Below are 55,830 nucleotides of genomic sequence, written 5' to 3'. Positions count from 1 at the left end.
CGGTCAGCTTCCGCAGCCAGCTCATCTCGGTGTGCCCCGGCGGCACCGGGTACGCCGGTAGCTGCGGCGCGACGAGTTGGAGGTCGAAGGCCAACTCGGCACCGAACTCGGCGGCCCGCGCCACCGCACCCGGGTACGCGGCGAATCGGGCCGCCATCTCCGCACCGCTGCGCAGGTGGGCGGTGGCCGCCGCGGGCAACCAGCCGTCGATCTCATCCAGGCTGCGTCGGGCCCGGACCGCGGCGACGGTGGTGGCCAGCCGACGCCGGCCGGGGCTGGCGTAGTGCACGTTGTTGCTGGCCACCGTCGGCAACCCGGCCGCGACGGCCAGGTCGGCGAGCGCGTCGTTGCGGTCGGCGTCGACGGGATGGCCGTGGTCGGTCAGCTCCACGGCCACCGTCTCCGCGCCGAAGAGCGCGGTCAGCCGGTCCAGTTCGCGGGCCGCCGCGCCCACCCCCTCGGTGAGCAGCGCCCCCGGCACGTGCCCCTTGCGGCAGCCGGTCAGCACCAGCACATGGTCACGCAGCTCGGCGGCGACCTCCTCCAGGTCCCCGTACTCCGGGCGGCCCTTCTCACCGCCGCGTAGCTGGGCGCGGGCGATGGTGGTGGCCAGCCGGGCGTACCCCTCATGGCCGTGCGCGAGCACCAGCAGGTGCGCGCCGTGCGGGTCGGGCTCGCCGTTCTGCGGGCCGGGCAGGCCGAGGGACAGCTCCGCGCCGAAGATGGTCGGCAGGCCCAACGTACGAGCCGCCTCCGCGAAGCGGACCACCCCGTAGAAGCCGTCGTGGTCGGTGACGGCGAGCGCGGTGAGCCCCAGCCGGGCTGCCTCCTCGGCCAACTCCTCCGGATGACTGGCGCCGTCGAGGAAGCTGAAGTTGGTGTGCGCGTGCAGCTCGGCGTAGGGCACCACGCCGTCGGGGCGGGTCAGCTCCGGTGGTTGGTACTGCTCGCGGCGGCGGCTCCAGGCCGGGGAGTCGCCGCCATCGGCGTCCACGGCGAGCGGGTCCACCACGTGCAGGTGCCGCTCCTCGCGCGACCGCCCGCCCGACCGGCCGGAGCCGCCGCCGGGCCGGCCGGAAAGCACCCGCTCCAGCTCCGACCAGGGCATCTTCGGGTTGTGGAAGCTCATTCCCGCACCACCTGACCGGCCCCCGACCTGATCGGGCCCGGGGCCGTACGCTCAGTCATAGATCGCCTCCACCAGCCACTGCCCGGCCTCGACGGCGAGCAGCAGAGCGGTGCCGTCGGCGAGGCCGACCTGGAACCTGGCCCGACGACGGGCCTCGGCCGGGGCCCACCACCGCTCGTCCACCGGCCACGGGCCGACCCAGCCGACGATCTCCGCTGGTCGGCCGGTGCCGACCACCAGCCGGGCCGGTGGAGCGCTCACCGCGAGCCGCGCGCTGATCACCACCGGCTCGCCGGCGGCGTCGTGCACGGTCGCGGCGAGTGGGCTGGGCAGCACCACCGCCGGCGCCGGCGCCGGGAGTCGTCCGGGCCACGGCGGAACCCCGCCCGCGCTGCGGTCGACGGGCCGGCCGGCACCGACGGCACGGTCGCCGCCGCCGGCGATCGACTCGCCGGGCAGTGGTGCCGGGCCGGGACGCGCGATCGGCTCGCTGGGCAGCGGCGCCGGGCCGGGACGGGCGGGCAGACGTTCGTCACCCCACGGCACCAGGCGCACCTGGTCGGCCGGGGAGCGCCCCCCGCCGAGCACCGCGGTGACCACCGCCTCCGGGCCGAGGATGCCCTGCACCCGGCTCAACGCCCGGTGCGCGCGTTCCCGTTCCTCGCCGGTCTCCCCCCAGAGGCCAGCCTGCAGACCGGCCTGGGCGATCACCCCGTCCGGGATCAGTCGCAGCCGGATGATGCCGGCCGTCGGTCGGGCCGGTCGGGCGCCGGCGCGGCCGTTGCTGCCGGAGAGCCACCCGTCGAGCTGCCAGCGCACCCGGTCGGCGATGGCCGCGGCGGTGAGCAGGCCATCGTGCCGCCACACCCGGTGCAGCTCCTGCCCGTGCTCGGTGACCGCCTCGATGCCGAGCCGGGTGCAGGCCAGCCCGTGCCCGGCCAGCCGCTCGTGCAGCTGCTCCGCCAGCGCCCGGGCCACGAACGCCGCCGCGTCGACCCGGTCGATCGGCTCGTCGTACTCCGCGGTCACCGTCAGGTCGGCCGGCGGCTGCCGGACGGCGAGTGGGCGGTGGTCCCGCCCGGCGGCCAGTCGATGGGCCAGCGCACCGTCGAACCCGAACCGGGCCAACACGTCGCCGGCCGGCAACGCGGCGAAGTCGCCGAGGGTTCGCACCCCCAGCCGGCGCAGCAGATCGGCCAGCGCCGACCGGCCGAGCGCCTCGACCGGCAACCCGGCCAGGAACTCCGGTGTCCCGCCCGGCGCCACCACCCGGCCGGCGCGAGCGGCCAACCCGGCCGCGAACACCCCGTCGGCGATGCCGACCTGGCTCTCCACCAGGCACGACTGGGCCACGTGCTCGATGATCCGCTCGGCGGCCGCCTCCTCGCCGCCGAGGTAACGGCCCGGCCCCCGGGCGGCCACCGCGCAGGCACCCGGACGGACCACCTCGACCCCGGCGACCAGCTCCTCCACCGCGGCGACCACCGGCTCGAACGCACGGGCGTCCCGGCCGAGGTCGTGCTCCACGACGGTGAGCTGTGGGCAGCGACCCTGTGCCTCCCGCTTGCGCAGCCCTCGACGCACCCCCTCGGCGCGAGCCCGCTCGGAGCAGGCGACCACCCGGTTGGCGTGCAGCACGGCGACCGGACCGGTCGCGGGCACCCCGTCGACGATCTCGGCGGCGAGCACCGGCCAGTCCGGGCACCACAGCAGCAGAGTCCGTGCCGGCGCGCCGGTCACCCCCGACCAACCAGGGCGAGTGGCGCTGCCGATCGGCCCACGGGCGACGGCAGCGTACGGGGGATCACCCGGGTCAGCTCGTCACCCGGGAGCCAGACCTTGATCTCCTTGGGTCGGGCGGCCGCCCCGCGCCCGCGCGCCGAGACGGTGATCTCCCGGCGGCGCAACCGCCCCCGGCCCAGCCCGAGCCCCTCCCAGACTCCACGGACCACCTGCAGCGTCACGTCCGCGCCGTCCCACCGGCCATACGGGACGAGCACGCTGCCGCGCTGCCGGGCCCGGGCCGCCAACCGGGTGGCGACCGAGGCGGAGACCGAGGCCGGCACGGTGGTGACCACGACGTCCACCCCGTCGATCAGCGCGGCGACCACGGTGGCCCACTCGGGGCCGGGGTGCGGCACCAGGGCCAACCGGTCCAGGGCGATGCCCAGCTCGGCGGCGGCGCCCGCGCCGAACGTCGGCACCCCGACCACGGCGCACCACGAGCCGGCCCGGGACGCCTCGGCGAGCAGGGCCAGCATCAGTGAGGTGCCGCCGCTGCGGCGGGGCTGGCCGGCGGCGACCGCGATGGTGCTGCCCCGGCGCAGGCCCCGGTTGGGCAGCAGACCGGTCAGCTCGGGCACCACCGGCAGCACCCGGTGGCCACCGACCGGGTCGGGTGCGCTCGCCGGACGCACCAGATCGGCCAGCGCGGCGGAACCGACCACCATGCGGCCCGCCATTGGACCAACTCCCCCGTCGTTGCTGTGGATCAGATCAGGACCGGCACGCCGTGCCACCGGCCGCCCGGCTCCCCCCGCGGGACGGCCGGTGGCACGGCGAGATCAGGCGGCGAGGCCGTCCAGGGCCGGTTGGTGGGCCACGCCGAGCGCGGTTTCCACCACCGTGACGAACTGCTCGGCAGCGCGGAGCAGATCGTCGGCCTCCCGGGCGCTGACCACCCGGGGGATGCCGGCCTCGGCGGCGGCGCGCTTGCTGGCCCCCGCGGCGAAGAACCGGGACCACTCGTCGAGCTCCGGAGCGACAGCGCAGAGGAGGACCCAGACGCTGGTGATCCGGTTGCGCCGACTCGGCGCGGGTCGGGCCCGGGCGGCGAGCAGGGCGGCCGCCGCGCGCAGGGCCGCCAGGTGGGCAGCCGCGTAGCGCAGGCCGTCAGGTCGGGTCTGGCCGGCCTCCACCAGCCCACGGCGGGCCAACGTGAGGAGCTGGGCGGGGGTGCGGTGCGGCAGCACGTGCGCCGGCACCGTCGGTGCCTGAGCCGGGTTGGTCGGCATGGATGTCTCTCCTCCACGTGGCCGAGACGTCACTGCGGCGGCTGATGCCGCCGACGAGACGCCGAGGTCGGGTGGTGCGGAGGAAGACGCACCGGGTGTGGCCGGCCGGGTGTGGATGCTTCCCCACACCACACCCGGCCGGCGGACCGGCGGGTGCGTCGCCCGCTGCCCGGGGGTCGTGGGCGGCGGGCGACGCACCTGCCTGTTGGGACCAGGCTCGCGACTGCCCGGAAACCCAGGTGCGGCCCGCGGAGCCGCACCGCCCGGAGGTGGCGCCGCGAAACGCCGCGCTCCGGCTGGTTGGAACGGGCGTTCGAGGCAATCGAACACTCGTTCTAACTGCTGCTGACAGTACACCTCCCCTCCGACGAAAATGCAACGTGTGACGCGCTGAGCGTGCCGGCCGGGTGAACCCACACCGGCGAACCGGGAAGAATGACGACATGCAGCCACACCCGAACGTACGAGCGGTGCAGGACGCGCTCACCACCGCCGGCACGCTCGACGGCGCCGGTGAGCCCAGCATGGTCCGTCTGCTGCCCGACGCGGCGCACACCGCCGCGGCCGCCGCCGACGCGCTCGACGTCGAGGTCGGTCAGATCGCCAACTCACTGATCTTCGACGCGGACGACACGCCGCTGCTCGTCCTCACCTCCGGCGCGCACCGGGTCGACACCGCCGGCCTGGCGGCATCGCTCGGCGTCACCCGGCTGCGCCGAGCCAACCCCGAGTTCGTCCGGGCCCACACCGGCCAGCCGATCGGCGGGGTCGCCCCGCTCGGGCACCCGCAGCCGCTGCGCACCCTGGTGGACACGGCGCTGGCGGCGTACCCGGAGATCTGGGCCGCTGGTGGCGTACCCCAGGCGGTCTTCCCGACCACCTACGCCGAACTGCTGCGGGTCACCGCCGGCACCCCGACCGAGGTGGCGTGAGCGAGCGCAGCGAGCGAACCAGCAGGCCCAGCAGCGACGCGCTCGCGCCGCCGCGAAGCGGTGGCGTGAGCAGCACGGCTCCGGAGCTGGTCACGCTGCACGTGTGGCGGACCTCCCGCGGCGCGCTGCCCCGGGCGCTGACCCGGATGGCGCTCGATCCACGCCGGTTGCGGGCCCTCCCGGGCGTTCGGTTCGGCAAGCTGCTGGGCACCGGGACCGGCACCGACTTCGGGCCGAGGGACGCCGACCTGACCCGGTGGGCGGCGCTGACCGTCTGGGACTCACCCGCCGCGGCGGCCGGCTTCGACGACTCGTCGGTCGGGCGGGCCTGGGCGCGCATCGCCCACGCCCAGGCCCGGATCGACCTGCGCCCGCTGACCAGCCGGGGCGAGTGGTCCGGCCAGCGGCCGTTCGGCGACCCGTCGGGCGGCCGGGTCACCGGCCCGGTGCTGGCACTGACCCGGGCTCGGCTGCGGGCCCGCCGGGCCGCCACCTTCTGGCGGGCGATCCCGCCGGTGGCCGCCGCCCTGCGTGACGCACCCGGACTGCTGGCCCGGTTCGGGGTCGGCGAGGCGCCGTTGGGCTGGCAGGGCACGGTGAGCGTGTGGCGTGATCCGACGGACCTGGTGGCGTTCGCGTACCGTCACCCGGAGCATCGGGCGGCGATCATGCGAACCCCCACCGCGGGCTGGTACGCCGAGGAGCTGTTCGCCCGGTTCGAGGTGCGCGACGTGGTCGGCGACCGGTCGGCGCTCGGGTGGGTCGCCGAGGGCGGCCCGGAAACGGTGAAGGGTGGACGGGCATGAGGTTGGTGCGCTGGACGCCGGACGATCTCGTCCGACGGCTGGACGACGTGGTGGCCGTCTACGGCGAGGCGATGGGATACCGCACCGACCTGCTGGAGGCCCGGCGCGGTTACATCGCCACCCACGTCCGCCGGCCGGGTTTCCGGGCGGTCGCCAGCCTGACCAGCGAGGGTCACCTCGCCGGCTTCGGCTACGGCTACCTGGGCGCGTCCGGTCAGTGGTGGCACGACCAGGTGCACCGCGCGTTGGACGCCCCGACCCGCACGCACTGGCTCACCCACTGCTTCGAGGTGGTCGAGCTGCACGTCCGGCCACCGGCGCAGGGGCACGGCCTGGGCGCCGGTCAGCTGCGCGCGTTGCTCGGCATGGCGGAGGGCGACACCGTGCTGCTGTCCACCCCGGAGGCCGACGAGCAGACCTCGCGGGCCTGGCGGTTGTACCGACGGTTCGGCTTCGTCGACGTGCTGCGCGACTTCCACTTCCCCGGCGACGAGCGACCGTTCGGCGTACTCGGTCGGGATCTGCCGCTCGAGCCACCGGCGTCATGACCCGGCGGATCTCCTGGACGCTGCTCGCCGTCCTGGTGCTCGCCCAGATCTGCTACCCGCTCACCACAGGCGCCACCCGGGCCGGGCTCACCGTGGCCACCGTCGTGCTCGGTTGGCTGCTCTCGGTCGGCCACGCGCTGCTCAGCCGGGGCCCACGGGTGGCGGCGGCGCTGGTCGCGGTGGCCACCGGCGGCGGGTTCGCGATCGAGGCGATCGGGGTGGCCACCGGTGTGCCGTTCGGCAGCTACGACTACTCCGGCGAGCTAGGCCCCAAGCTGGCCGGCGTGCCACTGATCATTCCGTTGGCCTGGACCTGGATGGCCTGGCCGGCCTGGCTGGCGGCGGTCCGACTGACCGGCGGCAACGCCACGACGGCCGCTGACAGCGCGACAACGGCCGGCGGCAGCGGGCCGACGGTGGGTCGATGGGTGGTGCGGATCGCGCTGGCCACGGTGGGGCTGGCCGCCTGGGACCTCTTCCTCGACCCGCAGATGGTGGCCGAGGGCTACTGGGTCTGGCGCGACGCCACCCCGGCCCTGCCCGGCCTGGCCGGCATTCCGGTCAGCAACTACCTGGGCTGGCTGCTCTTCGCGGTGCTGCTGATGAGCGCGCTGCGCCCGCTGGCCGGGCCGGCCGCCGAGCACACCGATCGACGCGACCACCCGATGGTCGCGCTCTACCTGTGGACGTACTTCTCCAGCATCCTGGCCCACGCCGTCTTCCTCGACCTGTCCGCCTCGGCGCTCTGGGGCGCCGCCGGCATGTCGGTGACCGCCGTACCCCTGGCGGTGACCCTCCTGCGTGCCCGCCGGGGCGGTGACCCCGGTCGAGAGGCCCACCAGTCACACCGCCCCGGCGTCGACGCGACCCGATGACCGTCCTGCTCGCCCTGCTGATCGCCGTCGCCGCGTTGACCGGACACACCTGGCTCAACGCCACCCGGTGGCTGCGCCGACCCACCGACCGGCCCGAGGCCCTCGACGAGCCGGTGGCCGTGCTGCTGCCGCTGCGCGACGAGGCCACTCGGGTCACGCCCTGCCTGCGCGCCCTACTCGCCCAGCGCGGCGTGCCCGGGCTGCGCGTCGTGATCCTCGACGACGGGTCCACCGACGGCACCGCCGACGTGGTCCGCGCGGTGGTCGGCGACGACCCCCGGGTCACGCTGCTCACCGGGGTCGCCCCACCGCCGGGCTGGCTGGGCAAGCCGCACGCGTGCTGGCAGCTGGCCACCCGGGCCGACCCGGACGCCACCGCGCTGGTCTTCGTCGACGCCGACGTGGTGCTCGCCCCGCACGCCGTGGCCGCGGCCGTCACCGAGCTGCGCGCCGCCCGCGTGACGCTGCTGTCGCCGTACCCCCGGATCGTGGTGGCGACGGCGGCCGACCGGTTGGTGCAGCCGCTGTTGCAGTGGCTCTGGCTGACCTTCCTGCCGCTACGCGCGATGGAACGCTCGCCGCGGCCGTCGCTGGCCGCGGCGGGCGGGCAGTTCCTGGTGGTGGACCGGGCCGGCTACACCGCCGCCGGCGGGCACGCCGCGGTCGCCGACAAGATCCTGGAGGACGTCGAGCTGGCCCGGGCGGTCAAGCGGGCCGGCGGACGGATCGCCCTGGCCGACGGCTCCCGGCTGGCCACCTGCCGGATGTACGACGACTGGCCGCAACTGCGCGACGGGTACTCGAAGTCGCTCTGGGCGTCGTTCGGGCACCCGGGCGCGGCGGCGGCCGTGGTGGCGGCGCTGCTGCTGCTCTACACCGCCCCACCGCTGATCGCGCTGGCCGGGCTCGCCACGACGGCTCCCCGGGTGTCGATGGTGGCGCTCGCCGCGTACGTGCTGGGGGTGGCCGGACGGGTGCTCACCGCCCGCGCGACCGGTGGCCGGTGGTGGCCCGACGCGCTCGCACACCCCGTGTCGGTCGTGGTCCTCGGTTGGCTGACCCTGCGGTCGTACCATCTGCGAAAGCGACGCCGCCTGACCTGGCGGGGCCGCCCGGTCAGCTAGGAGGCGCGGCATGGCGCGGATCGTGGTCGTCGGCGCCGGGGTGGGTGGCCTCGCCACCGCCGCCCGGTTGGCCGCCACCGGGCACCAGGTGACCGTCTTCGAGCGGGCCGACACGGTCGGCGGCAAGCTCGGCCGGTACGCGCACGACACCCCGGCCGGGTCGTTCCACTTCGACACCGGGCCGAGCCTGCTCACCCTGCCCGAGGTCTTCCACGACCTGTTCGAGGCGACCGGGGCGAAGCTCGACGAATACCTGGACCTGGTCCCGCTGGACCCGATCGTCCGGCACGTCTTCCCCGGCGACGGCCCGACCCTGGACTCGTGCGCCGACCCGGTGGAGTTCACCGCCCGGATCGGGGCCGCCCTCGGCGACCGGGCGGCAGCCGACTGGCAGCGGCTGTGGCGGCGGGCGGCGCGCGTGTGGGAGGCCTCCTCGCGGGACATCCTGCGCCGCAGCGTCGATTCTCCCCGCGACCTCGCATCGCTGGCCTGGCGCGTCGGCGACCTGGCCGCCATCGCCCCGGGTCGCAGCCTGCGCGGCCTGGGCCGCGGGCACCTGTCCGATCCGCGGCTGCGGATGCTGCTGGACCGGTACGCCACCTACACCGGCGCCGACCCGCGCCGGGCGCCGGCGGCGCTGGTCGCGGTCCCCTACGCCGAGCTGGCCTTCGGCGGCTGGTACCTGCGCGGCGGGCTGGGCACGCTCGCCGACGCGCTGCTCACGCGTTGCCTGGACCTCGGCGTGGTCGTGCAGACCGACGCCACGGTCACCCGTATCGACGCCACCGGCGGCCGGGTGCACGGGGTACGCCTCGCCGGCGTCACCGCCCCGGTGCCCGCCGACGTGGTGGTGGCCAACGTGGACGCGCTCACCGTCTACCGTGACCTGCTGCCGCACTCGCGTCGACTGGCCGGGCTGACCGACCGCAGCCTCGCCGGCTTCGTGCTGCTGCTCGGCGTCTCCGGCAGCACCGGGCTGGCCCACCACAACGTCTTCTTCCCGGACGACTACGACGCCGAGTTCGACGCGGTCTTCGGTGACCCCGGGCGGGGGGTACGCGCCCGGCCGGCGGCCGACCCGGCGGTGTTCGTCACCGTGGCCGACGACCCGATGGTCCGCCCAGCCGGACACGAGGCGTGGTTCGTGCTGGTCAACGCCCCTCGGCAGGGCACCGCGGCGGGCGCGGTCGACTGGCGACGCCCGGGGCTGGCCGACGCGTACGCCGATCGGATCCTGGACGTGCTGGCGCGGCGCGGCGTGGACGTGCGCGACCGGCTGCTGTTCCGCGAGATCCGCACCCCCGCCGACCTGGACGTGGCGACCGGCGCGCCAGGTGGCTCGATCTACGGCACCGCCGGTGGGCTGCTCCGCCCGGCCAACCGGGGCCCGGCGAACGGGCTGTGGCTGGTGGGTGGCTCCACCCACCCGGGCGGCGGGTTGCCGATGGTCACCCTCTCCGCGCAGATCGTCGCCGACGAGATCGGCCCCGCCTGGTAGACCCGACGCGCCTTCAGCCTGTTTTCGCGGCGCCTGCTCAGCCGGCGTCGAGCAGGGCGCGGCGGATGCTGGAGAGCAGTTGCCCCAGGCCGAACCCGGCCAGCAGCACCCAGACCGCGGTCGCCATGGTGATGGTGCCGGCGGCCAGGTCCGGCTCGATCAGCCCGGCCAGCCCGGCGACCAGCAGGCCGGCCAGCGCCACCGAGACCCGGGTCGGGCGTTCACCCACCGTCACCGCGCCGATCTCCCGCATACCGGCGGCGACCGCCCGCGCTCGGACGTACTCGTGCAACCAGGACAGCGCGCCAGCCGCGACGACCAGCCCGCCCGGCGCGCCCACCAGCCAGAACGCCAGCAGCCACGCCACCTCACCGAGCCGGTCGGCTACCGAGTCGTAGACGTAGCCGAGCCGGGTGGTGCGACCGGTGGCAACCGCCACCGCACCGTCCACGCTGTCCGCCACGGCGGCGAGCAGCACGAACAGCGCGCCGAGGAACGGCCCGTCCCCCGAGCGGCCCACCAGCAACGGTACGCAGAAGCAGAGCAGCACCCCGGCCACGGTGACCGCGGTGGGGCTGACCCGCAGCCGACCCAGCACATATCCGACGTGGTACGCGAATCGCAGCCAGGCGCGCACCACCGGCGCCGCGACCCGAGGGTCGAACCCGCCGTGCAGCCGCGCCCACGCCGTGGCGTACTGATCCCAGTTCAGCTGTGTGCCCACCACGGATCAACCGTCGTGCCGGGCAACAGGTGTCGCAGGCGCGGCGTTCACACGCGGGCGCCGGCCTTCAGGTTCTGCCAGACCTCGCGGGTCGCGGTGGACCGGTTGAGGGTGATGAAGTGGATTCCCGGCACGCCCTCGTCCAGCAGCCGGCGACACATCTCGCTGGCCTGCTCGATGCCGAGCCGGCGGACGGCGTCCGGGTCGTCGGCCACGCGCTCGAAGCGGGCCGCCAACGCCTGTGGGAACGGCGCACCGGACAGCTGCACGGACCGCTCGATGGTGCCGAACTGGGTCACCGGCATCACCCCGGCCAGGATCGGGGTGTCACAGCCGGCAGCGGCAACCCGGTCACGTAGCCGCAGGTAGTCGTCGGCGTCGAAGAACATCTGCGTGACCGCGAACTCCGCGCCGGCCCGACACTTGCGGACGAACTGGGCGGTGTCGCTGGCCACGTCGGGCGAGCGGGGGTGCTTGTACGGGAAGGCCGCCACGCCGACGCTGAAGTCGCCGGCGTCGCGCACCAGCCGGACCAGGTCCTCGGCGTAGTCCACGCCCTCGGGGTGGCGGATCCACTCACCGCCCGGGTTGCCCGGGGGGTCGCCACGAACGGCCAGCACGTTGCGCACGCCCACCCCGGCGAGCCGACCGACCACGTGCCGCAGCTCGGCGACGGAGTGGTTGACCGCGGTCAGGTGGGCCATCGGCAGCAGGGTGGTCTCGGTGGCGATCCGCTCGGTCACCGCCACGGTGGTGTCCCGGGTCGAACCGCCGGCGCCGTAGGTGATCGACACGAACGACGGGCGCAGGGACTCCAGTTCGCGGATGGCCTGCCAGAGCAGCTGCTCCCCCGCCTCGGTCTTGGGCGGGAAGAACTCGAACGAGAAGGTGGGCTGGTGCTCACGGATGAGCTCCCCGATCGCCGGCTGCGGATTGGGGAGTGTCGAGGGAAGACCGAGCGCCACGACCCGACTCTAGCGGTCGCTGCCACCGGGACCCAGGCCCTTCCCACCCCGGCGTCCGGTCCGTGCCCGTGCGCCCCGGTCCGGCGTGCCCGTGCGCCCCGGCCCGGCGTGCGGAAAGACGTCGTACCTCCGGGGTAGGAATGGGCGGTGCGGGAGGGGCGGCGGGGGTGGCTCCGGGTCCCGCGCGGGGGTCAGCAACCGAGCGGTGACGCCGGTCCCGTCCGGTCGGGCGGGTGGGTCGTCACCGCACCGACGCCCGCCAGGAGGACCCATGATCCCGCCCGCATCGCCGCGCCCCACGCAGCTCGGGCCGCTGCTGGCCCGGCACCGACTGGCCCGGGGCTGGAGCCAGCAGCGAGCCGCCGCCGAGTTGTGCGCCGCCGCCGGGGTGCCGACGCTGAGCCGGCACGAGATCTCCCGGTGGGAACGACAGCGCCGCGTGCCGGGCGGGTTCTGGCTCGGCTGGCTCGCCGTCGTCCTGGACGTGCCGCTGGTGGCGCTCGCCGAGGCCGCCGCGGCCACCCGTCGGGCCGACTCGACACGGGCCACCGGGCCGGGCCGCGCCGCGCCGGCCGGCGCGCGACCGGCTGGGCGGAGGGGTCCCGGCCGCACCGGCGGGACTACGCGTGGCGGTGGAGCACGAGCCATGACGACCGGCTAGCGTCGGGGCGTGACCCACGCTGCTCCCGTGTCCCCCGTCGACCGCGCCGGCCTGCGGCAGCGGGTCGACAAGGCTCTCACCGAGTTCCTGACCGGCCAACGGGTCCGGCTCGCCGCCGTGGACGACGCGCTGGGTCCGGTGGCCGACGCGATCGAGGCGTTCGTGCTCGGTGGCGGCAAGCGGCTGCGTCCAGCATTCGCGTACTGGGGGTTCCGGGGGGCCGGCGGGGTGGACAGCGACCAGGTGCTCACCGCCCTGGCCGCGCTGGAGTTCGTCCAGGCCAGCGCCCTGATGCACGACGACCTGATGGACCGCTCCGACACCCGTCGCGGCGAGCCCGCGGTGCACCGACGGTTCGCCACCCGGCACCGGGAGGCCGGTTGGGGCGGCGACCCGGACGGTTTCGGCGACGCCGCTGCCCTCCTGCTCGGTGACCTCTGCCTGGTCTGGTCCGACGAGCTGCTGCACTCCGCGGGCCTGGACCTGTGGGCGTTGGCCCGGGCTCGGCCGGTCTTCGACGAGATGCGCACCGAGGTCACCGTCGGGCAGTACCTCGACGTGCTGACGCAGGCCACCGGGGACACCTCGGTGGAACGGGCCAGCAAGGTCGCCCGGTACAAGTCCGCGAAGTACACCGTCGAGCGTCCGACGCTGCTCGGCGCCGCACTGGCCGACGCGCCGGAGGACGTCCGGAGGGCCTACTCGGCGTACGGGCTGCCGCTGGGTGAGGCGTTCCAGCTCCGCGACGACGTGCTGGGGGTCTTCGGCGATCCGGCGCTGACCGGCAAGCCGGCCGGGGACGATCTGCGCGAGGGCAAACGCACCTACCTGGTGGCGGCGGCCGTGGAGGCCACCGACGACGCCGGCCGTGAGCTGCTGCTCAGCCGGCTCGGCGACCCGCAGCTGGACGAGCAGGGGGTGGCCCGGCTCCGCGAGGTGATCTCGGGGAGCGGGGCGTTGGCCCGTACCGAACAGCGGATCGTCACACTCACCGACACCGCCCTGGCCGCCCTGACCTCCGTCGACCTGGACACCGAGGCCCGCCAAGCCCTGGTAGACCTGGCCATAGCCGCAACCCGCCGAGCCGACTAACCCCCACCCCCCTACGCCCCTCCCCCTCCCCCCGACCCCGCCCCTCCCGGCGTTGATCATGAAGTTGTTGCCACGACACGCCGAGCGGGCTGGCAATAACTTCATGATCAACGGGGGCGGAGGGTGGTCCGGGGCAGGGGCGGGGCGGGGTGGGGGCGGTCGAGTTAGAAGCCTTGGGCTTGGGCTCGGCGTTTCACCTCGCGGGCCTGGTCGCCGGAGAGGGCGGCGGCCGGGGTGGCGCCGGGGAGGGTGTCGTCCGGCTCGTAGAGCCAGCGCAGGACGGCCTCGTCGTCGTAGCCGTTGTCAGCGAGCAGGTTGAGCACGCCGGGAAGGTGCTTGAGCACGGTCTGGTTGGCAACCAGGTCCGCCGGGATACGGCGGACGCCGTCGCGGCGGACCGCCAACAACTCCCGGTCACGGATCATCTGGTGCACCTTGCTGATCGACACGTCGAGGCGTTCGGCGACGTCGGGCAGGGTCAACCAGCCGGCCGGGTCGGTGGGGCCGGCGAGTTCCAGGCCGGGCGCGGCCTGGTCGGGTACGGGTTCGGTCACCCGACCACCCTGCCACGCCGCCGCCGCGACGAGCCACCGGCACCCCGGGCGACCCACCGGCGCCCACTCTCTTGACCGCCGCTGACCAGCGAACCTGATCGCCGCTGACCAGCGAACAAGGGGCGGCCAGCGCGGCAGGACGGACCAGTTCGGCGTACGGCTGTAGCATCCTGTTCATCCTTCACCCCCTGGACACATAGACTGCCTGCCGATGGACACTCAGGTCGCCGACACGTTGCTGGGCTCGCTGATCGACGGGCGCTACCGCATTCGCGGTCGCGTGGCCCGTGGTGGCATGGCGACCGTGTACACCGCCACCGACGAACGCCTCGAGCGCACCGTCGCTGTCAAGATCATTCACCCGACCCAGGCGAGCGAGGCACGGGCCCGGATCGCGAACTTCGTGGCCCGGTTCACCGACGAGGCGAAGACCATCGCCCGGCTGACCCACCCGAACGTGGTGGCGGTCTACGACCAGGGCACGCACGCCGGTCTGCCGTACCTGGTGATGGAGTACGTCCGTGGTCGCACGCTGCGCGACGTGCTCGCCGAGCGACGCCGGCTCAACCCGGACGAGGCGCTGGCCATCGCCGAGCAGATGCTCGCCGCGATCGCCGCCGCGCACCGGGCCGGTCTCGTGCACCGCGACGTCAAACCGGAGAACGTGCTGGTCGCGGAGGCGCCTACCGGTGGCGTCGCCAACCTGGTCGACAGCGTCGTGAAGGTGGCCGACTTCGGGCTGGCCCGAGCGGTCGAGGCGAGCGCCGACGAGGAGCAGGGCAACCAACTGATGGCCACCGTGGCGTACGTCGCCCCGGAGCTGGTCACCGAGGGCCGCGCCGATCCGCGCACCGACGTCTACTCGGCCGGCATCGTGCTGTTCGAGATGCTCACCGGCCGCGTGCCGTACGACGGGGACCGCCCGGTGGACGTCGCCTGGCAGCACGTCGACCGGGACGTGCCGGCGCCCTCGACGTTGGTGCCGGGCCTGCCGTCGGTCCTCGACGACCTGGTGCAGCGGGCCACCCGGCGTGATCCCGGCGCGCGGCCCGCCGACGCCGGCGCGTTGCTGACCGAGGTGCAGGTCGCCCGGGATCGTCTGGGTGACGCCAACAGCCACACCGCCGTACTCCACCCGATCAGCGACGCGCCGTCACTCTCCCAGCCGACCATGATGGTCGCGACGGTCCAGCCGCCCAACCGCCCGTCGTGGGCACGACTGCCCGAGGGCGCCAGCAGCCAGGGGCCGGGCCGCCGTCGGGCCGCACCGGAGCCGGCGGAGGGCCTGGGCGCTCGACTCGCCGCGCTGCGCAGCACGTTGCTGAGCAACCCCCGTGGCCGGCTGGCCGTCGCGGCCGTGGTGGTGACGCTGGGCCTGGTGGCCGCGATCGGGGGGTGGTGGTTCGTCGTCGGCCGCTACACCGACGCTCCGCAGCTGGTGAGCCTGAGCAACGCCCAGGCGCAGGCGCAGGCCGACCGCGCCGGGCTCGTCCTCAAGTACGCTGAGCCGCGCTTCGACGAGAAGGCCCCGAAGGACAGCGTGCTGGAGCAGAGCCCGGCGTCCGCTGCCAAGATCGTCAAGGGTGGCACGATCACCCTGACCCTCTCCCTCGGCCCGGAGCGCTTCCCCGTACCGGACGTGATCGGCAAGGAGTTCGAGCTCGCCGAGGCGGACTTGCTCAACGCGAAGCTGGTGGTGGCCAAGGGCACCGGTCGCTACGACGACAGCCTGCCGGCCGGGGTCGTGGTGGACAGCTCCCCCAAGGTGGGCGCCGAGGTCAAACCCGGTGCGAAGATCACCCTCATTCTGAGCCGGGGCAGGGCGCCGGTGACGGTGCCGAACCTGGTCGGCAAGAGCCTGACCGACGCCCGGACGGCCCTGGCCCAGCTCAACCTGACACTTGTGGAGACCTACAAGGACTCCGACAAGCCGAGGGACGAGATCCTCGGCCAGAGCCCGGCCGACGGCGCCGGCGTGGAGAAGGGCACCCAGGTCAAGCTGGACGTCAGCAAGGGGCCACCGCTTGTCGCGATGCCGCGGGTGGTCGACCTGCCGTGCCAGCAGGCCAAGCAGGCGTTGGAGGGTCAGGGCTTCCCGGTGACGGTGGCGATCAATCCGAACGCCGTGGTCCGGATCCAGCTCCCGGGCGAGAATTCGCAGGTGCCGCCCGGCACCCCGGTCACCCTGACGTGCTTCTGATGCCGACGATCTCCGCGCGGCCGGTGGGCACGCACACTCCGACCTCGGGTGGGCTGGCGAAGGCCGCCCTGCCGTACGTTGACGCGACCGGTGCGCAGGTGGTGCAGGTCTACGTCTCCAACTCGCGAGGCTGGGCACTGCCCAACGGTGACCCGGTGCAGGACACCCTGTTCCGCGACGGTTGCGCCGAGCGGGGCATTCCCGCGTTCATCCACGCCGCGCTGCTGGTCAATGTCGGCTCGCCCACCCCGGCCACGGTCGAGAAGTCGGCCCAGACGCTGGAGCACGCGTTGCGCCGAGGTGTGGCGATCGGCGCGCGGGGGGTGGTGTTCCACGCGGGCAGTTCGGTGGACGAGGCGCACGCCGAGGCGGCGATGCGACAGGTCCGCGAGGTGTTGCTGCCGCTGCTCGACTGGGCCGCCGACGCTGGCGGGCCGATGTTGCTGGTCGAGCCGAGCGCCGGCGGAGGCCGGTCACTGGCCTCCCGGGTGGAGCAGCTCGGCCCCTACCTGGACGCGGTGGACCGGCATCCCATGCTCGGGGTCTGCTTCGACACCTGCCACGCCTGGGCGGCCGGCCACGACCTGGCGGCCGAGGGCGGCATGACGGCGACCCTGGACACCCTGGTGGCCACGGTCGGTGCGGACCGGCTGCGGCTGGTCCACGCCAACGACTCGAAGGATCTGTGCGGCTCCACCCGGGATCGGCACGAGAACATCGGCAAGGGCACCATCGGCGAGCCCGCCTTCGCCGAGCTGATGGCCCACCCGGCAACCGCCGGCGTCCCGATCGTCGTGGAAACCCCCAGCGAGAAGCACCTGGGCCACGCCTCCGACATCACGACACTCACCCGCCTGTCCCGCCCCTAACGGCCCCCCACCCCCTCCCCCCACCCCCCGAGCCCGCCCCCGTTGATCATGAAGTTATTGCCATGACACGCCGGTCCGAGTGGCAATAACTTCATGATCAACGGGGGGTGAGGTGGGGGCGCCGGGGAGAGGGGGTGGGGTGGGGGTGGGGTTTTAGGGTGCGGCGAGGATGCGGGGTAGGGCTGCGTGGGCGCGGTCGATGTCCGCGTCGCTGAGGCCCAGGTGGGTGACCAGGCGGGCGGTACGGGGGCCGAGCACCGAGATCAGTACGCCCTCGGCCCGCGCCGCGGCGGCCAGGGCCCGGGCGTCCAGGGTGTGCTTGGTGAGGTCCAGCGCGACCAGGTTGGTACGGACCGGGGTGGCCAGCACACCGAACGGCGCGACGGCCTCGGCGAGCCGGGCCGCCCTCGCGTGGTCGTCGGCCAGCCGGTCGATGTGCTGCGCGAGCGCGTACCGACCGGCGGCGGCGAGAATGCCAGCCTGGCGCATGCCACCGCCCATCCGCTTGCGGAGCATCCGGGCACGTTCGATCTTCTCCGCGCTGCCTACCACCAGCGAACCGACCGGCGCGCCGAGCCCCTTGGAGAGGCACACCGACAGCGTGTCGAAGAGCCGACCGTACTCGATCAGCGGCACCCGGTCGGCGACGTGCGCGTGCCAGATCCGGGCGCCGTCACAGTGCAGCGCGACGCCCGCATCGTCGGCGATGCCGCGCAGGTCCCGCAGGGTCGCCAGCGGAATCACCCCGCCACCGCCGCGATTGTGGGTCTGCTCGACGGCGATCGCGCGGGTGGGGACAGCGAAGTAGCCGTCCGGCCGGATCATCCCGGCCACCACCTCCGGGTCGATGTCCGCGCCCACCGCAGGCCAGGTCCGCGAGGAGACCCCGCCGTACGCGGCCGCGGCACCGATCTCGTACGTGACCACGTGCGCGTCGGCGTCGCAGAGCAACTCGTCCCCGGGCGACACCAGCAGTTGCAGGGCGATCTGGTTCGCCATCGACCCACTCGGGGCGAACAGCGCCGCCTCGTGCCCGAACAACGCGGCGACCTCGGCCTCCAGCGCGTTGACGCTCGGATCCTCGCCGTAGACGTCGTCACCGACCTCGGCGGTGGCCATCGCCTCCCGCATCCCGGCGGTGGGTCGGGTCACCGTGTCGGACCGCAGGTCCACGAACAGATCAGGCATTGCTTTCCCTTCGGCTGCCGACTGCGGGGCTCGCAAGCTCAGCCACGGAGCATCTCCGCTACGAGGAAGGCCAACTCCAGCGACTGCTGGGTGTTCAGTCGCGGGTCGCAGGCGGTTTCGTACCGGTCGGGCAGGTCGAGATCCTCGATGCCCTGGGCGCCGCCGAGGCATTCGGTGACGTCCTCGCCGGTCAACTCGACGTGCAGGCCGCCGGGGTGGGTGTCCAGCCCCCGGTGCACCTCGAAGTAGCCGAGCACCTCGTCGACGATGCGGTCGAAGTGCCGGGTCTTGTAGCCGTTTGACGACTCGTGCGTGTTGCCGTGCATCGGGTCGCACTGCCAGACCACCTTGGCGCCGGCGGCGGTGACCTTGGCGACGATCGGCGGCAGGGCGTCGCGTACCCGGTGGTTGCCCATCCGGCTGATCAGGGTGAGCCGGCCGGGGGTGTTGTCCGGGTTGAGCTTCTCGCACAGCTCGATCGCCTCGTCCGGGGAGGTGGTCGGGCCGAGCTTGACCCCGATCGGGTTGGCGATCCGGGAGATGAAGTCGATGTGCGCGCCACTGATCTGCCGGGTGCGCTCGCCGACCCAGAGGAAGTGCCCGGAGAGCCCGTACGCCCGACGGTCGGAGACCCGGGTGAGCGCCCGGTCGTACTCCAGGGCGAGGGCCTCGTGGGAGCAGTAGAGCGTGACGGTGCGCAGCGCCTCGTCGTCGGTCATGCCGCACGCCCGGATGAAGGCCAGCGCCCGGTCGATCTCCCGGGCGATCGCCTCGTAACGCTCCCCCGCCGGGGAGTTCTTCACGAAGCCCTTGTTCCAGTCGTGCACGGCGTGCAGGTCGGCGAGCCCGCCGGCGAGGTACGCCCGGAGCATGTTCATCGCCGCCGCCGAGTTGGCGTACGCGCGGATCATGCGCTGCGGGTCGGAGACCCGGGCGGCCGGGTCGGCCTCCAGTGAGTTGATCATGTCGCCGCGGTACGCGGGCAGGCCGCGCGCGTCGGTCGGCAGCGAGCGGGGCTTCGTGTACTGCCCGGCGACCCGGGCGACCTTGACCACCGGCAGCGACGCGCCGTAGGTGAGCACGATCGCCATCTGGAGCAGGGTGCGGGCGTTGGCCAGCAGGTGGCTCTCGGTGTTGTCCACGAACGTCTCGGCGCAGTCACCGCCCTGCAGCAGGAACGCCTTGCCCTCGCAGACCAGGGCGAGCTTCTGCCGGAGCTGGTCCACCTCGTAGGGCGCGACGACCGAGGGCACGGTGTCGAGGACCTTGCAGACCGCGGCGACCGCGGCCGGGTCGGACCACGGCGGGACCTGCTCGCGGGGCAGTTCCCGCCATCGGTCCAGGCCGAGCGCGGCGTCCTCCGCGGAGTCGACTGTCGGTCGGCTGGTCTGCAGGCCCGGGCTGCCCACCGCGGGATGGCTCAGCTGATGCCACTCATGGCGCATGACAGAAAGCGTACGGCGACTGTCGAGGCGCCCCGGCGGCGAGGGGGACGGTTCCGGCAGATGGGAGATCAATCTGCCGGGCGCCGGTCAGGTTACTCGGGTACGAAGACGCCGGTCGGCGACGGCGCGGCAGGCGCGGCGCCCGGCGCTTCCCCGGCGATGCACCAGTCGCCTCCGTCCCGGGTGACGGTGAAGACCAGCGGCCGGGTGACGGTGCGCTTGCCGACCGCGACCGAGACCGAGACGCTGACCTCCTGCCCCTGTGCGCCGGGCCGGATACCGGTGATGGCCGCCTTCGGCACCTGGAAGTGGTCGGCGAAGTCACCGTTGGGGCCGGTGGCACCCAGGTCGAAGCCGTCGTGCAGCAGGGCGCAGAGTTGGCTGCGGCCGGCGGCGACGTCCTTGGCCGCCATCGCGTCGAGGTACGCCTGCACGCGCTCGCGGGAGCGGGTGGCGGCCTCCTCGGCGGGGGCTCGGGCCGGCTTCGCGGCGGACTCGTCCTCGTCCCCGCCGCCGATTCCGCAGCCGCCCAGGGCGACCGGCAGCAGCATCAGCCCAGCGGCGGTCGCCGCCAGCCCGCGGTGGGTCAGGCGCATGGTCACCTCCGTCGGCGGTGAGATCGAGACGTGCCGAGCCGCGAGTCTGCCACATCCAGCTGATCGAGCCCAACGGCGCGGCCCGGTCGACGTTGGGCGTCGACCGGGCCGCTGTGTCACGGGCGGGAAGGGACGGTGCGGGCCCCTTCCCGCCGTGTGGGTGGTGCGTCGGCCCTCGGCTCAGCCGAGACCGCCCTTGATGGCGCCGATGAGCTCGCCGTTGCTCGTGTCACCGGAGAGCTCCCAGAAGAACGCGCCACCGAGGCCCTGGTTGTTCGCGTACGTCATCTTGCCGTTGATGGTCGACGGGGTGTCGTAGCTCCACCAGTTGCTGCCGCACTTGGCGTACGCGGTGCCGGCGACCGTGCCGGTGGCCGGGCAGGTGTTCTTCAGGACCTTGTAGTCCTCGATGCCGGCCTCGTAGGTGCCCGGCGCCGCGCCGGTGGCGCTGCCGCCCGGGGCGGCCTGGGTGACACCGGTCCAGCCCCGACCGTAGAAGCCGATGCCGAGCAGCAGTTTGTTGGCCGGGACGCCCTTGCTCTTGAGCTTCTGGATCGCCGCGTCGGAGTTGAAGCCCTGCTGCGGGATGCCGGTGTACGAGGTGAGCGGGGAGTGCGGTGCCGTCGGACCCTGGGCGGCGAAGGCGCCGAAGTAGTCGTAGGTCATCGGCATCAGCCAGTTGAGGTTGCCGATGGCGCCGGCGTAGTCGGTGGCGTCGATCTTGCCGCCGTTGCTGCCGTCCGCGGTGATGGCGGCGGTGACCAGGGCGCTGGACCCGAACCTCGACCGCAGCGCGCCGATCACGTTCTTGAACGCGTTCGGGCCGCTGCTGTCACAGCTCAGACCGCAGGCGTTGGGGTACTCCCAGTCGACGTCGATGCCGTCGAAGACGTCCGCCCAGCGCGGGTCCTCGACCAGGTTGTAGCAGCTCTCGGCGAACGCGGCCGGGTTCTGCGCGGCCTGGGTGAAGCCGCCGGACCAGGTCCAGCCGCCGAACGACCAGATCACCTTGAGGTGCGGGTTCAGCTGCTTGAGCTTGCGCAGTTGGTTGAAGCTGCCGCGCAGCGGCTGGTCCCACGTGTCGGCGACGCCGTCCACGCTCTCCGCCGCGGTGTACGCCTTGTCGTAGTCGGCGTAGCTGTCACCGATGGCGCAACGACCGCCGGTGGTGTTGCCGAAGGCGTACAGGATGTGGGTCAGCTTGGCGGCCGAGCCGCTGGTCTGGATGTTCTTGACGTGGTAGTTGCGCCCGTAGACGCCCCACTCGGCGAAGTAGCCGACGACCTTCTTGCCACCCGGGTTCGGCGGGTTGGTGGTCGGCGGTGGCGTGGTGGGCGGAGGGGTGGTGGGTGGCGTCGTCGTCGGCGGGGTGGTGGTCGGCGGAGTGGTGGTCGGCGGGGTCGTCCCGCCGCCGCACGCGGCACCGTTGATCGTGCAGTTCAGCGGTGCCTTGTAGGCGCCGCTGCCGTTGTAACCCCAGCTGAACGAGGCGCCGGGTGCGATGCCGCCGGCCCAGCTCTTCTTTACCGCGACGTAGTGGTTGCCGCTGCTGGTGACGTCGGCGTCCCACGCGCTGCTGACGGTGGTGCCCGACGGCAGGTCGAACTCGATGCGCCAGGTGGTGACCGTGGCGCTCGAACCGTTGGTGACTGTCACTCTCGTCTCGTGACCGGTCCCCCAGTCCTGCGCCTTGGTGAAGGTGGTGGTGACCGTGCCGGCGCCGAACGCGGTGGTCATCGGCACCGCTGCGACGGTCACGGCGACCACGGCACCGGCCCAGAGGGCCCGGCGGAGCGATCTTTTCATGCGGCGTCTCCCGAACTGTTAGGAAACTTTCCAAAAGAGATGGTGAGACGGTACTCACGCCGTCATCAGTTCGTCAAGATGCGCATGTTTCGATTTCTCCTGGTGCACGGAGTGCGTACGCTGCGCCCACCCCGGGTCGATGCCCGGCCGGCGCGTAGCCTCGGGCCCATGACCGTCTTCGACATCCCGATCGACGCCCTCAACGGCGGCCCCGCCGACCTGGCCCGCTACCGCGGCAAGGCGTTGCTGGTCGTCAACGTGGCATCCCGCTGCGGCCTCACCCCGCAGTACGCCGGCCTCCAGACGCTCGCCGACTCCTACGCCGACCGGGGCCTCGTGGTGCTCGGCGTGCCGTGCAACCAGTTCGCCGGGCAGGAGCCGGGCAGCGCCGCCGAGATCAGCGACTTCTGCCAGGTCAACTACGGAGTCACCTTCCCGCTGACCGAGAAGGTCGACGTCAACGGCGGCGACCGGCACCCGCTCTACGCCGCGCTCGTGGACACTCCGGACGCCGACGGGCACACCGGTGACGTGCGGTGGAACTTCGAGAAGTTCCTGGTGGCCCCGGACGGCTCGGTCGCCGCGCGCTTCGCCCCCACTGTCGAGCCCGACTCCGACGACCTGCGCGTAGCCGTCGAGAAGGTCCTCCCCACCTCCTGACGCGCCCGCCCGAACCGCTCGTCACCGGAGAGTGGCACGTCCCCGGAGAGCCGGTCGGCGACCAGCGTGAGCAGTACGTTGTGCAGGGCGGGCTCGCGGCGCGACCAGGCACCCGCCGCGAGCAGCCTGCGCAGCTACCCGGCAGCGGCAATCGGAATAACCCATCAGTCTGGTCGGGAATGCGTCGTGGGTGGACGGAGTTGGGAACGAGCATGACAACTGTGGGACTGATCGGCAGTGGCAACATCGGCGGCACCCTGGCCCGACTGGCGGTCGACGCCGGCTACGACGTGGTGCTGAGCAACTCGCGGGGCCCGGAGACCCTCACCGACCTGGTCGGGACCCTGGGCGCGCGCGCCAGCGCCGGCACCACCCAGGACGCGGCGCAGGTCGGCGACCTGGTGGTGGTCACTGTGCCGCTGAAGGCGTACCGCGCGGTGCCCGTCGAACCGCTGGCCGGCAAGGTCGTCATCGACACCAACAACTACTACCCGCAGCGCGACGGCACCTTCCCGGAGCTGGACTCCGGCGAGACCACCAGCAGTGAGCTGCTCCAGCGGCACCTGCCGGACTCGCGGGTGGTCAAGGTCTTCAACAACATCTACTTCAAGGGCCTCGCCGCGCTCCCCCGGCCGTCCGGCGCGGCCGACCGCAGCGCCCTCGCGATCGCCGGCGACGACGCCGCCGCGAAGACCGAGGTGACCGCCTTCCTCGACCAGATCGGCTACGACGCGGTGGACGTCGGCCCGCTGGCCGAGGGGTGGCGCTACCAGCCGGACACCCCGGCGTACGGCACGCTCTACTCCGCCAGCCCGACCGACTGGGAGCACCCGGCCCCGGGCGACGCCGAGAAGCTGCGCGCCGCCCTGGCCGCCGCCACCCGCTGAGCAAGGCCAGCCGCCGCCCTGCCCGCGATCGCCTACCGGGTGGTCGTGCGGAGGGCGGCGGCGAGCTCGTCGTCGTAGCTGGCGATCCGCTGCCCGTCCGAGGCGTACGCGACGAGCCGACCGTGCGCCATCGTCGCGGACCGGAACGAGAAGGTACGCGTGCCCGGGTAAGCGGCGAGCAGCGGAATGGCCCTGGGTGCGCCACCCGGAGCGGAGTAGTACTCCAGGCGGGTCACCTGCGGGGAGACCACGCCGTTGACCCGGACCTTGGTCTTCTCGGCGCGGGTGCCGAAGGTGACCGGCACGTCGGTGGCGTAGGCGGCGCATTCGGCCGGACCACGGCAGACGAAGAAGTATCGCGGGTTGACGACGTCGTCGAGGCTGTACGCCTTGAAGGTGGGGTCGGCCCCGGCCGGCAGCGGCTGCACGGCGAAGAACGCGACCGCCACCGTGGCCGTGACGCCCACCCGCAGCCAGGCACGGCCGGCGGCCGGTCGTCTGCTCGTGCGCTGGGCGGCAACGGCGACACCGCCGAAGCCGACGAGGCACAGGAGGCACACCCCGACGGCGCGGGCGTTCTCGAAGAGGAACTGCACCCCGGGCCGCGTCGAGATCGGGCTGAGCACCGCGCCCAACGAGACGACCATGGCGGCGAGCAGCGCCGCGCCGGCGGCCCGCTGGGTGACGCCGGAGGTGCCGATCAGGAGCATCGCGGCGAGCACCGGCCACACCTGGTGGTGGGTCCAGGACACCGGGGACGCGGCCACTGTGGCGCAGCCGACGAGCACGGCGGCGTGCCCGGGGCAGCCCTGCCGCGTCAACTGTCGGGCCCGGAGCAGCGCCGCCGCGCAGACCAGTGCCACCATGCCGGCCCAGAGCACTGGCAGCGCCGTCTCGTCGACGCCGACGCGCAGCAACATTCCGTGCAGGGACTGGTTGCCCAACGAGGCCAGATTGCCGATGCGCGAGGTCTGTCGCACGGTCTCGGTCCAGTAGGACCAGCTCTCCCGGGGCAGCACGATCGCGGCGAGCCCCGCGCAGGCCACGAACGTGGCCGCCGACCGGCCGGCGTCGCGGTAGCGCCCGACGGCGAGGAAGTAGACCACGAACAGCAGCGGGGTGAGCTTGATCGCCGCTGCCACCCCGACCAACGTCCCGCGCAGTCGCTGTGGAACGACGCCCAGCCCGTCGAGCAGGGCCATCAGCACGATGAAGATGCTGACCTGCCCGAAGCGGAGGTTGCTCTGCACCGGCGCGGAGAGCATCAGCACGGTGGCCGCCAGCGCCACGACGAGCGGGCGCCGCGCACGTCGCGTGGTCAGCGCGACGCCGACCGACCCAGCGATGGCGACGACCGCCGCGCACGTCGCCACCAGCCAGATCCCCTGGAGTACGCCCTCGCTGACGAAGGTGATCGGCCACAGCACGAGAGCGGCGAACGGCGGATAGGTGAACGGACCGCCGTTCTCCGCGACGAATTCGTACAGCGGCTTGCCGGCGTGCAGGTCGGACAGCGCACCGTAGTAGATGTGCAGGTCGGAGAGGCGATCCGGACGGCGCAGAACGAGCACACAGGACACCAGCGCGACGACGACGAAGGCCGCCCACGCCAGCGCCACCCGGCGATCCCGCATCGCCCGAGAATAGGCGACCGCCTTGGTCCGCGTGGGCCCCGTAACGGCAGACGCAGGGCTTCGGCCGGGTCAGGTCGTGGAGTCGGGCGACGGCCCTTCGGCGACCCGGACCACCCGGTGCGCCAGTTCGGTGCGCAGCCGGTGGACGTTCGGCGTGGTGGCGACCAGCGACACGTGGATCTCTTGCGGGCTCCGCCTGCGGGCCCTGGTCCACAGGCCCACGCGGCCCCAGTCCCAACGGTTCAACACCGGCCGGGTCCGATCCCGATCGGCGATGTCCACGACCAGGGTCGGACTGATCCGGCCCCGCACCTCGGCTCGGGTGAGGTCGGACCAGTCGACCTGGACCGTCCCGCCGCCAGGCACTGTCAGTTCGAGGAAGTCACGGGTCAACCGGAGCGGCAGCCCACCCTGACGCCCTAGTTGCACGGGGAAACGGACCGCCGCCAGCAGAAGTACCGGCCCGTGCGGAAGCGGGGAGTACCAGGGGTTACCGAACGCGACGCTGAGCAACGCGAAGGCCGGCAGGACCACCAGCCCCGCGCAGGCCACCCGGGCCAGCACCCGCCTGCGGGACCGCCGGAACCGGATCCCCCCTGCATCGACCTCCGTCACCACTCCTGCTCAGTAGCCACCCGTGAGCTGACGCAAACGCCCCACTTCTGCCCTCGGAAGAACGGGTGTCGCGGGTTGGGTGTCGATTCGTAGCCTCGGCCAATGGGGACGACGAGCAGCCCGGCGTACGACGCCCACGCGGACTGGTACGAGGGTTTCATCTCCGGCGGCGGCGACTATGTGCGGCGGGTGCACGCGACGGTGGCGGACCTGCTCGGCGTGGGAGAGGGGCCCTGCCTCGACATCTGCTGCGGTACCGGCGCGCACGCCTCGGTGCCGGCGGGTCTGGGCTGGACGCCGGTGGGCGTGGACCTGTCCGGCGGGCAGTTGCGGCACGCACGGGGGCGGTTGCCGGTGGCCAGGGGCGACGCGGTCGCCCTGCCAGTGGCCGACGCGTCGCTGCCGGCCGCGATGTGCGTGCTGGCCAGCACCGACCTGCCCGACTACCCGGCCGTGCTGCGCGAGGTCGCCCGGGTGCTGCGCCCCGGCGGGCGATTCGTGCACGTCGGCGTGCACCCCTGCTTCGTGGGCGCGTTCGCCGACTGGAGTCAACATCCGCGCGTGATCGTCGACGAGCGCTACGCCGACCGGGCGCACAGTTTCGACAGCTGGAACACGAGCGGCGTACGGGTGCGGGTAGGTGCCTGGCACGTGCCGCTCGCCGACCTGCTCACCACGACCGTGACCGCCGATCTCCGACTGGTCCGCGTCGTCGAAGCAGGGCCGGGCGGAGTTCCAGACCTGTTCGGCTTCCTCGCCATCCGCTAGCTCACCACCAGAGTCAAGATCTGCGCAACTCCGGGGAAGTTGCTGTCTCAGGACGGGTTGAGGCAGCAGTTTCACCGAAATAGCGCGGATCTTGGACCGCGCGGGGCGAGCACGGAGCGACAGCCGACAAAAACATCGCTGTGGCAACTTGCGCCGTAGTCCTGTTCACGGGACCCTGTTCTCTGGGTTGCCGCCCGCTCACCGAACGTGCCCCCGGAGGCGACATGCACACGCTCCGTACCGTGCCCCGCCGGCTGCTGGCCGGCTCCGGCGCGCTCCTGCTCGGCACCGCCCTCGCCACCGCAGCCATTCCGATCCCGGCCAACGCCGCGACCGGCGCGGACACCGTCGGATACGTCCGGCTCGCGCACCTCTCCCCGGACACCCCGGCGGTGGACGTCTATCTGGCCGCGCCCGGCGCGGCGAAGCCACGGGTCTTTCCCGGGGTCGGCTACGGCGTGGTCTCCGACTACCTCGAACTCGCGCCAGGCCGGTACGCGGTGGCCATGCGCGAGGCCGGCGCCCCCGCCACCGACCCTCCGGTGCTCACCACCGAGGTAGCGGTGACCAGCGGTGACGCCTTCACGGTGGCCGGTGTCGGCCGGCACGCCGACCTCGGCCTGCGAGTGCTCAACGACGACCTCAGCGCCCCCACGGACGGTCGCGCCAAGGTGCGGGTCGTGCAGGCGTCGGTGCGCACCCCGGTGCTCGACGTGGCCGCCGCCGACGGTCCGACGATCGCCGACGGGGTGCAGTTCGCCACCACGACCGACTACCAGCAGGTCGAGCCGGGCAGTTGGCGGCTGAAGCTGACGGGTGCCGGCGGGCCGAGCACCGACGCCGAGGTGCGGCTCACTGGTGGCGCGGTCTACTCGCTGCTGGTGCTCGACGCGAAGAAGGGCGGGCTCACCGCCGAGCTGCGCCGCGACGCCGAGGGCGGCACCGTCGTTCCCGCCGGTGGGGTGGACACCGGCGCCGGTGGCATCGCCGGGGCCGGGCTCGACGCGTACCCCCTGGTGGCCGCAGGTCTGGCCGCGGCGGCCGGCGCGGTGGCCCTGCTGCTCTGGCGTCGGCGGCGCACCACCTGGTGAGCGCCGGGCCTGACCCGTCGATCCGGCGGCACCGTGACCGCCGGATACCGCTGGCCGCGCTGGTAGCGGCCGGCGCGGCGGTCTGCCTGGCCGCCGGCACCGGGGTCGGGCTGGCCAACACCGGCTCGCCACCGCCGGTGGCGAGCTGGCACCCCGGCTGCGGCGACGACTGCCCGTCGGTGGCCGCCGCGCCCACGCCACAGGGTCCACCCACGCGGGTACGCGTACCGCGCATCGACGTCGACTCACCGCTCACCGTGCTGGGCCTGGACCGCGCCGGCGCGCTGATTCCGCCGACCGACTTCCACACCGCCGGCTGGTACGGCGGTGGCCCGGCCCCGGGCGACACCGGCCCGGCCGTACTCGCCGGGCACCTGGACTCACGACGCGGCCCGGCGGTCTTCGCCCGGCTCGGCGAGCTACGGCCCGGCGACCTGGTGGAGGTGTGGCGCGGCGGGCAGCCGTTGTCGTTCCGGGTGACCGGGTCGCTGCGTACCCGAAAGGACCGGTTTCCGACGGACGTGGTCTACGGGCCGACGCCCCGCGCGGAATTGCGCCTGGTCACCTGCGGGGGCGACTTCGACAGGCGGCGGGGCCACTACGTCGACAACGTGGTGGTGTTCGCGGTGACCGAGGCCCCCGACCCGATTCTGCCGACGTCCGCGGCAGGCTGAGCCGGGGTGTCAGAGGGGGCGGCGGCCGGCGAAGCCGCACTCGGCCCGGTGGTACCAGCGCACGTCGGAGTCACCTTCCAGCCAGCACCAGAGCACGGCGCGGCCGGCCCGCTCACCGGGGAAGTCGAGCAGCACCGGAGCGATGCCCTTGACCTGGATGTCGTGCTGGTGCAGCTCGTCGACGACGGCGTGCAGCCGAGCCTCCAGCGCCTTCACCTCGGCCAGCCCGCCGAGCGCGCTCACGCCGTGGTCGGCCAGGTCGACGCGCAACTCGGCCAGGTCGGCCCGGACCCGGATCAACTCGTCGACGCGCGGCTGCAGAGTGGCCACCAGGTGCCGGGCCTGGGCAAGTGTGAACACCCGGCCAGTATGCGGCACGTACGGCCCCGCAACGCGCCCCGATCGTTCAGTCGGCCTGTGCCGCCAGCTCACGGGCGCGATCCCGGGCGGCCTCCAGCGCGGCGAGCAGCGCCGCGCGTACGCCGTGCTTCTCCAGCTCACGGATAGCGGAGATGGTGGTGCCGGCCGGCGAGGTGACCGCCTCGCGCAGCTTGACCGGGTGCTCGCCGGAGTCGCGCAGCATCACCGCCGACCCGATCGCGGTCTGCACGATCAACTCGTGCGCTACCTGGCGGGGCAGCCCGAGCAGGATCCCCGCGTCGATCATGGCTTCGACCAGCAGATAGAAGTAGGCCGGGCCGGAGCCGGAGAGCGCGGTGACCGCGTCCTGCTGCGACTCGGGCACCCGGATCGTCTGGCCGAGCGGCTTGAACATCTCCTCGGCCAGCGTCAGGTGCTCCCCGGTGGCGTACGCGCCGGCGGAGATCGCGGTCATCGCCTCGTCGACAAGCGCCGGGGTGTTGGTCATCACCCGCACCACCGGGGTCCCGTCGGGCAACCGGCGGCTGAAGAAGCTGGTGGGCAGGCCGGCGCAGAGCGAGATGACGAGCTTGTCGGCCGGCACCTTGGGGCCGATCTCGTCGAGTAGCGCGGCGGCGTCCTGCGGCTTCACCGAGACGGCGAGCACCGCGGCCTCGTCCACCGCGGTCAGGTTGTCGACCACCCGTACGCCGTAACGGGCGGACAACTCCTCGGCGCGAGCGGGCCGGCGGGCGGTGGCCAGCAGCCGGTCCACCGGCCATCCCGAGCGCAGCAGCCCGGAGAGCATCAGCTCACCGATCTTGCCCGCGCCGATCACCGCGACCGTGTGCACCCCGGCTGACATGCGGCCCGTACCCCCTCGCATCGGGTCGCGGCGCGGCGGACCCGCAGGCCCGCCGCGCCGCCGACGATCGATCAGCTGCCGAAGAAGACCTCGGCCTCGGCGTACCGCTCCAGCGGCACGGTCTTCAGCTCGCGGGTGGCCTCGGCGAGGGGCACCCGGACGATGTCGGTGCTCTGCATCGCGACCATCTTGCCCCAGTCGCCGTCGTTGACGGCGTCGATGGCCTGCAGGCCCAGGCGGGTGGCGAGCACCCGGTCGAAGGCGGTCGGGGTGCCACCGCGCTGGATGTGACCCAGCACCACGGTGCGGGCCTCCTTGCCGGTCTTGGCCTCCAGCTGCTCGGCGAGCCACTGGCCGATACCGCCGAGGCGGACGTGGCCGAACGAGTCGAGCTCCTGGTTGGCGAGGACCATCTGGCCGTCGAGCGGCTGGGCGCCCTCGGCGACCACGACGATCGGGGCGTACTGGTGCTGGAAGCGCTTCTCGACGTAGCCGGCCACCTGGTCGACGTCGAACTGACGCTCGGGCAGCAGGATCACGTTGGCGCCGCCGGCCAGGCCGGCGTGCAGGGCGATCCAGCCGGCGTGCCGGCCCATCACCTCGACGACAAGCGTGCGGTGGTGGCTCTCCGCGGTGGTGTGCAGGCGGTCGATGGCCTCCATCGCGATGTTGACCGCGGTGTCGAAGCCGAAGGTGTAGTCGGTGGCGCCGAGGTCGTTGTCGATCGTCTTCGGCACGCCGACGACGTGCACGCCCAGCTCGTAGAGCTTGGTGGCCACGCCGAGGGTGTCCTCGCCGCCGATCGCGATCAGCGCGTCCACGCCCTGGGCGGCGAGGTTGTCCTTGATCCGCTCGACGCCGTTCTCGATCTTGAAGGGGTTGGTCCGGGACGAGCCGAGGATGGTGCCGCCGCGGGGCAGGATGCCGCGGACGTCGGCGATACCCAGGGGCCGGGACAGACCCTCGAGCGGGCCCTTCCAGCCATCCCGGAAGCCCACGAACTCGTGACCGTAAGTGGCGACGCCCTTGCGGACCACCGCCCGGATGACCGCGTTGAGACCGGGGCAGTCGCCGCCGCCGGTGAGCACGCCGATACGCATGATCCGCTCATCCTCCTGGAGCATCAGGTAAAGCCCGATATGCCCCAGGATATGTGTCAGGTCAGACCATCGGCGCCGTTGCCGGCCCGGGGCGGGCCGTCACTGCGCACTGTAGTCGGCCCCCCGCTACGGCGACAGCGCGCCCCGGCCGGTCCCCGCTCAGTAGGTCACCTCGTGGTTCTCGCCGGCCTTCGGAGGCCGGCCGGTGACCGCCGCCTTCGCGTAGCCGAACAGGTTCACCACCGTGCTGCTCGGCGAGTCCCAGTACTCGGCGGAGCTGGTGTGCACCTTGATCAACGTGAGACCGGGGGTGTCCAGCCCGTCCGGGAACCACGCCTTGAGCAGCGGGTTCCACAGCTGCTCGGCGCGGGCCCGGTCGAACCCCTCGGTGGCGGTGCCGGAGATCGACACCCACGCGTTGTGCCTCTGGTCGGAGAAGGCGACGTTGACCTCCGGGTTCACCCGGATCTGGCGGACCTTTGCCGAGTCGGCGTAGGCGAAGAACCACAACTCGCCGTCGAACTCCGCCTCCTGCAGCCCCATCGGTCGACTCACCTGCCGCCCGTCCAGAGCAGTAGTGGTGAGCATGCAGATCCGCGCGGCCCGGGCCAGGCCGGTGACCCGGGCGCGTGCCTCCGCGGCGCTGGTCGGCTGGTCGCTCATGGCAATCTCCCTCGGCTCGGCTGGTCGAACCGTTGCCCGGGACAGAACCGGTCAAACCTACGGCGGCCTGGCCACCACTCAACGGGCGGTCATCGCCCGCCAGCGGGCCAGATTGTGCCGGGCGTCGACAAGAGCGTCGTGCCGGGCCGCGTCCGCGTCCGGCAGGGGCGGCCGACCACGGTCGTCCCAGAGCTGCCGCAGCTCCTTGGTATAGCGGGGAATCTCCCGGGGCAGCGCCGGCATCGCACCCCAGAGCTGGGCGAGCACCACGTGGTCGTACGCGGCGAACCAGGCCCACAGCTCCAACTGCTCCCCCGGCCGGTCCCGGATCGGCTCGACCAGGAAGTCGTACAGGTCGTCGCGGATGCGCTCACGCGAGCGCCAGGCCCGGTCCGCCGGGGAGGGCAGCTTGTCCAGCACGTTGCGTCGAACCCACGGTACGGCGCGGGAGTCGTCGAACTCGGTGGAGACCGCGTAGAACTCGCGGCCGTTCTCGTCGACGACACCTATCGAGACGAGGTCGACGGTCGTGCCGTCCTCGATGAACTCGCAGTCGTAGAAGTAGCGGTAGACCATTCCGGGCATCTTCGCTCACCGCCGCACGGCCGCGCCCGGCGGGGCCCACCCGAAGGCGGCCGAGCCGTGGCGACACCTGGTGAACGGTACGTCGCACCTCGTGACGGTCACGGAAGTGCTTCGAGGGGTGTACAGCAAGCGACCGGACCGTCATGATCTGATGTGTACCGCTACCGGACGCCGAATCGGTGTCAGTTCACCTTGTCGGGGCCCATCAGGTTCGCCCGGTGAGCGAGTTGTGGTCCATGACCGGGGGAGGGGTTGGGCCGTGGAGGTTCGCCTGCCAGAGCCGGGTGACGCGCTCACGGGTGTTGAGATGTTCGCCGGGCTGGAGCCCGAGGTACGACAGCGCGTCATCGCGGCCGCAGTTCCGCGCACCTACCGCAAGGGCCAACTGCTCTTCGTGGAGAACGACCCCGGCGAGTCGCTGATCGTGCTGCGCCGTGGCGCGGTGGCCGTGTTTCGCACCGCGCCCACCGGCGAGCGGGCCGTGTTGTCGGTTATCCGTCCACCGGACGTGCTCGGTGAGGTCTCCCTGCTCGACGCGTCCACCCGGTCCGCCTCGGCGGAGGCCATTGAGGACTGCGCGGCGCTCGCGCTCTCGCGGGGCGCGTTCATGGAGTTGGTGCACTCCAACCCACGCATCCTGGACGCGGTGATGCGCTCACTGGGCGGGCTGATCCGCCGGCTCACCGAGCAGAACGCCGACCACGTCTTCCTCGACCTGCCCGGTCGGGTGGCGAAGACGCTGGTCCGGTTGGCCGGCGAGAGCCAGGCACCCATGATCACGATCGAGCTCAATCAGAGCCAGCTGGCCGAGATGGCCGGTGGGTCCCGGCAGAGCGTCAACCAGGCGATCGGCTCGTTCGCGAGCCGTGGGTGGTTACGTACCGAGGGCCGCCGGATCGTGGTGACCGACGTGGCCGCGCTGCGCCGCCGCGCCGGCATGGCCGACCGCTGACCGACAGGCCCGCCCGGTTCGTCGCCGGTCGGGCATCCGATCTGGACACGCGCCACCCGTCGCCGCCCGCTCCCCCACCCGTACACACGGCTGCGCCGGCTGCCACTGGCAGCCGGCGTCACCGTTCTCGCGGTTCAGCGCGTCGGGTTCAGCGGGTCGCGCCCGGCCAACGGGCCGCAGTCGACTGGTAACCGGGGCCCGCCCAGAAGCCCGGTCCGGCCCAGAAGCCCGGTCCGGCCCAGATGCCCGGTCCGGCCCAGCCGCTCGCGGTCGTGGTGGTCGTCGTCGTCGCCATGTCGTCTCCCTGGTCGATGGTGTGGTGCCTGTTGTGCCAAGGACGCTACGGCGTGGAACGTTGGGGCAAAATAGGACAAATCGATATGAATCACTGGCTGAAGAGCGGTTGTTGGCCTCCACGCCGCGCTGACAAGGTTGCCGCGCCCACCCCTGTTCCAGGGCCCCGCGCCGACATACCCGCAGCAGTGAGGAGCCACCGGTCATGTCATTACTCCGCGGCAATGTCGCATTTCGTCGGTACTGGTCAGCGCGCCTGGTGTCGTACACCGGCGACCAGCTGGCCCGGACGGCGCTGCTGATCGCCGTCTACGACCGACACGGCGGCGGCGCGGTCGCCCTGCTACTACTGGCCTCCACGGTGCCCCGGCTGCTCGGACCGTTGCTCGGCGCCCTGGCCGACCGCTTCGACCAGCGCCGACTGATGATCGGTTGCGACACCGCCCAGGCGTTGACCTACCTCGCCGTCGCGCTGCTCGCACCGCCCCTGCCCGTCCTGTTGGCGCTGATCACCGCGGCTACCACGGCCGCCACCGCGTTCACTCCCGCCGGGCGCAGCCTGCTACCCCGCCTGGTCGAACGCGAACAACTGCCGGCGGCGAACGCGCAACTCGCCACGGGCGTCAACATCGGGATCGCTGCCGGGCCAGCCGTCGGCGGTCTCCTGCTGGCAACCCTCGGGCTGACCGCCACGCTGCTCGTGGACGCGGCGACCTTCGTGCTCTCCGCGCTGCTGATCGGCGGAGTCCGGACGCTCTCGGCGACCGGGACCACCCGCCGGTCCGAGCCACTGCACACGGTGCTGCGCGAGGGGCTGCGAGTGGTCCGGGGGCACCGCGTCGTCCGCGCGGTCTCGGTAGGTTTCCTGGTGATGGTGATGTTCGCCGCGCTCGACAACCTCGCCATCGTCCCCCTCGGACGCGCCGAACTGGGCGCCACCGAGGTCACCATCGGTCTACTGGGCACCGCCTACGGCGTCGGCATGGTGCTCGGCCCCATGTGTCTGGCGAGAACCGGCGTACGCATCCGGATGGACCTGGTCCTCTACGGCGCCCTGCTCGCGCTCGGGGCCGGAACGATGGTCACCGGCCTCAGCCCGGTGATCGCGCTCGCCATCGCCGGTCAGGCGGTTGCCGGTGTCGGGGCGGGCTGGCACAACGTCGCCGCCGACACCCTCATCCAGCAGAACGTGCCGGCCGAACGGCTCGGCGTGGTGTTCGGCACCGTCTACATGTTCCCGTACGCGGCGGAGGCGTTGGCCTACGCCGTCGGCGCACCGCTGTTGGCGGCGGTCGGACCACGATGGGTGCTGGTCATCTCGGGGCTGGGTGTGCTTGCCACCCTGGGGCTGATCGCTCCCCTACTCACCCGGGCCCTGGGGCTACGGCTGCCGACACCGGGGCGGTTCGCGGCGGCCAACGGGTGAGGCCGTACGACAGATGCGGCCGGCGGACCGTTGGCCCGCCGACCGCACCCGGGCGATCAGTTCTCTTTGCCGTCGGCCGGCGGCGCACCCGGCCCCGGACCGATCTTCTTCGGGTCGGTCGGCTTACCAGCCGTGGACGTGCTCGACGAGGTGGTCGTGGTCTCCCCCGACCCGCCCGACTGACCCTCAGGCTCTTCCACCATGCCCTGCTCCTCCAGTTCGGCGAGAGTGACCGCATCGACGTCGATCGTGTCGCCCGGAGCCCACAGCGTGCCACCCGGATCGGTCCACGAGGCGGACAATCGTACTTGCACGGCACTCTCCCTGACATGAAACTTCCTGGTACGGAACACTAACCCCGACCGATCGATGACGTTGGCCGTCCGCACGTCGGGTACCCGACTGGGCAGGCTGGACGCGATACTGACCTCTTTCGCCCACGGAGCTGAACATCGACCTCAAGTGTGGACACTGCGCCCGCGCGGCCGGGCCGGACGACCGCTTCTGCGGTGGGTGTGGCCAGCCGCTCGGGGTCAACTGTGCGCACTGCGGGCACGCCAACAGCACCGAGGTCAACTTCTGCACCAGCTGCGGCCAGCCGCTGCGGGACCACGTCGTCGTGGTGCAGGAGGACCGACGTCAGGTCAGCGTGCTCTTCGTCGACATCGTGGACTTCACCAGGTACGCGGAGCAGGCCGACCCGGAACAGGCCCGCGGCCTGCAGCAGACCTACTTCGCCACGGTCCGCCGGATCGTGCACCAGTACGGCGGGGTGGTCGAGAAGTACATCGGCGACGCGGCGATGGCGCTGTTCGGCGCGCCGGTGGCCACCGACAACGACGCGTTGCGGTGTGTCCGCGCCGGCCTGGAACTGCAGCGCAGCCTGGCCCGCCAGCCCGCCGGTCCGCAGCCGCCGCTCGGCTTCCGGGTCGGCATCGCGACCGGCGAGGCCCTGGTCGACCTCTCCGCCACCCGCGACGGCGGGCAGGCCTTCGTGACCGGGGACGTGGTCAACACGGCCTCCCGCCTGCAGGGGTTCGCCCCACCGGGCGGCGTCGTCGTCGACGAGAGCACCTGGTCGGCCACCCGACACGAGATGGAGTACGCCGACCAACCACCGGTCACCCTGCGCGGCCGGTCGGCGGTGAGCCGGATCTGGCTGGCCGTCCAGGTCCGACCACATCGGGACCCGCGCGGCGCCGAGCTGACCCCGATGGTGGACCGGGAGCACGAACGCGGCCTGCTGGTCAACGCGCTGCACCGGATGGTGACCGAGCGAACCTCGCAGTTGGTGACGGTGTTCGGCCCGGCCGGTGTGGGCAAGAGCCGGCTGCTGCGCGAGCTGGCCCGGCACGCCGGCAGCATGCCCGGCCCGCCGGTCACCTGGCTCGTCGGGCAGTGCCCACCGTTCGGCGAGAACGTCACCTGGGCCGCGCTGTCGGACATCGTGAAGACCTGGGTGGGCGTGCCGGAGGTCGATGACCCGGCCGCGCTGCGCGATCGGCTGCGTGCCCGTCTGGGGCAACTCGCCGACCCGCATGCGACCCGGCTGGCCGAGGCGCTCGGGCCGCTGATCGGCGTACCCGGCGAGCGGCTCACCCCCGGCGAGACCGAGGCCGCCTGGCGGCGGTTCCTGCTCGCCCTGGCGGCCACCGGCCCGACCGTGTTGGCCTTCGAGGACATGCACTGGGCGGACCAGGCGATGCTCGCCTTCGTCGAGCAGTTGGGCGCGACTGCGCGCGGCGTTCCGCTGCTGGTCGTCGCGACCGCCCGGCCGGAGCTGCGGGAACGGCACCCGTCCTGGACCGGCACGATCAGTGGCGCGATGTCCATCTCGGTGCCACCGATGCACGACACCGACATCGACACGCTCTACTCGCTGCTCCTCGGGCAGTCGACGCTGCCCTCCGGCTCGCGTACCCCGCTGATCGAGTTCGCCGACGGCAACCCGCTCTACGCCCAGGAGTACGCCCGGATGCTGCTGGACGGCGGCCTGCTCGACGCGGTCAATTCGGCCGCCCGCCCCGACCTCGACGGTGGCGCGGAGATGCCCCGCACGGTGCAGGCGGTCATCGCGAACCGGCTCGACCTGCTGGACCCGGCCGACCGGGCGGTGCTCCAGGCCGCCGCCGTGGTCGGCGTGGTGTTCTGGGCCGCGCCGGTGGCGATGGCGCTGGGGCGGCCGGTGGAGTGGGTGGAGCGCGCGCTGGACCACCTGCAACGTCGCGACCTGGTGTACGAGCAGAGCACGTCCACGATGCCCGGTCAGCCCGAGTACCGGTTCCGGCACATTCTGGTGCGCGACGTCTGCTACCAGCGGCTGCCCCGGGCCGAGCGGGTGCTGCGCCACCAACGTACCGCCGACTGGATGGCACAGCTCACCGACGGCCGGCAGCACGACCTGGCCGAGGTGCTGGCCCACCATCGCTGGGCGGCGCACGAGATCGCCCGGACCGTGGGGCTGGACACCGCCCCCTACGCCCCGCCGGCGCGGGCCGCGCTGCACCGGGCGGCCCGCCGGGCGTACGAGCTGCACGCGCTGGACACCGCCGCCGCGCTGGTCGGCCGGGCGCTGGCGCTGGACGTCGGGCCGGACCCGGCGTTGGAGCTGTTCGACGCCGAGCTGGCGCTCTTTCGGGACGGCGACGCCTTCCTCGTGGCGGGTGGCACGGACACGCTCACCCGGCTGGCCGAGCGGCTCACCACGAGCGGCGACCGGACGGGGGCTGCGCGCGCCTGGACGCTGCTCGCCACCGCCGCCTGGAGTCGGGCCGACCGTTCGGCGACGCTGCACTACCTGGACCAGGCGATCGGCATCTACGGCGACCTACCGGACAGCCAGGAGAAGGCGGGCGCCCTGTTGGAGCTGGCCCGGGTGCACATGCTGAACGCGGAGACCGAGCCCGCGTGCACCGCGGCGCGGGCGGCAGCGTCCCTGGCCGAGCGGCTCCAGCTGCGCGAGGTCCAGGCCAACGCGCGGATCACCCTGGCCGTGGCGCGCTACCTGGCCGGCTCCGCCTCGGCGTTCCCGGAGCTGGCGGAGGTGACCGAGCACTGCCGGGTGGAACGGTTGACCAGTCGACGCCGGGCGGTGCAGAACCTGGCCTGGGCGTTGCAGGAGGAGGGCGACCTGGCCGGCTCGGCCCGGTTGGTCGACGAGCAGCTCACCCTCGACCTGGGCGGCGAGCACAGCCTGGCCACCAGCTTCGCCGACCAGTGGGCGCGGTCGTACTACGCGGGTGATTGGACGGCGGCGCTGGCGATGGCGGCGGAGTCGACCCGACGGCCGACCGCGGAGTGGGATCTGCACATCGTGGCGGTCTCGGGTTGGATGCGCGGGCTGGCCGGAGCCGAGCTGGTGGCAACCGTCGGGCCGGACGGACCGGCAGGGACCGCCGGAACCGCGGGGCCGGACGGAGCGGGTGGGAATCTGGTCGAGCAGGCGCTGGTCGCGGCGCGCCGTAGCGGATTCCACCGGGTGCTGCGCTCCACCCTGGCGCACGCCGCGCTGTGCCGGGCGGTGCAGGGCCGCCGCGACGAGGCGATGGCGCTGCTCACCGAGCTGGACGAGGACTGGCGACGGACCCGGATGATTCCGTTCGCGGAGTGGGTGCCGGCCGTCGGGCACGTGGCCGGGGTGCTCGGCGCGGACGCCGCCCGGCTGGTCCGGCAGATGCTCGACCGGGCACCCCGGATGACCCCGTGGGCGCACGCCGCCGCTCAGGTCGCCGACGCCACGCTGGCCCGGCAGGCCGGAGACGCCTCGACCGCGGCGAACCTGCTGCGCGAGGCTGCGGCGAGCTACGCCCGGATGACCGACGTGACCGACGAGGTCATCACGCTGGCGCTGGCCATCGGCCCGCTGGCCGAGACCAACCCACCGGTCGCAGCGGCGACCCGCGCCCGCCTGCACGACTTCGCCACCCGTCACCACGCCCCCAGCCTGCTCCACCTGCCCTGAGCGCCGAGCGCGCCGGCAAAGCGGCGGTCAGGCGGCCAGCGGCGCCGGGACGGGCTGCTTGAGCTTCTGGGCGTAGATGTCGACGTACTCCCGGCCGGAGAGCTCCATCAACTCGTACATGATCTCGTCGGTGACCGCGCGCTCGACGAACCGGTCACCGGCCAGACCGGCGTAGCGGGAGAAGTCCAGCGGCGGCCCGAACCGGATCTTCACCCGGTCGATCTTGGGGATGAGCTTGCCCGGCGGCTGGATCTCGTCGGCGTTGAGCATCGCCACCGGCACCACCACCGCGCCGCTCTCCAGGGCGAGCCGAGCCACCCCGGTCTTGCCCCGGTAGAGCCGCCCGTCCGGGGAGCGGGTGCCCTCGGGATAGATGCCGGCCACTCCCCCGGCGCGCAGCACCTGCAACTGGGTGTCCAGGGCGGCGCGCGCGGCCTGGCCACCGGAGCGGTCCACCGGAATCGTGCCGGTGCCGACGAAGAACATCTTGGTCAGCCAGCCCTTGACTCCCTTGCCGGTGAAGTACTCGGCCTTGGCGACGAAGGTGACCTTCCGGGCGGTGATCAACGGCGTGAAGATCGAGTCGGAGAAGGAGAGGTGGTTGCTCGCCAGGATCACCGGACCGGTCGCGGGCACGTTGCGCAGGCCCTCCACCTGCGGCCGGAAGATCAGCTTGAGCAGCGGACCGAGGATGACGTACTTCAGCAGCCAGTAGAGCACCGGCGTCCTTTCCGTGGTGTGCCCGCGACAGCGCCAGCCGTCGTCGCCGCAGAGCCTACGAAGCAAGCGCTCCCCCCACAACGAACCACCCCCACCCCCACCCCCACCCCCGCCCCCCGCCCCACCCCACCCCGCCCACCCCCGCCCCGCCCCACCCCCGCCCCGCCCCGCCGATCATGGAGTTATGGTGGGCGACAGCTCCACGTGCGCCCCTTTTGTGAGGCACCACAACTCCATGATCGACCCGGGCCAGGCCGGACGCTCCTGGCGATCTTGCAGTTTTGGTTGCCGGATGGGGTGGATGGTTTATATGTCGCCGCAGGAAGTGCAAGATCGCGGGGCTCGGGGCGGGTTGTCGACGGGGAGGTGAGCAGCGTCATCTGCCGGGGCCTCCTGTTGGCAAGTGATTAGCAAGAACGGACATAGGGCCCCCGCCGCGACCTGCGGGAGCAGCCGTGACTTTGGAAGACGCGACACAACGCACTCCCGGAACCATGCCCTGACGTGTCACGATTCAGAGCACGGCGTGCGGATGGGCGCTGAAGGGCAGAGGTGACCGCGCCGGAAGGCGCGTTAAGGGGGATGTCCGGGTGTCAGCGGGTGGGGCCCGCCGGGGACGGCGGGACAACGGGCTCGACGCGAACGAGTACGCCGTTGTCGGCGACGTCGATCCGCGCGTCGGCGAGCACCTGCTGGACGTGCTGGCCGCCGGCGGGATCGCCGCCTACCTCCAGCCCTCCGCCGACCTCAACCCGGTCACCCGCACCACCACCGTGCCGGCCCGGCCGGTCGACCGGCTCTACGTCGACCGCTCGCACCTGACCACCGCACGGGACTACCTGACCCAGCTCGCCGACGAGAGCACTCCGGAGCAGCCACCGGCTCGCGACGAACCGGACATCGACGCCGAGTGGGCACGGATCGTCGCGGGCTTCCACACCACCTCCACCCCCGGTGACCACCCGTGGCCGGCCTCGGAGGACGTGGACGACCAGGACACGCGGGACGACCCGACCCCCGGGTCGCTGACCCGCTCGGGCACCGACGAGCCCGGTCCGACCGCCACCGACGTTCGCCGACTGCCGTCCGCCACTGACATCTCCGGGATCTCGGTGGGGCGCGGCACCCGACCGGACGAGCCCTCGCTGCTGGACGGGTTGGACACCTTCGGCGCCGACCTGCCCGACGACGAGGACGACGAGGGTTACCACCCACCGCCACCGCCGCCGCTGCCGCGGGTCAGCAAGTACGCGGTGATCGGCGTGCTCGGGGTGGTCGTCGGGTTCGTGCTGTTCCTCTTCCCGTGGCTGCTCCCCATCGACCGCTCGGCGGTCACCCTGTTCGGGTTCACCGGCATCCTGGCCGGTTTCGTAACGCTGATCTGGCGGCTGCGCCCCGGCGACGAGGACGAGGACGACCCGGACAACGGCGCCGTCGTCTGAGCCCGGCCCGCATCCCGGGACGTCACCGACCCGCCGTGCGCGTAACAGTGGTGTAACTTACTGTCAGTAGGAATACCGCTGTACGTCACTTCCCCCGCTGACTGACCGGTTTTTCCTTGCTCGCGGCGGTCAGTCCTCTGCTGATCGGAATGCCCGAGATGCGACAGAGTTCTCTCGTGGTGGTGGCCAACCGCCTCCCCATCGACGACAATCAGGCCCCCGACGGGGCCTGCGAGTGGCGGCGCAGCCCAGGTGGGTTGGTCAGCGCACTGCACCCCCTCCTGCGGCACACCCCGGCGACCTGGGTCGGCTGGGCCGGCGGCACCGGGCCGGCCCCTTCGCTGCCGGACGTGGACGGCGTGCGGATGCACACCGTCGCGCTCAGCCCGGAAGACCTGCGCGACCACTACGAGGGTTTCGCCAACGCCACCCTCTGGCCGCTCTACCACGACTCGGTGGAGCAGCCGCAGCACCACCGCCGGTGGTGGGAGGCGTACCAGCGCGTCAACCAGCGCTTCGCCGAGGCGACCGCCGAGGTGGCCGAGCCGGGCGGCGTGGTCTGGGTGCAGGATTACCACCTGCAACTGGTCCCCGGTCTGCTGCGCGCGCTCCGCCCGGACCTGCGCATCGGGTTCTTCCTGCACGTGCCGTTCCCGCCGCCGGAGCTCTTCATGCAACTGCCCCGCCGGGCCGAACTGCTGCGCGGCATGCTCGGCGCCGACCTGGTCGGCTTCCAGCGGGTGCAGGCGGCGCACAACTTCGCCCAGCTGGTGACCCGGGTGCTGGATCTGCCGGCCACCGACCGGCGGATCGGCGTCGACGACCGCGTCGTCCGCATCGGCGCGTTCCCGGTGTCCATCGACACCGCCGAGATGGCCGCGCTCGCCGACCGCCCCGACGTGGCCGCCCGGGCCCACCGACTCCGTCAGGACCTCGGCGATCCCCGGCAGGTCGTCCTCAGCGTGGACCGGATGGATTACACCAAGGGCATCGAGCAGCGCCTCAAGGCGTACAGCGAGTTGCTCGCCAGCGGCGACGTCAAGGTCCGCGACACGGTGCTGGTGCAGGTCGCCATGCCGAGCCGGGAACGCGTCGGCCAGTACCAGATCCTGCGCGAACGCATCGAACGCGAGGTCGGCCGGATCAACGGCGAGTTCGGCCGGGTCGGCGAGCCCGCGATCCACTACCTCACCCAGCCCTTCGACCGGGCCGAGCTGGCCGCGCTCTACCGGGTCGCCGACGTGATGGCGGTGACGCCGCTGCGCGACGGCATGAACCTGGTCGCCAAGGAGTACGTGGCCGCCCGGGTCGACGACACGGGCGCCCTGCTGCTCAGTGAGTTCGCCGGCACCGCCGCCGAACTGTCCCAGGCGTACCTGGTCAACCCGCACGACCTGGAAGGGCTCAAGCAGGGCCTGAGCGCGGCCCTGCGGGCCAGCCCGGCCGACACCACCCAGCGGATGCGGGCCATGCGCGCCCACCTGCACCAGCACGACATCCGGGCCTGGGCCCGCTCCTACCTCCGCGCCCTGGACGAGGGCGGCGCACTGGTCGGTCGCCTCACCAGCACCGACACCGGCTCCGACGGCGCCGCACGGGTGCCCCGGCCGACCACCCCGACCGGCAGCCCGGCGGTCCACCAGGCCGGCGGCTGACCGGCGTCGGGCTCGCTGCTCAGTGCGCCGCGGGCTCCTTCTCCAACCAGTCCAGGATCGCGTCGATCGGCTCCGCCCACCGTGCGTCCAGCATCAGGTCGTGGCCCATCCCGGGGAACAGCAGCGGCGCCGACCCGAACCTGCGGGCCACCCGGGTCAACGTCGACGCCGGCACCACCCGGTCGTCCGGGCTGCCCAGCACCAACACCGGAGGCGCGCCCACGGCCGCCTCGGCCTCCGGCTCACCCAGCAGCGCCCACTGCGCCCGCCGACCCGCCCGACCGAGGCGTCCGACGTACCGCCGGGCCTCCTCGTCGGGCAACTCGCGACTGAACAGCTGCCCCCGGTTGAGCCGCAACGGCCCGCCGAACACCGCCGGCAGCGTACCGGCGGGGTTGCGGCGCAACGCCGCGCCCAGCACTCCCCAGCCACCGAAGACCGGCGCCACCAGGACCGCGCCCCGCGCCGGGTAGCGGGCCAACGCGTGCGCCACCACCAGGGCCCCGGCGCCGTGCCCCACCAGCACCGCCTGCCGCGGCAGGCTCGCGGCCACCTGGACCACATCGTGGGTGTACGCCCGCAGCGTCGCCTCCGGCGCCGGCTCGCTGCCACCGTGCCCGCGCAGGCTCACCGCGTACGCCGGGAACCCCCGCGACGCCGCGTGACCCAACCAGTGCTCGGCGAACGCCCACGCGCCGTGCCCGAACCCGGGAACGAAGAGCAGCGGCGGACGCCCCTCCTCCAGCTCGGGGATCGCGCTGAGCACCTCCCGCCGGGCCGGCCGGACCGGGCGCGACCACTCCCGGCCCCGCATGATCCGCAGGTCACTCACTGGTCTGCCTTTCGTTCGCGACTGCGGGGCTCGCAAGCTCACTCCTCGCGCTCACCGTGCCAGCCTTTCGTTCGCGGACTGCGGGGCTCGCAAGCTCACTCCTCGCGCTCACTTACCCTCCAGGTCGAGGAGGGCTCGCTGGACGGCGCGCAGATAGTCGGCGTGCCCGACCTCGAACCAGTGCCGGCTGCTCTCCTTGACCGGCCCGGAGTACCGCTCCCCGGCCCGGTCTCGCACCCGCTGCGCGAACGCCGCGGCCCGCTCCGGCCGGTCCCGGCGGGCCTGGAGCAGCCGGGCGAAGAGCACCGTCTGCCAGTGCGACAGGGTGAACAGCCCGGACTCCGGCTGCAACAGGCCGGCGACGGCCAGGGTCGGATGCCCCGGCGTGAACGCGTTGAGCCACAGCGTGGGCCGACCCGCGCCCGCGCTGTCACCGAACACCGACGCGTCGAGGAACTCGAAGCGCGGCAGGTACCCGGTGGCGAAGACGACCACCTCGGGGTCGATCTCGCGGCCGTCGGCCAACTCCACCGCGTACGGGTGGAACCGGGCGATGTCCGGCACCGGGGCGATCCCGCCGTGGCCCACGTAGTACACGAGCTGGCTGTTCGCGATCGGGTGCGTCTCGTACACCCGGTGGTCGGGCTTCGGCAGGCCGAAGCGGGTCAGGTCGCCGACGGTCAGCCGCAGCGTCCAGTGGTAGAGCCACTGCCGCACCCGCAGCGGCACCCGCAACGCCAACAGGGTGTCGTTGACCTGGTCGGCGGGGCGGCCGAGCACGTACTTCGGCGCGTACCAGTAGCCGCGCCGGGTGGAGTGCCAGCAACGCGACGCCTGCTGAGCGGCCTCGACGGCGATGTCGCAACCCGTGTTGCCGGCGCCGACCACCAGCACCCGCTTGCCACGCAGCTGCGCCGGGTCCTTGTAGGACGACGCGTGCATGATCTCGCCACGGAACTGTTCGAGGCCCTCGTAGCGGGGCAGCTTCGGCGACCAGTTGTGGCCGTTGGCGATCACCACGGCGGCGTACCGGGCGGTGCGCTCGGGGCCGTACCCGCCGGTGGAGCGGGTCGTGACGTCCCACCGATCCCCCTCGACGGGCTGGACCCGGATCACCTCGGTGCCGAACCAGATGTGCGAGCGCAGATCGAAGTGGTCGGCGTACCGCTCGAAGTACGACAGCACCTGACCGTGGTGCGGGTAGTCCGGCCAGGAGTCCGGCATCGGGAAGTCGGGGAACTGGGTGAACGGCTTCGACGAGATCAGGTGGGTGCTGGCGTACACCGGGCTGCGGTCGTGCCGCCAGTTCCAGGCGCCGCCGACGCCCGTCTCCCGCTCGTAGCAGTCCACGCCGAACCCGTGCTCGCGCAGGTTCTTGATGGCCGTCAGGCCGCTGGCCCCGGCCCCGATGACGCAGACCGTGTCGCCCCGGTCGGAGACCGGGCGGCCGTCGCTGTTCGCCGCGGGCGAGGTCGCCTCCGGGTCGGGCCGGCCGTGGTCGGTGGAGGTGGACACCGGGGAGATCTCCTTTTGGTACGGCAGGCGTGCCGGTCGCCGCGAAATCCTCTCCACAACCGAGCCGGATGTCCAGTCCTGGAACGGACGCGTCGACGGTCGAGCCGGGGCCGGGGGTCAGCCGGTGGCGGGCAGGAGTAGGTCGACCAGGACCGGGAAGTGGTCGCTGGCCCGGCGGGTCTGCGGGGTGTCCACCACGTCGTAGTCGACAACTGTGATCCGCGGGTCGACGAAGAGCGCGTCGATGCGTCGACGCGGGTCGGCGCAGGAGTAGGTGAGCCGCTCGGCCCGGTCGGCCGCCACCGCGGCGTCGGTCAACCCACGCGACACGGTGGCCCAGGCGGGCCCGTCCGGACCCTCGTTGAGGTCCGCCCCGGCCAGCACCGGGCTGGTCGCCGCGTCCAGGCCCCGCTTGAACTCGGCGGCCTGGGAGGGCCGCTCGGCCGGATCGGTGGAGAGGTGCGAGCCGGCGAGGGTGAACTGGGCGTCACCGACCCGGCAGTCGGCGTACGCGGCGCCGCGCAGGTGCCGGCCGGGGGTCAGCGGGTAACGCTGGCACCGGGTGCCCCGCACCTGGACCCGCAGGCTGGTCAGCAGCAGGTTGCCCAGGGCGGGCAGCCCACCGGCGGCCACCACCAGACCAAACGAATCGGCCAACGTGGCGGACTTCTGCCGCCACCGGAACCGGCGCGGCCCCTCCTGCACGATCACCACGTCCGGCGTCGCGGCCCGGACCACCGCCGCCAGCGCGGCGGTGTCGTCGCGCTGGCTGTGGATGTTGTACGACACGACGCGCAGCGGCACACCCATCCCGGACCGCCTCAGATCCGGCGGGCCAGGTCCGCGGCGCCGATCACACCGGCGCTGTTGCCCAACTCCGCCGGGAGCACCTCGGCCACCGGCAGGCGACCGCGCTGGGCGAGCGCGTCGAGGTACGAGCGGCGCGTGGGGCCGAGCAGCAGGTCACCGGCGTCGATCACACCGCCTCCGACGACCAGGGTCTGCGGGTCGAGGATCTGCGCCATGTCGGCGAGGCTGGTGCCCAGCCACCGGCCGATCTGGGCGAACGCCTCGGCGGACACCGGGTCGCCGCCCTGCGCGGCGGCGGTCACCATCGGGCCGGTGATCGCCTCGGCCTCACCGCCGGCCAACTCCAGCAGGGCGGTGGCCCGGCTGGGCTCCTGCCGGGCACCGGCCCGGGCGAACCGGACCAGGGCGCTGCCGCTGGCGTACTGCTCGATGCAGCCCAGCCGGCCGCAGCCGCACTGGTGCCCGTCCGGCACGGCCAGCATGTGGCCCAACTCCGCGGCGATGCCGTGCGCGCCGCGCATCAGGTCGCCACCGAGGACGATGCCGCCGCCCACACCGGTGCCGATGGTGAACATGATCATCGAGTCGTCGGCGTCGCGGGCCGCGCCGTAGCGGAACTCGGCCCACGCGGCGACGTTTCCGTCGTTCTCCACGATCACCGGCAGACCGACGGCCTCGCTGACGTACTCGCGCAGCGGTTCGTCACGCCAGGCCAGGTTGGGGGCGAAGAGCACTGTCGAACGGCTGGCGTCGATCCAACCGGCCGCGCCGATGCCGACGGCCTCGATGGTCCGTCCGGCGGCCAGTTCGCCGACCAGCTCGATGATGACGTCGCGGGTCTTGGCGACGTCATCGGCGGGAGTGTCCCGTCGGGTCTGCACGAGGACCGCGCCGGTGTCGTCCACGACCCCGCCGGCCACCTTCGTGCCACCGACGTCGACTCCGATGGTCAGCGTCACCGCTGCCGCCCCCCTCTGTTGTGCTGTCCGACCAGGTCCGGCCCAGTGCCGGTCCGGGTCGGAATGTCCCGCGCTCAGGCGCCGTCGCCCGATGCTTCCGCGCCGGCGTCATCGGGCACCCGCGAGGCGGGCACCACGGGACGGGTGGTCGGTGCCGGTACGGTCGCCGCCCCGGCCTCGTCGACGGGTGGTACGGCGGCCGGGGCGAGTGGGTCCGCCGTCCGGGTGGCGACCGACCAGACATCCCGCTCCGGCGCCGGCTGAGAATCATGCCCGCTACGGGTGGCATCGCGCCACACGTGGTCGTCGCCGGTCGCGGTGGACGGGGTGCTCGGGGTTGGCTCCGGGGGTACGTCGTCGGTGCTCGCGGCGGGTGCCGGCGATGGCGAAGCGTTCGGCTCGGCGGCCGGATCGCCGGGGGTCGGCGTGGACGGTTCAGGCGGGGAGAGCGCGCGGAGCAGGCTGGCGACCCCCGCGGCGAGGTCACCGGCGCCGGTCGCCAGGCGTTCGGCGAATTCCGGACTCGGGTCCCGCAACGCGGCGATGCCCCGACAGACCGGGCAGACGCAGCATTCGGCCGAACCGGTGGCGAAAGCACCACTGGCGCCGGAGCGCCCGTCCGGGCCCGCGCTGTGACCGAGGACACCGGACAGCATCCCGCCCAACGAGCCGAAGGCGCCGCTTGCCGAGCCGGCGGAAGCCAGTCGCGCTCCCGCCAGCAGGGTGGCGACCAGCCGCTCCGCCTCTTCCCGGGCCGAACCCGGATCCGTTCCGCCCACCGTCGGCTCCTCTACCGTGCCACCGGACACGTCACTGCGCCGCACCGGTTGCTTCTACCCGGCGCTTGAGCTGCTTCAACGCGGTGTCCATGATCATTTTCTCGGCTTTGCGCCGAAACATGCCGAGCATGCCGACCGACAGGTCGACCTCCAGCGTGTAGGTCACCGTGGTGCTGCCGTCCGGGTTACCCACCAGGTCGTAGGAACCACGCTGAGCCTTCTGCATCTTCGAGGGGGCGACCAGGTGCCACTCGATCCGGGACAGGTCCTCGGCGTACTCGTAGGCGAGCACGTACTCGTCGGCCATCACCCCGGCGTCGATGGTGAAACGCACCTGACTGGCGTAGCCGTCCTCGTACTCCTCCACGACCTCGGCCCGACGCACCGCCTCGGTCCATTCCGGGTAGCGCGCGAAGTCGCAGATGACCGCCGTCACCCGATCCGGTGCGGCGCCGATGATGATCGACTGGGTGGAGGAGTCCGCCATGGGGGGAGGCTACCCGCCTCCTGGGTGTCTCACCCCGACCGCCCGCCGGGTAGGTTTCGACACATGCCGACGCCCACGGCGGCGGCCGCCCGGCCAGTGCGAGCACGAAGGAGTGCAGGTGCGCGAGTTTTCCGTCCCACCGATCGTCACCGTTGGCGACGCAGCCAACCTCACCGATCCGGTCTGGGACAACGCCGAAATCGCACCCGACTCCGTCCAGTTCGCCCGCCCCACCCCGGGCGCCGACGGCACCGTCACCGTCTGGGCCGAAGTGACCTGCCTCCAGTTCCGCGACGAGGTGGCCGCCGTGGCCCGCGGGCTGATCGCCGCCGGCATCGAGCCGGGTGTCCGGGTCGGGCTGATGAGCCGGACCCGCTACGAGTGGACGCTGCTGGACTACGCCATCTGGGCCGTCGGCGCGGTGACCGTGCCGATCTACGAGACGTCAAGCGCCGAGCAGGCCGCGTGGATCCTCGAGGACTCCAACGCGGTCGCCGTCGTGGTGGAGACCGAGGCGCACGCCGCCCTGATCGCCGGTGTCCGACACCGGTTGCCCGAGCTGGGCCAGGTCTGGCAGATCGACCTCGGCGGGGTCGACGAGCTGGTCACGACAGGCGCCACGGTCGAGCTGGACGAGGTCGAGCGGCGGCGTAAGGCCGTCCGCGCCGGCGACCTGGCCACCATCATCTACACCAGCGGCACCACCGGCCGACCCAAGGGCTGCGTGCTCACCCACCGCAACATGTACGCCGACATCGCCAACGCGGTGCCGGTGCTGCCGAACCTGTTCAACGCCGGCGCGAGCACCCTGCTCTTCCTCCCCCTGGCGCACGCCTTCGCCCGACTCATCCAGATCGGCGTCGTGCAGGCGCGGGCCACCATGGCGCACTGCGCCGACACCAAGAACCTGGTCGCCGAGCTACAGGCGTTCCGGCCGACCTTCGTACTCTCCGTACCCCGGGTGTTCGAGAAGGTCTACAACGCCGCCAAGCAGAAGGCCGAGGCGGACGGCAAGGGCGGCATCTTCGCCCGCGCCGAGCAGGTAGCCATCGCGTACAGCGAGGCTCTGGAGACCCCGGGCGGGCCGGGCCTGGCGCTACGCGCCCAGCACGTGGTCTTCGACCGGCTGGTCTACCGCAAGCTCCGCGCCGCGCTCGGCGGGCGGTGTCGGGACGCGATCTCCGGCGGCGCGCCGCTCGGCGCCCGGCTCGGCCACTTCTTCCGGGGCATCGGCGTGACGGTCCTGGAGGGCTACGGCCTCACCGAGACCTCGCCCGCCGCCGCGGCGAACCTGCCCACCGGCACCCGGATGGGCAGCGTCGGCCGTCCGCTGCCCGGTGTGACCGTGCGGATCGAGGACGACGGCGAGATCCTGATCTCCGGCGAGCTGGTCTTCCAGGGTTACTGGCGCAACGAGACGGCGACGGCCGAGACGATCAGCGCCGACGGCTGGTTCCGCACCGGCGACCTGGGCCAGCTCGACTCCGACGGCTACCTGAGCATCACCGGCCGCAAGAAGGAGCTGATCGTCACCGCCGGCGGCAAGAACGTCGCTCCGGCGGTCCTGGAGGACCTGGTCCGCGCCCATCCGCTGATCAGCCAGTGTGTCGTGGTCGGTGACCGGAAGCCGTTCATCGCGGCGCTGGTCACCGTCGACGAGGAGGCGCTGCCGACCTGGCTGGAGAACGTCGGGATGCCCCTCGACACCTCCATCGAGCAGCTGCGCGAGCACGAGGGTCTCCGCAAGGAGATCCAGGCCGCCATCGACACCGCGAACCAGGCCGTGTCGAAGGCCGAAGCGATCAAGGTGTTCCGGGTCCTGCCCCACGACTTCACCGAGGCGACAGGCGAGCTGACCCCGTCGCTCAAGGTCAAACGCCAGGTTGTCCACAAGACGTACGCGGCGGAGATCGCCGATATCTACCGAGGCTGACTACCATCCGTCACGTGCCCGCATCCACAGCCACCGCACCGCGCCCGCATCCCCTCGCCGCAGCCGCTCGCCTGGTGATGCTGGCGCTGGTCGCCGTCCTGACCCTGTTCGCCACCCGCGACGTCGCCCAGCTGTGGTGGATCGCGCTGCTGGCGGTGGCCGGGGTGCCGTCGCTGCTGGCACCGCAGCACCGGGTGGTCGGCCCGCTGAGCCGGGTGGCCGAGGTGGTGGTGCTGGGGCTGGCCGCGAGCCACGTCGCCGCGGTGGCGTCCATCGGCGGCACGGTCGACGGCCTGGGCGCGTCGGCGGTGCTGCCCTACCTGGCGGTCCCGGTGACCGTCACCGCGCTGCGCCGCCGCTTCCCCGAGGGCGCCGCGCTGCTCGTGGTCACCGCCGCCACCCTGTTGATCAGCGGCGCTCTGACCCAGGTCGACGGCGGGCCGCAGCTCGGCCAGCTCGGTTACCTCGCGGTCTGCGCGCAGTGGCTGATCCTCGCGGCGCTGGGGCTCTACGCCGCCGGCACGCTGCACCGGGTGATGGCGGTCCGCAGTGAGGGCAAACCCCAGCCGTACGCCGAGGCCACCCGGCTGCTGACCCAGCTGCGCACGGTGGCCCGGCAGCTGCCCGGGGCGACCCTGGACCCGGGCGGCATCTCCGAGCACCTGCTGGAGGAACTGCGCACGGTGGCCCGGGCCGACCGGGGCGCGGTGCTGTCGGCCAGCGGCGGCGGTCGGCTCGTGGTGCTCGCCCAGGCCGGCGTCGACCGGGTCGACTGGGAGACGACGCTGGACGCCGATTCGGCGATCGCCGACGCCTGGGCCACCCAACAGGCCACCACGGCCGCCCGGTCGCAGTCCCGCTCACACCGTGGCGGCGACGTGTCCGCGCTTATCGTTCCGCTGGCCGCCGGGGTGCGCACGGTGGGGCTGGTGGTGCTGGAGGCCGACGCCGCGCACGCGTACCCGCCGCCGGTGGTGTCCCGCGTGACCGCGCTGACCCGCCCGGCCGCGCTGCGGCTGGAGGCGGCGCTACTCTTCGACGAGGTGCGCTCGCTGGCCACCAACGAGGAGCGGCAGCGGCTGGCCCGGGAGATCCACGACGGGGTGGCACAGGAACTGGTGATGGTCGGCTACGGCATCGACAACGCCCTGGCCACCGTCTTCGACGACGCCGACGAGACCGCCGAGGCCCTGCGTACGCTGCGCGCCGAGGTGACCCGGGTGATCCAGGAACTGCGGCTGAGCCTCTTCGAGCTGCGCAGCGAGGTGGACCGGCAGGGTGGGCTGGCCGCAGCCATCGCGGAGTACGCGCGGACCGTCGGCGCGTCCGGCGGCTTGCGGGTGCACCTGTCGCTGGACGAGTCCACCGCCCGGCTGCCGGCCGCCACGGAGGCCGAGTTGCTGCGCATCGCGCAGGAGGCGGTGACAAACGCGCGCAAGCACGCCGGGGCGTCGAATTTGTGGGTCACGTGTGAGGTCGACCCCCCGTACGCGCAAATAGAAGTGTCGGATGACGGTCAGGGGATGGCTGACCAGCGCCCGGACGGGCGGTACGGTCTTGCGATCATGGCCGAGAGGGCGGAACGTATCCGGGGCCGGTTGGAGATCAGGCCGCGGCAACCCAGCGGCACAACCGTGGCGGTGGTTCTCGGCACCTCGGCCAGGCGCGATAACGTGCGCGGCAGCGCAGCACCAGAAGGGGAGTAACCCGAGGATGACCACAAGTCCGATACCGGCCACCCGTACCAAGGTCCTCCTTGTCGACGATCATGACCTGATTCGCAAGGGTTTGCGGCACGCCTTCGAGCGCGACCGCCAGTTCGAGGTCGTCGGTGAGGCGGCCACGGCGGCGGAAGGAGTACGCCAGGCGGGTGCCTTGCAGCCGGACGTGGTGATCATGGATCTGCGGCTGCCCGACGGCAGCGGCCTGGAGGCCACCCGCGCGCTGCGCAAGTCCAGCGCGTCGATGGGCATCGTGGTGCTGACCATGTACGCCGGCGACGACCAGCTCTTCGGCGCCCTGGAGGCCGGCGCGAGCGCCTTCGTGCCGAAGACCGCCCCGGCCGACGAGGTGGTGGCCGCCGCACGGCACGCCGCCTCCTCCCCCAGCGCGTTCACCGCGGCCGACCTGGCCGAGGCGATGAAGCGCCGGCTCGCCCCCTCCGGCCCGCAGTTGTCTCCTCGGGAGGGGCAGGTGCTGCGGCTGCTCGCCGACGGGATGAGCGTGGCGGGCATCGCGAAGCAGCTGTTCGTCAGCGAGTCGACGGCGAAGACGCACATCTCCAAGCTCTACGAGAAGCTCGGCGCGGCCAACCGTGCTCAGGCCCTGATGACCGCACTCCGGCTCGGCCTGCTCGAGGCACCGGACGCGCCGAAGTTCTGACAGGCCTTCCGCTCGTCGAGCGGGACGTCGCGACCGACGGTCCGCGCCAGCTTCCCGGCCGGCGCGGACCGTCGCGCATCGACCGACGTCGGCGGGCAACCTTCGGCGCGCTATGGTCTGGCGTGCGTGGCGGGTGCACAATACCCGCGCGGGCGGCGGTGCTCGCGTCGCGGACTCGAGGGGTGAAACGCATGCAGCGGCCGGACTGGGCACCCGACACCATCGACATCGAGCGCCCGAGCGTCGCGCGGATGTACGACTACTACCTCGGCGGCTCGCACAACTTCGCCGCCGACCGGGCCGCCGCGCAGGCGATGGTCGCCGCGGTGCCCGAGGCGCCGTTGATGGCCCAGGCCAACCGGGCGTTCCTGCGCCGGGCCGTGCACCACCTCGCCGAGGCCGGGATCCGGCAGTTCCTGGACATCGGCTCGGGCATCCCGACCGTCGGCAACGTGCACGAGATCGCCCAGCAGCTCGACCCGCAGTCACGGGTGGTCTATGTGGACGTCGACCCGGTGGCGGTGGCGCACAGCCGCGAGATCCTCGCCGGCAACGAGCAGGCCGCGGTGGTGCAGGAGGACCTGCGTCACCCGGAGGCGATCCTGGCCCATCCGGACGTCCGCAAGCTGCTCGATCTGAGCCAACCGGTGGCCGTGATGGTCGTGGCCGTCCTGCACTTCGTCTCCGACGACGACCGACCGGCGGAGTTGCTGCGGACGCTGCGGGACGCGTTGGCGCCCGGCAGCTACCTGGTGCTGTCCCAGGCCAGCGACGACGGGCGCAGCGAGGACGAACGCGCCGAGGCGGAGCGGGTCTACCAGCGCACCGACAGCCCGCTCTCGATACGCAGCCGGGCCGAACTGACCGCGCTCTTCGACGGGTTCGAGCTGCTCGACCCCGGAGTGGTCTGGGTGCCCGAGTGGCGACCGGACACTCCGGAGAGCGCGGAGGACGCCGAGCGCGCGGTCTTCATGGGCGGCGTCGGGCGTCTCGGTGACTGAGTCGCCGGGGGCGACGCCCTACCCGGGCACGTTCGCCCGGGCCTGGGCGAAGGCGGTCTCCGGCACCAGTTACCTACCGATGACCCAGGCCCAGTTGGAGTCCCTGCTGGACCGGCTCACCGGGCAACTGGCCGGCGCGTTGCTCACCGATCCGTTCGACCTGCGTGCCGGGCACCGGGTCGGTGCCGAGTTGGTCGCCGCGCACATCGCCTCCGCCGAGGGGCTGGGTCGTACCGTCGAGGTCATCCAGCTCCGCCTGGTGCGCGACCTGGGTTTGGTGGCCGAGGACGTCGAAGACCGGATGGCCCGGCTGCTGGCGGCCGTGGCGACCGGCTACGCCCGCGCGCTGCGCGACCGGACACTCGACGAGCAGGAGTCGATCCGCCGCGCCGCCATGCGGGCCCGCACACAGGCCGAGCGGGCGTTGCGGGCCAGCGAGTCCCGGTTCCGGCATCAGGCCACCCACGACCCGCTCACCGGCCTGCCCAACCGGACGCTGTTCACCGAGCGGCTCACCGCCGCGCTCAACGAACCGGGCCGGGGCGCGCAGCGGGTCGGGGTGTGCTTCCTCGACCTGGACCGCTTCAAGGTGGTCAACGACACCCTGGGGCACCAGATCGGCGACCTGCTGCTGGCCACGGTGGCGGAGCGGTTGCGCAAGGCCATGGGTGAGCACCTGGTGGCCCGGCTCGGCGGCGACGAGTTCGTCATCCTGGTGGAACGCACCGCCGGCACCGACGACATGGTCGCGGTGGCCGAGACCGCGCTCGCCGCGGTACGCACGCCGGCGCTTGTCGATGGGCACGATCTGCAGATCTCCGCGAGCATAGGCATCGTCGAGCGCCAGGTGGCCGGGGCCAACCCCACGGACCTGATGCGGGCCGCCGACAGCACCCTGCACTGGGCGAAGTCCGCTGGTGGGGCGCGCTGGGCGCTCTACGACGCCGAGCGCAACCAACGTGAACTGGCCCGCTACGCGCTCTCGGCGGCCATCCCGGCGGCCTTGGAGCGCGGCGAGTTCTACCTCGACTACCAGCCGCTGACCTCGCTGCACGACGGCAGCCTGGTCGGTGTGGAGGCGCTGGTCCGTTGGCGGCACCCCGAGTTGGGGGTGCTGCGCCCGGACAGCTTCATCGGGTTGGCCGAGGAGACCGGCCTGATCGTCCAGTTGGGCGGTTGGGTGCTGGCCGAGGCCTGCCGTGAGGCCGAGGCGTGGTCGGCCGGCGGTGCCGCCGCGCCGTTCGTCAGCGTCAACCTGGCGGTACGACAGGTCCACCGGCCCGGTTTGGTACAGGAGGTCCGTGCGCTTCTGCGGCAGACCGGCCTGCCACCGGAGCGGCTCCAACTGGAGATCACCGAGAGCACGATGATGAGCACCGCCGAGGAGCCGGTTCGCGCCCTGCGCGTCCTCGCCGACCTCGGCGTACGCATCGCCATCGACGACTTCGGCACCGGCTACAGCAACCTGGCGTACCTGCGGGACCTGCCGGTGACCGAACTGAAGGTGGCCGGCGAGTTCGTGGCCGGCCTGCGGTCGCCCTCCGTCGGCCGCACCGACGAGCGGATCCTCGCCTCCCTGGTCTCGCTGGCGCACGCGCTGGACCTGACCGTCACCGCCGAAGGGGTGGAGACCGCCGGGCAGGCCGAGCGGCTACGCGCGATCGGCTGCGACGCCGCCCAGGGTTGGCACTTCGGCCGCCCCGCCCCAGCCGACCGCATCCTGGCCCGCATCCGCTGACCCCTCGGGCCCGCCCACGCCCCAACCCGTTCCCGCCCACTCCCCCAAGCTGCGGCTCACCCATCACCCGCAGCTCGCCCGGCTCACCAGTTGGGCGCAGAGGAGCATGGTCGTCGAGCGGACGACGCGAGCGGACAGCGCGGGGCCGGATATTCCGTTGAGCGTGATGCCTGGGAGTCATCTTGATGACTCACAGTCATCACGCTGATCCCGGCAAGGCACGCCGGGCCGCCGAGACATGCCTGCTTGAGTCAACCCCACCGTCGAGGTAGACAGCGTCTACGGCGACTGGTAGACAGTGTCTATGGACCCGGACGAGACGGGGCTGCGGGCGCGGTTGGTGGCCACCGGGGTGGACCTGGTGCTGCGCGAGGGCCAGTCAGCGGTGTCACTGCGGGAGATCGCCCGCCGTGCCGGCGTCTCGCATGGCGCGCCGCGCCGCTACTTCCCCACCCACGTCGACCTGCTCTCCGCCATCGCCCGGGAGGGCTTCGCCGACCTCACCGCCCGGATCGAGCAGACGATGCGCGACGTCGGCGCCGACCCACGTACCCGACTGACCGCGCTGGCCCGGACGTACCTGGACTTCGCGGCGGCCCACCGCGGCATGTTCGAGCTGATGTTCCGTCACGACCTGCTGGACAGCGGCCGGCTGCGGCTACGCGAGACGAGCCTGCCGCTGTTCGCCATCCTGGCCGACCTGGTGGCGGGGGCGCGCCGGCCCACCGACGCGCCCGCGGCGGTGCTCGCCGGCGCGCTCTGGGCGAACCTGCACGGCATCGCCCAGCTCTGGGCCTGGGGCAGCCTGCCGCTCGCCACCGGCGCCACCGACGACGACGCCCTGCTGCGCGCCGCGTTGGAGGCCCACCTCGGCCCGCCGCCCGCCTGAAACTCGACCCCGGAGGACACGTGCCCCTGCTGTACGACGTCACCAAGCTGACCGTCGGCACCGCGCTGCGGGTCGGCTGGCGACCCCGCGTGGAGGGGCTGGAGCATCTGCCCCGACCCGGCGGCGG

Annotated in this window: 54 protein-coding genes and 1 pseudogene (2 of these 55 running past the window's edge); 28 read left to right on the top strand and 27 right to left on the bottom strand. The window is 72.8% G+C overall.

The genetic code is table 11. The features are described 5' to 3' along the window. The 4 genes from ACLQ3B_RS02360 to ACLQ3B_RS02345 all read right to left on the bottom strand — a co-directional run. Positions 1–1,129, bottom strand: the beginning of a protein-coding gene (locus ACLQ3B_RS02360) for an error-prone DNA polymerase (protein ID WP_425776909.1). 2,255 nt of this gene lie to the left of the window's left edge; 1,129 of the gene's 3,384 nt are visible here — the first part of the coding sequence; its start codon is at positions 1,127–1,129; its stop codon lies off the left edge, out of view. A 51-nt stretch (positions 1,130–1,180) separates the two neighbouring features. Further along, complete coding sequence (locus ACLQ3B_RS02355; protein WP_425776907.1) at positions 1,181–2,869, bottom strand: DNA polymerase Y family protein; 1,689 nt, start codon at positions 2,867–2,869, stop codon at positions 1,181–1,183. Next, positions 2,866–3,591 (bottom strand): hypothetical protein, encoded by a 726-nt coding sequence (locus ACLQ3B_RS02350; RefSeq protein WP_425776905.1) that lies wholly within the window; start codon positions 3,589–3,591, stop codon positions 2,866–2,868. Before ACLQ3B_RS02350 ends, ACLQ3B_RS02355 begins: the two co-directional genes overlap by 4 nt. Positions 3,592–3,693: 102 nt before the next feature. After that, complete coding sequence (locus tag ACLQ3B_RS02345; RefSeq protein ID WP_007463070.1) at positions 3,694–4,143, bottom strand: SAV_6107 family HEPN domain-containing protein; 450 nt, start codon at positions 4,141–4,143, stop codon at positions 3,694–3,696. Positions 4,144–4,586: 443 nt separating this feature from the next. On the opposite strand from ACLQ3B_RS02345, the gene ACLQ3B_RS02340 reads away from it, so the two are divergent. The 6 genes from ACLQ3B_RS02340 (at position 4,587) to ACLQ3B_RS02315 (ending at position 9,926) form a co-directional block, all read left to right on the top strand. Next, positions 4,587–5,075 carry a YbaK/EbsC family protein gene (locus ACLQ3B_RS02340; RefSeq protein ID WP_425776903.1) on the top strand — a complete coding sequence of 163 codons (489 nt, stop codon included), beginning with the start codon at positions 4,587–4,589 and terminating at the stop codon, positions 5,073–5,075. A 65-nt stretch (positions 5,076–5,140) separates the two neighbouring features. Next, positions 5,141–5,881 (top strand): monooxygenase, encoded by a 741-nt coding sequence (locus ACLQ3B_RS02335; RefSeq protein ID WP_425778007.1) that lies wholly within the window; start codon positions 5,141–5,143, stop codon positions 5,879–5,881. Then, entirely contained in the window at positions 5,878–6,429 is a 552-nt protein-coding gene (locus tag ACLQ3B_RS02330) for a GNAT family N-acetyltransferase (RefSeq protein ID WP_425776901.1), read from the top strand. Before ACLQ3B_RS02335 ends, ACLQ3B_RS02330 begins: the two co-directional genes overlap by 4 nt. Continuing rightward, positions 6,426–7,304: a carotenoid biosynthesis protein gene (locus ACLQ3B_RS02325; RefSeq protein ID WP_425776899.1), complete on the top strand. Its 879-nt coding sequence runs from the start codon at positions 6,426–6,428 to the stop codon at positions 7,302–7,304. Before ACLQ3B_RS02330 ends, ACLQ3B_RS02325 begins: the two co-directional genes overlap by 4 nt. Further along, the gene (locus ACLQ3B_RS02320; protein ID WP_425776897.1) at positions 7,301–8,428 is read left to right on the top strand and encodes a glycosyltransferase; all 1,128 of its coding nucleotides are present in this window, start codon (positions 7,301–7,303) and stop codon (positions 8,426–8,428) included. The genes ACLQ3B_RS02325 and ACLQ3B_RS02320 overlap by 4 nt, the downstream gene beginning before the upstream one ends. 10 nt (positions 8,429–8,438) lie before the next feature. Beyond that, positions 8,439–9,926: a phytoene desaturase family protein gene (locus ACLQ3B_RS02315; RefSeq protein WP_425776895.1), complete on the top strand. Its 1,488-nt coding sequence runs from the start codon at positions 8,439–8,441 to the stop codon at positions 9,924–9,926. Between the two features lie 37 nt (positions 9,927–9,963). Here ACLQ3B_RS02315 and ACLQ3B_RS02310 read toward each other — a convergent pair whose 3' ends face one another. Next, positions 9,964–10,653: a CDP-alcohol phosphatidyltransferase family protein gene (locus ACLQ3B_RS02310; RefSeq protein ID WP_425776893.1), complete on the bottom strand. Its 690-nt coding sequence runs from the start codon at positions 10,651–10,653 to the stop codon at positions 9,964–9,966. A 44-nt stretch (positions 10,654–10,697) separates the two neighbouring features. After that, positions 10,698–11,615 (bottom strand): methylenetetrahydrofolate reductase [NAD(P)H], encoded by a 918-nt coding sequence (gene metF / locus ACLQ3B_RS02305; RefSeq protein ID WP_425776891.1) that lies wholly within the window; start codon positions 11,613–11,615, stop codon positions 10,698–10,700. Positions 11,616–11,886: 271 nt separating this feature from the next. Between metF and ACLQ3B_RS02300 the strand changes: the two genes are divergently transcribed. Further along, complete coding sequence (locus ACLQ3B_RS02300; RefSeq protein ID WP_425776889.1) at positions 11,887–12,276, top strand: helix-turn-helix domain-containing protein; 390 nt, start codon at positions 11,887–11,889, stop codon at positions 12,274–12,276. A gap of 9 nt (positions 12,277–12,285) precedes the next feature. Then, complete coding sequence (locus ACLQ3B_RS02295; protein WP_425776887.1) at positions 12,286–13,368, top strand: polyprenyl synthetase family protein; 1,083 nt, start codon at positions 12,286–12,288, stop codon at positions 13,366–13,368. Positions 13,369–13,532: 164 nt separating this feature from the next. Here ACLQ3B_RS02295 and ACLQ3B_RS02290 read toward each other — a convergent pair whose 3' ends face one another. Continuing rightward, entirely contained in the window at positions 13,533–13,922 is a 390-nt protein-coding gene (locus ACLQ3B_RS02290) for an Rv2175c family DNA-binding protein (RefSeq protein ID WP_357278159.1), read from the bottom strand. Between the two features lie 211 nt (positions 13,923–14,133). Between ACLQ3B_RS02290 and pknB the strand changes: the two genes are divergently transcribed. Together pknB and ACLQ3B_RS02280 are read left to right on the top strand one after the other, a co-directional pair. Then, a complete protein-coding gene (gene pknB, locus ACLQ3B_RS02285) occupies positions 14,134–16,122 on the top strand; it encodes a Stk1 family PASTA domain-containing Ser/Thr kinase (protein WP_425776884.1) in 1,989 nt (662 codons plus the stop codon). Then, positions 16,122–16,991 (top strand): deoxyribonuclease IV, encoded by an 870-nt coding sequence (locus tag ACLQ3B_RS02280; protein ID WP_425776882.1) that lies wholly within the window; start codon positions 16,122–16,124, stop codon positions 16,989–16,991. Before pknB ends, ACLQ3B_RS02280 begins: the two co-directional genes overlap by 1 nt. 153 nt (positions 16,992–17,144) lie before the next feature. Here the strand turns inward: ACLQ3B_RS02280 and ACLQ3B_RS02275 are convergent, their stop codons facing one another. From ACLQ3B_RS02275 to ACLQ3B_RS02260, 4 genes are all read right to left on the bottom strand, one after another. Continuing rightward, a complete protein-coding gene (locus tag ACLQ3B_RS02275; protein ID WP_425776880.1) occupies positions 17,145–18,179 on the bottom strand; it encodes a threonine aldolase family protein in 1,035 nt (344 codons plus the stop codon). A gap of 38 nt (positions 18,180–18,217) precedes the next feature. Next, entirely contained in the window at positions 18,218–19,624 is a 1,407-nt protein-coding gene (locus tag ACLQ3B_RS02270; RefSeq protein ID WP_425776878.1) for a class II 3-deoxy-7-phosphoheptulonate synthase, read from the bottom strand. Between the two features lie 92 nt (positions 19,625–19,716). Next, positions 19,717–20,220: a hypothetical protein gene (locus tag ACLQ3B_RS02265; protein WP_425776876.1), complete on the bottom strand. Its 504-nt coding sequence runs from the start codon at positions 20,218–20,220 to the stop codon at positions 19,717–19,719. Positions 20,221–20,400: 180 nt separating this feature from the next. Further along, positions 20,401–22,026, bottom strand: coding sequence for a glycosyl hydrolase family 18 protein (locus ACLQ3B_RS02260; RefSeq protein WP_425776874.1), 1,626 nt, complete (start codon positions 22,024–22,026; stop codon positions 20,401–20,403). A gap of 168 nt (positions 22,027–22,194) precedes the next feature. Between ACLQ3B_RS02260 and ACLQ3B_RS02255 the strand changes: the two genes are divergently transcribed. Both ACLQ3B_RS02255 and ACLQ3B_RS02250 read left to right on the top strand, forming a co-directional pair. Further along, complete coding sequence (locus tag ACLQ3B_RS02255; RefSeq protein ID WP_425776872.1) at positions 22,195–22,686, top strand: glutathione peroxidase; 492 nt, start codon at positions 22,195–22,197, stop codon at positions 22,684–22,686. A 212-nt stretch (positions 22,687–22,898) separates the two neighbouring features. Beyond that, positions 22,899–23,573, top strand: a complete 675-nt coding sequence (locus ACLQ3B_RS02250; RefSeq protein ID WP_425776870.1) for an NADPH-dependent F420 reductase — start codon at positions 22,899–22,901, stop codon at positions 23,571–23,573. Between the two features lie 32 nt (positions 23,574–23,605). Here the strand turns inward: ACLQ3B_RS02250 and ACLQ3B_RS02245 are convergent, their stop codons facing one another. Both ACLQ3B_RS02245 and ACLQ3B_RS02240 read right to left on the bottom strand, forming a co-directional pair. Beyond that, positions 23,606–25,207 carry a glycosyltransferase 87 family protein gene (locus tag ACLQ3B_RS02245; RefSeq protein WP_425776868.1) on the bottom strand — a complete coding sequence of 534 codons (1,602 nt, stop codon included), beginning with the start codon at positions 25,205–25,207 and terminating at the stop codon, positions 23,606–23,608. 69 nt (positions 25,208–25,276) lie between these two features. Beyond that, complete coding sequence (locus ACLQ3B_RS02240) at positions 25,277–25,822, bottom strand: hypothetical protein (RefSeq protein WP_425776866.1); 546 nt, start codon at positions 25,820–25,822, stop codon at positions 25,277–25,279. A 102-nt stretch (positions 25,823–25,924) separates the two neighbouring features. Between ACLQ3B_RS02240 and ACLQ3B_RS02235 the strand changes: the two genes are divergently transcribed. The 3 genes from ACLQ3B_RS02235 to ACLQ3B_RS02225 all read left to right on the top strand — a co-directional run bounded on the left by ACLQ3B_RS02235 (position 25,925) and on the right by ACLQ3B_RS02225 (position 28,355). Next, on the top strand, positions 25,925–26,590 hold the full coding sequence (locus ACLQ3B_RS02235; protein ID WP_425776864.1) for a class I SAM-dependent methyltransferase: 666 nt from the start codon (positions 25,925–25,927) through the stop codon (positions 26,588–26,590). Positions 26,591–26,814: 224 nt separating this feature from the next. Continuing rightward, the gene (locus ACLQ3B_RS02230) at positions 26,815–27,681 is read left to right on the top strand and encodes a DUF4397 domain-containing protein (RefSeq protein ID WP_425776862.1); all 867 of its coding nucleotides are present in this window, start codon (positions 26,815–26,817) and stop codon (positions 27,679–27,681) included. Next, complete coding sequence (locus ACLQ3B_RS02225) at positions 27,678–28,355, top strand: class F sortase (RefSeq protein ID WP_425776861.1); 678 nt, start codon at positions 27,678–27,680, stop codon at positions 28,353–28,355. The genes ACLQ3B_RS02230 and ACLQ3B_RS02225 overlap by 4 nt, the downstream gene beginning before the upstream one ends. 9 nt (positions 28,356–28,364) lie before the next feature. Here the strand turns inward: ACLQ3B_RS02225 and ACLQ3B_RS02220 are convergent, their stop codons facing one another. The 5 genes from ACLQ3B_RS02220 to ACLQ3B_RS02200 form a co-directional block, all read right to left on the bottom strand. Next, positions 28,365–28,715, bottom strand: a complete 351-nt coding sequence (locus tag ACLQ3B_RS02220) for a DUF2203 domain-containing protein (RefSeq protein WP_091407586.1) — start codon at positions 28,713–28,715, stop codon at positions 28,365–28,367. Positions 28,716–28,761: 46 nt separating this feature from the next. Next, entirely contained in the window at positions 28,762–29,580 is an 819-nt protein-coding gene (gene proC, locus ACLQ3B_RS02215; RefSeq protein ID WP_425776859.1) for a pyrroline-5-carboxylate reductase, read from the bottom strand. A 71-nt stretch (positions 29,581–29,651) separates the two neighbouring features. After that, the gene (locus tag ACLQ3B_RS02210; protein WP_110564192.1) at positions 29,652–30,680 is read right to left on the bottom strand and encodes a 6-phosphofructokinase; all 1,029 of its coding nucleotides are present in this window, start codon (positions 30,678–30,680) and stop codon (positions 29,652–29,654) included. A 159-nt stretch (positions 30,681–30,839) separates the two neighbouring features. Then, complete coding sequence (locus ACLQ3B_RS02205) at positions 30,840–31,343, bottom strand: pyridoxamine 5'-phosphate oxidase family protein (protein ID WP_425776857.1); 504 nt, start codon at positions 31,341–31,343, stop codon at positions 30,840–30,842. A 78-nt stretch (positions 31,344–31,421) separates the two neighbouring features. Then, on the bottom strand, positions 31,422–31,919 hold the full coding sequence (locus ACLQ3B_RS02200; RefSeq protein WP_425778005.1) for a polyadenylate-specific 3'-exoribonuclease AS: 498 nt from the start codon (positions 31,917–31,919) through the stop codon (positions 31,422–31,424). Between the two features lie 268 nt (positions 31,920–32,187). Here ACLQ3B_RS02200 and ACLQ3B_RS02195 point away from each other — a divergent pair, with 268 nt between their 5' ends. Then, positions 32,188–32,880: a Crp/Fnr family transcriptional regulator gene (locus ACLQ3B_RS02195; protein ID WP_091407574.1), complete on the top strand. Its 693-nt coding sequence runs from the start codon at positions 32,188–32,190 to the stop codon at positions 32,878–32,880. Positions 32,881–33,028: 148 nt separating this feature from the next. On the opposite strand, the gene ACLQ3B_RS02190 is transcribed toward ACLQ3B_RS02195, so the two are convergent. Continuing rightward, complete coding sequence (locus ACLQ3B_RS02190) at positions 33,029–33,175, bottom strand: hypothetical protein (protein WP_425776855.1); 147 nt, start codon at positions 33,173–33,175, stop codon at positions 33,029–33,031. A 204-nt stretch (positions 33,176–33,379) separates the two neighbouring features. Between ACLQ3B_RS02190 and ACLQ3B_RS02185 the strand changes: the two genes are divergently transcribed. Further along, complete coding sequence (locus tag ACLQ3B_RS02185; RefSeq protein WP_425776853.1) at positions 33,380–34,600, top strand: MFS transporter; 1,221 nt, start codon at positions 33,380–33,382, stop codon at positions 34,598–34,600. Positions 34,601–34,656: 56 nt separating this feature from the next. On the opposite strand, the gene ACLQ3B_RS02180 is transcribed toward ACLQ3B_RS02185, so the two are convergent. Then, positions 34,657–34,914 carry a hypothetical protein gene (locus tag ACLQ3B_RS02180; RefSeq protein ID WP_196925348.1) on the bottom strand — a complete coding sequence of 86 codons (258 nt, stop codon included), beginning with the start codon at positions 34,912–34,914 and terminating at the stop codon, positions 34,657–34,659. 131 nt (positions 34,915–35,045) lie between these two features. Between ACLQ3B_RS02180 and ACLQ3B_RS02175 the strand changes: the two are divergent. Next, positions 35,046–35,135, top strand: a pseudogene (locus tag ACLQ3B_RS02175) (hypothetical protein); the annotation flags it as partial. An 84-nt stretch (positions 35,136–35,219) separates the two neighbouring features. Then, entirely contained in the window at positions 35,220–38,561 is a 3,342-nt protein-coding gene (locus tag ACLQ3B_RS02170) for an ATP-binding protein (RefSeq protein WP_425776851.1), read from the top strand. Positions 38,562–38,588: 27 nt separating this feature from the next. Here ACLQ3B_RS02170 and ACLQ3B_RS02165 read toward each other — a convergent pair whose 3' ends face one another. Continuing rightward, positions 38,589–39,281: a lysophospholipid acyltransferase family protein gene (locus ACLQ3B_RS02165; protein WP_425776849.1), complete on the bottom strand. Its 693-nt coding sequence runs from the start codon at positions 39,279–39,281 to the stop codon at positions 38,589–38,591. A 590-nt stretch (positions 39,282–39,871) separates the two neighbouring features. Here ACLQ3B_RS02165 and ACLQ3B_RS02160 point away from each other — a divergent pair. Both ACLQ3B_RS02160 and ACLQ3B_RS02155 read left to right on the top strand, forming a co-directional pair. Further along, positions 39,872–40,723, top strand: coding sequence for a DUF308 domain-containing protein (locus ACLQ3B_RS02160; RefSeq protein WP_425776847.1), 852 nt, complete (start codon positions 39,872–39,874; stop codon positions 40,721–40,723). A gap of 158 nt (positions 40,724–40,881) precedes the next feature. Beyond that, complete coding sequence (locus ACLQ3B_RS02155) at positions 40,882–42,378, top strand: alpha,alpha-trehalose-phosphate synthase (UDP-forming) (protein ID WP_425778003.1); 1,497 nt, start codon at positions 40,882–40,884, stop codon at positions 42,376–42,378. Positions 42,379–42,397: 19 nt separating this feature from the next. Here the strand turns inward: ACLQ3B_RS02155 and ACLQ3B_RS02150 are convergent, their stop codons facing one another. From ACLQ3B_RS02150 to ACLQ3B_RS02125, 6 genes are all read right to left on the bottom strand, one after another. Continuing rightward, complete coding sequence (locus ACLQ3B_RS02150) at positions 42,398–43,192, bottom strand: alpha/beta hydrolase (RefSeq protein WP_124821181.1); 795 nt, start codon at positions 43,190–43,192, stop codon at positions 42,398–42,400. Between the two features lie 126 nt (positions 43,193–43,318). Continuing rightward, positions 43,319–44,725 carry a flavin-containing monooxygenase gene (locus ACLQ3B_RS02145; protein ID WP_425776845.1) on the bottom strand — a complete coding sequence of 469 codons (1,407 nt, stop codon included), beginning with the start codon at positions 44,723–44,725 and terminating at the stop codon, positions 43,319–43,321. Positions 44,726–44,842: 117 nt separating this feature from the next. Continuing rightward, the gene (locus tag ACLQ3B_RS02140; protein WP_425776843.1) at positions 44,843–45,535 is read right to left on the bottom strand and encodes an endonuclease/exonuclease/phosphatase family protein; all 693 of its coding nucleotides are present in this window, start codon (positions 45,533–45,535) and stop codon (positions 44,843–44,845) included. 11 nt (positions 45,536–45,546) lie between these two features. Next, entirely contained in the window at positions 45,547–46,494 is a 948-nt protein-coding gene (locus tag ACLQ3B_RS02135; RefSeq protein ID WP_425776841.1) for an ROK family glucokinase, read from the bottom strand. Positions 46,495–46,568: 74 nt separating this feature from the next. Then, complete coding sequence (locus ACLQ3B_RS02130; RefSeq protein WP_425776839.1) at positions 46,569–47,273, bottom strand: hypothetical protein; 705 nt, start codon at positions 47,271–47,273, stop codon at positions 46,569–46,571. Between the two features lie 31 nt (positions 47,274–47,304). After that, complete coding sequence (locus tag ACLQ3B_RS02125) at positions 47,305–47,760, bottom strand: SRPBCC family protein (protein ID WP_425776837.1); 456 nt, start codon at positions 47,758–47,760, stop codon at positions 47,305–47,307. Between the two features lie 118 nt (positions 47,761–47,878). Here ACLQ3B_RS02125 and ACLQ3B_RS02120 point away from each other — a divergent pair, with 118 nt between their 5' ends. The 7 genes from ACLQ3B_RS02120 to ACLQ3B_RS02090 form a co-directional block, all read left to right on the top strand. Next, the gene (locus tag ACLQ3B_RS02120; protein WP_425776835.1) at positions 47,879–49,693 is read left to right on the top strand and encodes an AMP-dependent synthetase/ligase; all 1,815 of its coding nucleotides are present in this window, start codon (positions 47,879–47,881) and stop codon (positions 49,691–49,693) included. Positions 49,694–49,707: 14 nt separating this feature from the next. Next, positions 49,708–51,399, top strand: coding sequence for a GAF domain-containing sensor histidine kinase (locus tag ACLQ3B_RS02115; RefSeq protein WP_425776833.1), 1,692 nt, complete (start codon positions 49,708–49,710; stop codon positions 51,397–51,399). Positions 51,400–51,406: 7 nt separating this feature from the next. Continuing rightward, complete coding sequence (locus tag ACLQ3B_RS02110) at positions 51,407–52,075, top strand: response regulator transcription factor (RefSeq protein ID WP_030337723.1); 669 nt, start codon at positions 51,407–51,409, stop codon at positions 52,073–52,075. Positions 52,076–52,266: 191 nt separating this feature from the next. Then, complete coding sequence (locus ACLQ3B_RS02105; protein WP_425776831.1) at positions 52,267–53,076, top strand: SAM-dependent methyltransferase; 810 nt, start codon at positions 52,267–52,269, stop codon at positions 53,074–53,076. 79 nt (positions 53,077–53,155) lie between these two features. Then, positions 53,156–54,814, top strand: a complete 1,659-nt coding sequence (locus ACLQ3B_RS02100; protein ID WP_425778002.1) for a putative bifunctional diguanylate cyclase/phosphodiesterase — start codon at positions 53,156–53,158, stop codon at positions 54,812–54,814. 304 nt (positions 54,815–55,118) lie between these two features. Further along, positions 55,119–55,703 carry a TetR/AcrR family transcriptional regulator gene (locus ACLQ3B_RS02095; RefSeq protein ID WP_425776829.1) on the top strand — a complete coding sequence of 195 codons (585 nt, stop codon included), beginning with the start codon at positions 55,119–55,121 and terminating at the stop codon, positions 55,701–55,703. Between the two features lie 20 nt (positions 55,704–55,723). Further along, a protein-coding gene (locus ACLQ3B_RS02090) for a lysophospholipid acyltransferase family protein (RefSeq protein ID WP_425776827.1) crosses the window boundary here: on the top strand, positions 55,724–55,830 show its start. 559 nt of this gene lie beyond the right edge of the window; 107 of the gene's 666 nt are visible here — the first part of the coding sequence; it begins with the start codon at positions 55,724–55,726; the stop codon falls past the right edge of the window.

Origin of the sequence: Micromonospora sp. DT53, assembly GCF_049841535.1 — a bacterium.
In the GTDB taxonomy this organism is placed as follows: Bacteria; Actinomycetota; Actinomycetes; order Mycobacteriales; family Micromonosporaceae; genus Micromonospora.
This window is presented reverse-complemented; position numbering and strand designations above follow the sequence as displayed.

What these genes read in the sequence shown, in the direction of transcription:
- ACLQ3B_RS02320 (WP_425776897.1), top strand. Translation starts at nt 7,301, where the DNA reads ATGACCGTCCTGCTCGCCCTGCTGATCGCCGTCGCCGCGTTGACCGGA.
- ACLQ3B_RS02125 (WP_425776837.1), bottom strand. Translation starts at nt 47,760, where the DNA reads ATGGCGGACTCCTCCACCCAGTCGATCATCATCGGCGCCGCACCGGAT.
- ACLQ3B_RS02100 (WP_425778002.1), top strand. Translation starts at nt 53,156, where the DNA reads ATGACCCAGGCCCAGTTGGAGTCCCTGCTGGACCGGCTCACCGGGCAA.
- ACLQ3B_RS02265 (WP_425776876.1), bottom strand. Translation starts at nt 20,220, where the DNA reads ATGCGCCTGACCCACCGCGGGCTGGCGGCGACCGCCGCTGGGCTGATG.
- ACLQ3B_RS02210 (WP_110564192.1), bottom strand. Translation starts at nt 30,680, where the DNA reads ATGCGTATCGGCGTGCTCACCGGCGGCGGCGACTGCCCCGGTCTCAAC.
- ACLQ3B_RS02275 (WP_425776880.1), bottom strand. Translation starts at nt 18,179, where the DNA reads ATGCCTGATCTGTTCGTGGACCTGCGGTCCGACACGGTGACCCGACCC.
- ACLQ3B_RS02190 (WP_425776855.1), bottom strand. Translation starts at nt 33,175, where the DNA reads ATGGCGACGACGACGACCACCACGACCGCGAGCGGCTGGGCCGGACCG.
- ACLQ3B_RS02250 (WP_425776870.1), top strand. Translation starts at nt 22,899, where the DNA reads ATGACAACTGTGGGACTGATCGGCAGTGGCAACATCGGCGGCACCCTG.
- ACLQ3B_RS02095 (WP_425776829.1), top strand. Translation starts at nt 55,119, where the DNA reads ATGGACCCGGACGAGACGGGGCTGCGGGCGCGGTTGGTGGCCACCGGG.
- ACLQ3B_RS02205 (WP_425776857.1), bottom strand. Translation starts at nt 31,343, where the DNA reads ATGAGCGACCAGCCGACCAGCGCCGCGGAGGCACGCGCCCGGGTCACC.
- ACLQ3B_RS02300 (WP_425776889.1), top strand. Translation starts at nt 11,887, where the DNA reads ATGATCCCGCCCGCATCGCCGCGCCCCACGCAGCTCGGGCCGCTGCTG.
- ACLQ3B_RS02330 (WP_425776901.1), top strand. Translation starts at nt 5,878, where the DNA reads ATGAGGTTGGTGCGCTGGACGCCGGACGATCTCGTCCGACGGCTGGAC.
- ACLQ3B_RS02235 (WP_425776864.1), top strand. Translation starts at nt 25,925, where the DNA reads ATGGGGACGACGAGCAGCCCGGCGTACGACGCCCACGCGGACTGGTAC.
- ACLQ3B_RS02105 (WP_425776831.1), top strand. Translation starts at nt 52,267, where the DNA reads ATGCAGCGGCCGGACTGGGCACCCGACACCATCGACATCGAGCGCCCG.
- ACLQ3B_RS02345 (WP_007463070.1), bottom strand. Translation starts at nt 4,143, where the DNA reads ATGCCGACCAACCCGGCTCAGGCACCGACGGTGCCGGCGCACGTGCTG.
- pknB (WP_425776884.1), top strand. Translation starts at nt 14,134, where the DNA reads ATGGACACTCAGGTCGCCGACACGTTGCTGGGCTCGCTGATCGACGGG.
- ACLQ3B_RS02255 (WP_425776872.1), top strand. Translation starts at nt 22,195, where the DNA reads ATGACCGTCTTCGACATCCCGATCGACGCCCTCAACGGCGGCCCCGCC.
- ACLQ3B_RS02350 (WP_425776905.1), bottom strand. Translation starts at nt 3,591, where the DNA reads ATGGCGGGCCGCATGGTGGTCGGTTCCGCCGCGCTGGCCGATCTGGTG.
- ACLQ3B_RS02140 (WP_425776843.1), bottom strand. Translation starts at nt 45,535, where the DNA reads ATGGGTGTGCCGCTGCGCGTCGTGTCGTACAACATCCACAGCCAGCGC.
- proC (WP_425776859.1), bottom strand. Translation starts at nt 29,580, where the DNA reads ATGTCAGCCGGGGTGCACACGGTCGCGGTGATCGGCGCGGGCAAGATC.
- ACLQ3B_RS02340 (WP_425776903.1), top strand. Translation starts at nt 4,587, where the DNA reads ATGCAGCCACACCCGAACGTACGAGCGGTGCAGGACGCGCTCACCACC.
- ACLQ3B_RS02325 (WP_425776899.1), top strand. Translation starts at nt 6,426, where the DNA reads ATGACCCGGCGGATCTCCTGGACGCTGCTCGCCGTCCTGGTGCTCGCC.
- ACLQ3B_RS02150 (WP_124821181.1), bottom strand. Translation starts at nt 43,192, where the DNA reads ATGCGGGGCCGGGAGTGGTCGCGCCCGGTCCGGCCGGCCCGGCGGGAG.
- ACLQ3B_RS02280 (WP_425776882.1), top strand. Translation starts at nt 16,122, where the DNA reads ATGCCGACGATCTCCGCGCGGCCGGTGGGCACGCACACTCCGACCTCG.
- ACLQ3B_RS02230 (WP_425776862.1), top strand. Translation starts at nt 26,815, where the DNA reads ATGCACACGCTCCGTACCGTGCCCCGCCGGCTGCTGGCCGGCTCCGGC.
- ACLQ3B_RS02315 (WP_425776895.1), top strand. Translation starts at nt 8,439, where the DNA reads ATGGCGCGGATCGTGGTCGTCGGCGCCGGGGTGGGTGGCCTCGCCACC.
- ACLQ3B_RS02200 (WP_425778005.1), bottom strand. Translation starts at nt 31,919, where the DNA reads ATGGTCTACCGCTACTTCTACGACTGCGAGTTCATCGAGGACGGCACG.
- ACLQ3B_RS02270 (WP_425776878.1), bottom strand. Translation starts at nt 19,624, where the DNA reads ATGCGCCATGAGTGGCATCAGCTGAGCCATCCCGCGGTGGGCAGCCCG.
- ACLQ3B_RS02110 (WP_030337723.1), top strand. Translation starts at nt 51,407, where the DNA reads ATGACCACAAGTCCGATACCGGCCACCCGTACCAAGGTCCTCCTTGTC.
- ACLQ3B_RS02245 (WP_425776868.1), bottom strand. Translation starts at nt 25,207, where the DNA reads ATGCGGGATCGCCGGGTGGCGCTGGCGTGGGCGGCCTTCGTCGTCGTC.
- ACLQ3B_RS02155 (WP_425778003.1), top strand. Translation starts at nt 40,882, where the DNA reads ATGCGACAGAGTTCTCTCGTGGTGGTGGCCAACCGCCTCCCCATCGAC.
- ACLQ3B_RS02185 (WP_425776853.1), top strand. Translation starts at nt 33,380, where the DNA reads ATGTCATTACTCCGCGGCAATGTCGCATTTCGTCGGTACTGGTCAGCG.
- ACLQ3B_RS02260 (WP_425776874.1), bottom strand. Translation starts at nt 22,026, where the DNA reads ATGAAAAGATCGCTCCGCCGGGCCCTCTGGGCCGGTGCCGTGGTCGCC.